This window comes from Desulfospira joergensenii DSM 10085 (assembly GCF_000420085.1).
Classification (GTDB): Bacteria; Desulfobacterota; Desulfobacteria; order Desulfobacterales; family Desulfobacteraceae; genus Desulfospira; species Desulfospira joergensenii.
This window is the reverse complement of the sequence record NZ_ATUG01000001.1, coordinates 1,783,568-1,840,506: the sequence shown is the minus strand read 5'-3', so window position 1 is coordinate 1,840,506 and position 56,939 is coordinate 1,783,568. Positions and strand designations below refer to the sequence as shown.

Sequence of the window (56,939 nt, the reverse complement as noted above, 5' to 3'; positions counted from 1 at the left end):
GAACCAGGTGGTGCCTTGCTGGTGGATCAGGGTTGTTTTTTTACCTTTCCCACTGGGGCAAGGTATACAGCAAACTCCTCTTCTCCATCAAGCCCCAGGAGTTCATCCAATTCTTCCTGATCATAGGCGGCAATGGCACAGGTTCCGGCATCAATGGCCTCGCAGGCAAGATAAAGATTCTGGCAGACATGACCCGCATCCAGGGCAATGACCTTATGGGCGGCCAGTCCATACCGCCATTCCATCCGGTAAGGGACGGCGCTCCAGATAAAAGTGACGGCGGATTTCCCCGGATAAGACTGGCCAAGGGAGGCAGTGATCATTTTCTCCGGCAGCATCTCATCCTTGAATTCAAAAATCAGCCCATGGGAAAGGGGCAGATATCTGTAAACTCCGGGGGCAAGACCCTTCACATGAAAAACGGCAATATAGGTTTCAAGGGCATGGCGGCAGCCGGCAGAGGGAACATTCCGGTATGCATGACCGTTGAATTCTTTCCCCCGCAGGCCCTGGGTGCACCACAACAGATATGCCAGTTCTTCCAGGGAAAGGCTTTGCCTCAGATAAACCCGGCGGCTTTTTCTATTGCCGATGGCCTGTGTGATATCTGCCGGCGGAATATTCTTCCATTCATCAGGGCTGGGAAGATCAAGTAAAACAGAGTCCTCCGGACAGGGTTTTTGAATCGGAGGGACCGGAACTCCCTGGTTCTGATCGGTATATTTGAAGGCAATTTTTTTCCGGATACTGTCCTTGAGAAAGGACCGATAGGTTTTAAGCTGTTCATTATTCATCATATCCCCCTGAAAGGCCTGTTTTGGAATGTCGGGATTTTTGCTCTGCCGACAGTCTACAATATTATCTTTTGATTTCCTACTTTTAACTGCCATGGATAGGCCCCCGGCTCTGCCGGAGGTCGCTGACGGAGCATCCGGAATATCAGAAGGGGATCACCATCCTTGCCTTTAAACCGTTTAGATGATTAAACCATGGGTGAAAGCCATTTTATCATGGCGGATTTAAGAATCTGCATCAAAGCATAATAACAATAAAGGGTATCTCTAATAATCAGGATTTTGGTTTGAGTTCAAGGCGCAGGAAAATTTTTACCGGAGGAATATATTGAATATTCCGAGGACTAAAATTCTCCTGCAACGCAGAAATCGGACCCAAAGGCAATGATTAAAGGTGGCCTGAAAGAGCAGCGAATGAAACCGGCACAGCCCCAGGATGAAATTGAAGATTTTAAAGGCAGCCTTATCCAGCACGGCAGAAACAACAACCGCATATATCTTATGCAGTGTTCCGCCCTTCCGGACAGAGATCTCCCCGGCGGTCTGATCCGCCTGGCCCGGGAAAAAGGATATTCAAAAATATTTGCAAAGGTGCCCCAAAGCGTTTCAGATCTCTTTTCCATGTCCGGTTTTATCCAGGAGGCCCGGATCCCGGGGTTTTACCGGACAGATGAATCCGCCCTGTTTATGGCCTGGTATCTGGATGCCGCCCGGAAAGAAGAAAAGGATGCTATGGAAATTGAAAAGATCCTTTCCATGACTTTGAAAAAGAGGGTCAAAGAATCATTGCCCGGCCTTGATAGCAGGTTTGCGGTCAGAAGATGCAGAGAAGAGGATCTGGATGATATGATTCAATTATACCGGCAGATCTTTGACTCCTACCCCTTCCCCATTCATGATCCTGAATATCTTCTTAAAATGATGCAGAGCGATGAGATCGAGTATTTCTGCATGGATTCAGGGGGTGAGATCGCAGCAGTTTCCTCGGCGGAAATCGATAACAAAAACTCCAATGCCGAAATGACGGATTTTGCCACGGCCCCGGCATATCGATCCAGAAATTTTGCCCGGCATCTGCTTGCCGAAATGGAAAGCAGCTTAAAAGAGAAAAAGATCAAAACCGTTTATACCATTGCCAGGGCATTGTCCCCCGGGATCAATATGGTCTTCCGCCAATCCGGGTATCATTATTCGGGAAGGCTGAAAAACAATACCAATATCTCGGGAAAAATTGAAAGCATGAACGTCTGGTATAAGCATCTGGATCGGTGATGGGCTGACGATCAATTTGCTTTGATATTTTTCTCCAATTCTTCCACAAGAACAGGATATTTTTCAGCTTTTAAATTTTTATATTCTTGGATAGCCCTTTTTATTGCTTGTTTTGATGGCGGTGCGAGATGAATATGCAATGTACTATCTAATAATTTAACAAAATCTCTTTGTCCGGTCATTTTGACCTTGCTGCCGTCTACCCTAACAATTGAACACCAAGGTGGAGAAGAGATTTTCCAATCAAGAGTTTGTAACTTTGCTATTGCCTCATCCCAGGTTAGCTGTCCTTGAGTAACCACTTCTTTAAGAACTCTTGCAATGCTCCTTTGAATAACAGGTCTCATATAGGCATGGCCCATTATTTCATTATCTTTTGGAGCCCGAAGCTCTCTTGCATTACCTATTTTCTCCATCTCTTCTTGGATATTGCCACAATTTTTATATAAATCATTAAGACGATCTATTAGAATATCATAGCTATCATCAACGACTTTCGCTGTTGGCCTTTTGTTTGGATTGGTCATAGTGCTATCCAAATCAAATCCTAATTCCTTAATTGTATTATACAAGCATGATAGCGTTGTTAGGGCTTTTTTATGTGTTTTACTAATTGCTTCCCCAGCTAACTTTATATCACCTTCGTCGCCTTGTTTACTGAAAACGACAACTCTGCCATTCTCTTTTAAAAATGGATGCTCTGTTATTATTCTTCTTGCTATTATTGCAAAACCATCATCTTCATCTAAAGCGATATTTTCTGCTTTTGTGGTTGATTTAGCATTTTTGTTGATGTTTGAGAACAATCGTCTAGTTTTGGTTCTACCCTCTTCGGTTTCATAATGGCTAACCAAGATTACTGCAATTTCTTCTGATCCTAATTCTGGATTGATTTTTATGGCATCTTTAATGGCCCGAAGTCTATGTTGACCGTCTAATGCAAAGTATTGTTGAGTTCCATCAAAAGTTAACACACCAAATTGATTATCTAATCCGTTCAATAATTCTTCATTTTCTTCCATTTGAACAGGAGAATAGATCGGATTTCCACCCCAAGCCGCAACTATGAGTGCACCTAAAAAACGGTGCTTGGAGGCCGTCAAATATTCAACAATATCTCTTGTTCTGCTTGTGATTCCTCGTTGTATTAGAGTGCTAAGATCTGTATTCCCACCAAGCTCATGAGCGAAATTAATTTCTCGTGATACGGCAGCATATTTCATCATACAAACATAATAATCCCAAGTCCCAACTTTAGCCTTAAGTGCAGGTATTAATGTTTTATTTGCCATTTATCCTCCTAAAATGCGTTAGTAGGTTTTCCAACTTTATAAGTAGTATATATTTTATTTGCAGGTGGATTATATAATTTAATAAGAGCTTTTTCTATTCTTAGGATATGCTTGTCATTTTTAAAAACAGCAAACCAATATTCTAGATCCCACAGGTTCAAAACTTGCTGAATTTTTTCTTCTCTTGTTTTTAATTCGCTATTTGACCAATGAAAATCAGGATATTTTTGTACAATTTTTGAATATTCTGAGTTATATCTTTTGCTAAGATTACTATTATTGTCTCCTCCAGCTTTCCCGATATATAATACCATCCGAATTGATTCAATTTTTTCTCCCTCATCCATTGATAATTGGAAATATGGAGCCCAGGTGAAAATATATATGCCGCTTGTTTCTGGTAGTGACGATCCTAAGGATTCAGTAGCTTTCTTTTTTTCCCATCCGCCAGTGCTATATTCAAGTATTTCTTCATTAATTCTTTCACAAAATTTTTTATCTAATAGACCTTGGGGAGGGATTTTAAAGCGAATGGGGGTAGATCTCTCATATTTATAGCTTTTTATTGTTCTTTCAAGCATTAATTCTCCTAAAAAACAATTTTCGATCAATGCCCAGCAATACGTTTTTTGTTAAATTTTATCAAATGAAATCAATCATTATATAAAATTAATTATTTAGAATTCATATAACGACAAGCGTTAAATTACAATTAAGAAAGGCATTCTTTTATAAAAGAATAATTTTTAGTAAAATTTTGAAACGACCTATCTGAGCTTTGTTACTTCTTCTATTATAACGTGTGTCAGAATTAACATAATCGTTTAGGTTGTGTAGATACTTGCGTTTGCGTCTATTGACAACCATATGCGGCATGATATACAAACGTTTGTATATAAATAGACAAACTATATGGCGGTTTTATGGGTGACCCTTTTGAATACGTGTTTCCCGCAATACGCGGGGTACAGGCAAATAGAGAGTATTATATTACAATGTGCCCAATGCGGCTTATACCTAAGATTTTTTTGTTCAATGAAGAGGAGCTCGTTCCAGAATTAAGAGCTCAAAGAACCTTGAATAAGGCAAGGTTGCCAGAAATGTCTCGGTATATTGTAACTAACAGAGATAATTATGTCTTTTCAGCTATCACAGCGTCAATTGATGCGGATGTGAAATTTGAGCCTATTGAATCGGATAAAGAGAGCCAGAGAATGGGATTACTTCATATTCCTATGTCTGCACAGTTTATCATAAATGATGGCCAGCATCGACGAGCAGCGATTGAAATGGCTTTAAGAGAAAATTCTGATATTGCAGATGAAACAATATCTGTCGTTTTTTTTATGGATAAGGGGCTGAAACGATGTCAACAGATGTTCGCAGATCTGAATCGATATGCGATTAGACCGTCCAAATCTATAGGGGTTTTATATGACCATCGGGATATTAACGCCGAGATAGCCCGCAGTGTTGCATTTCAATCTAAGGCATTTGTTGGATTGGTAGAAATGGAAAAAACCACCCTTTCACCAAGGTCAAGACGACTGTTTACCTTAAGTTCCATTTATTCTGCTACAGTGGCACTTATTAAAGGTTGCCGAGATGAAGAAGATTTAGAAGGTAACCAAAAACTCGCTCTTTCGTTTTGGGATGAAGTAGCAAAGCTGATACCAGAATGGGATTTGGTTAGAGAACAAAAAATAACTGCGGGAGATATTAGAAGAGATTTTATACATTCTCACTCCGTCGTTCTCCAGTCGGTTGGAAATATCGGCAATACACTTTTTCTTGGAAAGGTTAGAAGCTGGAAAAAATGCCTTAAAGGTTTGAAGACGATAGACTGGTCTCGTACTAACTCAGCGTTATGGGAGGGTAGAGCAATGTCTGGTGGAAGAGTTACTAAGTCTCATAACAATGTTATTCTGACTACGAATGCGATTAAGAATCATTTAAAGATAGAGTTGGGTCCCGAAGAACAACGGGTGGAGGATGCTTTTTTAAGGGGAGATAATGGTAAAAAATAAACCCACTATTTCATCAGCTTTTGATGAGTTTGGATTTACAGAGACTGTTGAAACGCTTATCAAAACCATACAGGATTTATATACATCAGTTAAAGCTCCTTGGATTATTGGTTACAGCGGTGGTAAGGATTCATCAACCGTAACACAACTAATTTGGACTGCTTTATCCCGTCTTGACGAAAAGGAACGAATCAATCCCGTCCATATTATCAGTACGGATACTTTAGTTGAGAACCCTGTAGTTGCCGCCTGGGTAGCTGTGAACCTTGAAAAAATGAGGAAAGCGGCCGAAAAATCAGGTCTTCCCATAACGCCGCATAGGCTAACCCCTACTTTAAAAGATAGCTTTTGGGTTAACTTAATTGGGAAAGGTTACCCAGCGCCTCGTCCTATGTTCAGATGGTGTACATCAAGGTTAAAGATCAATCCCTCAAACAAATTTATATCGGAAATTGTTAACGAAAATGGTGAGGCCATTCTGGCCTTAGGAATGAGAAAAGCAGAAAGTTCTGCCAGAGCAGGGGTTATGAAGCGGATTGAGAACAAACGCATCAGAGAACTGCTATCTCCAAACATGCAATTACCAAACAGCTATGTTTTCACTCCAATTGAAAATTGGACTAATGATGATGTATGGGCCTACTTGCTTAATCATGACAAGACTCCATGGGATTTTAACAACAATGAAATCCTCGACATGTACAAAGGAGCATCTCCAGATAATGAGTGCCCATTGGTGGTAGATACCGGAACACAAAGTTGTGGAAATAGTCGGTTTGGGTGTTGGGTGTGTACACTTGTCAGCAAAGACAGTTCAATGCAGGCTATGATCCAAAACGATGATGAAAAGCAATGGATGTCTGAGATGTTATCGTTTAGAGATCAATTAGATGTAAAAAATGATCGTGAACATAGAGACTTTAGGCGAATGGATGGTAACCTTCTAGTTCATAATGATAGGTTAGTTCATGGCCCTTATATGCAGTATTACAGGGAAGAATTACTGAAGAAGTTGCTTAAAATTCAGAAGACAATCCAGTCCAAAAAATCTTTAAATATACCTAATTTCGAGTTGATTTCCATGGATGAACTACAGGAAATCCAACGTATTTGGGTTACAGAGAAAAACGAGATTGAGGATAATTTACCAAGAATTTATAAGTCTGTATTTGGTAGAGCATATCCTCAAGAGTCGAACACGTACTGGTTCTTCGGCAAAGAAGAAATGGAAATCCTAAGTGAAATTTGTGGGGACGACAGGTTACAATTTGAAATGATAAGAGATCTGTTAAGCATTGAAAAGAAGTTCAGTTTTAAAGTCAAAAGAGCTGGATTGTATGAGGATTTAGAAAAAGCGGTGAAGAAAAGCTTCTATGAAAATGAAATTGATGCTGAAAAATTAGCAATTAAGCTTCAAGAGGCGAAGGCAAATGCAAAAAAAGGGGCTTTTGAAAGTTTTAGTTTCATTGAAACACTGGATGAATCTACGGATACTGGAACTGTCAACGCTGATTTTGTAGAGTGATTAAAGGTTCATAGATGATATTTGATGAAATTGTCTTACATAATTTTCGTGCTTACCGAGGGGAACACGCAATCAAGTTGACCCCTCAATCTTCTAAAAAACCTATCGTTTTAATTGGTGGGTATAATGGCGCTGGAAAAACAACTTTATTTGATGCCTTTCAACTTGTTCTTTTTGGGAAACAAGCCAATGGTTCATCAAGGGAAAACTTGCCATATGACACCTACCTGAAACAATCTATCAATAAGCAAACACCTCACCGTGAAGGTGCTAGAATATCATTGATATTTAGGCATAGTTCAAACGGTTCTGAGAATAAATATAAGGTTAGTCGATTTTGGAATTCTAACGGGAAAGGCGTTCGGGAGAAGGTTGAAGTTCGTCTTAATGGTGAGTTGGATAAGGTCCTTTCAGAAACTTGGGGTGAAATTGTAGAGGATTTTATTCCCATCGAAATTTCGAAGTTATTTTTTTTCGATGGAGAAAAAATAAAAGAGCTAGCTGAAAAGCAAAAAACCGCTCAAATTATTTCAACAGGAATATATTCTCTTTTAGGGCTTAACCTAATTGATAAACTTCATACGGATCTTGGGGTGCTGAAAAAAAGAAAATCAATTCCGATGAAGGCAAATATAGAAAAAAGTAAAATAAATGAAATTCAGGAGGCAGTTAATAAATATGAAGGCCAAAGAAGCAAAACAAAAACAATTATGACAGTTGTTGGAAACGAGCTTAAGGATTTGGAAAAAAGTCTCCAGAAACAAGAGCGCCAATTTAAGAAAGCTGGGGGGAATTTCTACACTGAGAGAAGTGAGCTTGAAAAGGAAAAAGCTTTCATACTAAGCAAACTTGAAGAAAATGGTCTTAGATTAAGAGAGCTTGCAGCTACTGCTCTCCCACTATCCTTGGTAAGCCCTTTACTGAAACAAGTTCAAAAACAAGGGGATAAAGAGTTTGAAAGTCACAGAAACAAACTGGTATTGGATATTTTAGAAAAACAGAATTCAAAACTCATTAAGTACCTAAAGGAACAAGATTCATCTGATATGACTGTATCCGCTGTAAATGATTTTTTACAGCAAGAAAGAAATGAGATTCAAAAAGATTCGGAAGCAGAGAGTTATCTCAATATGTCAGAAACAGCCCGTATTAATCTTAATCAGTTGCTTGATTACATTCTTCCTGATTTAACTGATAGAAGGCAACGACTGGCCCAGGAACATGATGATTTACAGACAAGATTGTCTGATGTTGATAGGCAACTTCAAATGGTTCCTGAACAGGAAAGTATAGTCAAATTCATTCTGGATATAGAAAGGACACGAGCTGATTTAGAAAAAAAACGAAACGAGTACCGAATTGCTGAAGAACGATACAAAATGGCTGTTAACAATCATGAATCTGAACTAAATCAATTAGAACGAGCCATAAGCAAAGCTATTGAGGAAAAATTTAAAAATGAATCTAATAGAAGGATCGTTCAGTATTCATCAAAAGTTCAAGATACTATCCTAAAATATAAAAAGGCGATGGTTCGATGTCATGTCGATCGAATCCAGAATCAAATTATGGAAAGTATCAGTGAATTGTTTCGCAAAAGAAATTTTATTAAAAATTTTGTTATCAATCCTGAAGACTTCAGTTTCACCCTTTATGACAAAAAAGATGAAATTATCCAATTGCAGCAACTTTCTGCGGGTGAAAAACAACTTGTCGTAACTTCTATATTATGGGGGTTGGCTAAATCATCTAATTTTCCACTTCCGTCTATCATTGATACACCACTGGGAAGGTTAGACAGTAAACATCGACAGAAAATAATTAAGGGATATTTCCCACAGGCAAGTCATCAGGTGATCCTTCTTTCTACAGACGAAGAAATTTCTGATAAATACTTGAATCAGTTGAAATCCAAAATTAGTCATTCTTATATATTAAAATACAATGATGAAAATGAATCAACTACTCTTGAATCTGGATATTTTAAAAAGGTTTCATAATGTTTATTGAAACGGTTCGATTATCTGATCAGGCTAAAGGCCAACTTATAAAGCTAAAAAGAAAAACTAAAATTGAGAATTGGAATGTCCTGTGTCGTTGGGCTCTATGTCTATCTTTATCAGATCCAAAGATTCCAAGTGATACTGCTTTCCAGTCTAACAGCGCCGTTGAAATGACTTGGAAAGTATTTGGGGGGGAATATAGTGACTTGTTTGAAGCCTTGATGAAGGAACGCTGCCATGGTGATGGAATTGAGCTAACAAAAGATAATTTGGCCAAGTATTTTAGACTGCATTTGCATAGGGGAATTACATATCTTGATAATTCAAAGGATATTTCAAATCTTGTTACATTCTTGAATTTCGTTGCAATAAATTGACCACGTTATGTACAACAAAAAAGAAGAAAATGAAGTTCATTGAATCCTACATAATTGGGCAGCAGTCGAGTGCGGGTTGAATCCAAGCCCTTAGATCTTCGTTAAGTTCAGGTGAGATATTGATATTCCCATGTGAGAATAACCTCAAGCGATCAAAAAGTAAGCCTTCTGACTCATTAACTTTAAGTCTATACTTTTCGCTCTCAATTGCATATGGAATAGTGCGCTGGACCCTAATGAATGAACAGCCTGGGGCCTGAGATAAGCTCTGAATCTGTTTTTTAAAAAAATTAAAAAATAGAAAAACATCGCACGGGTGACTGGTTTTTATGCGCCCGGAGGGCGTGTAAAAAACAGGCAGCAGTAACCCTATGCGACCGCCTTTCGTTCTTGGTTTTTATAGTAAATTTCATCTGGTGTCCAGTTGTCCAGTGACTGATGAAAGCGTTCCCCGTTGTAGTACAGGAACCATTGTGTCAGTCCTTGGCGGAGCTTCAAACCTCCTTCAAACGCCCTTAAATACAAATAGTGATACTTCAGAGTCCACCATAGCCGTTCAATGAAAATATTATCACGAAAACGGCCACGGCCATCCATGCTGATACGGATGGCGTTCTCCTTCAAGACTCCAGTGAAGGCCTCACTGGTGAACTGGCTCCCCTGGTCTGAATTGAATATTTCGGGACAACCATATTGATGTATCGCATCTTCAAGAGTGTCAATACAGAATGCCGTTTCAAGGGTATTGGAAAGCCGCCAGGATAATACTTTCCGACTATACCAGTCCATAATTGCCACAAGATACATAAAACCTTTGGCAAGAGGAATGTATGTGATATCCGCACACCAAACCTGATTGGGACGGTTTATTGTCAGTTTACGAAGCAAATAGGGATAGACCTTGTGCCTCGGGTGCTTCTTACTTGTTTTCGGCTTTGGATATATGGCCCGTAATCCCATTATGCTCATCAGTCTCCGGACACGCTTACGACTTATTTTATAGCCCAACCTTTGCAGAAAAGTACGCATTGATCGGCTTCCATAATTCGGGGTTTTTAAATATTGCTCATCAATCAGTCTCATCTGCTCAAGATCCAGACGACGAACTTTTTTGGGGCGGTAATATACCGAGGTTCGGCTTACCTTAAGCAACTTACATTGTTGAACAATGCTGATCCGAGGATTATTGAAATCGACCATTTTTTTACGTTCTGTTCGACTTAAAAGTTGAGCTTTTTCGACAAAAAATCGTTTTCCACCTTTAATTTGCCAATTTGGCGGTAAAGCTCATCTACTTTGGTATCCATATGTTTTTTTTGATTCCGATTTTTATCGAACACATCTGCGGCGCCGTTAAGCAGATTCCGTTTCCAGGTGTTGATCATTGTCGGGTGGATTTCATACCGCGCTGCCAACTCGGCTACTGTTTGCCCATTTTTCAGGGCAGCCAACGCAACCTTCGCTTTGAACTCAGGTGAATACTGTTTCCGTTTCCTGGTGGTCATTGCCAACTCCTTTCATGTTAGTGAATCAGAGCTTAGCACATTGTTCGGATTCTGGGGACCACCGCATAGAGACCGCTTTAGAGGGTGTACAAGCGAAATCAATATATTTTTTCCATCTACTTAGATTAGGGTCTCGGAGTTTATGGACCCAATCAGCACCACTAGCACACTGAACCAGCAAAGAAAAGAAACCTGGGCGTTGATCAGGAAACTTTCGGACACACAAAACATCTAACCCTGCGTCATTTGCTCGTTTGCCAGCCCAATAGTCGAAATCTCCGACCCTTTCACATAAATGTCGAGATATATCCGGGAGCAATTCGTTAAGAGGTGTAGAATGATCTCTAGACCACCCACATTTCATCACATCCCACTCAGGTAGTATAAGTTCTAAATGAAGAGCTGTTATGGCCTCAAATAAATCCCCTTGTTTGCCATAATCAAGCCCAAATTCTTCTCTCCAATTTTTATAGTGCGGTAAAACACTAGCAAGTAAACAAAAGGTATAATCTACAAAATCAGACCAGCTCCCCTTTGTTTCTATTATATGTTCCCGTCTATTAAAAGGGTAAGACGACCCCATACAGGATGCTCTTTTATCTAATTTATTATAGAGAGTGTCTACATAGGTAAATGCAAAGTCAGAATCAATATAGATTTGCAAATCTATCAAGGCATCAACTATTTCTGCTTTTGACAAACGTATATCATCAAAAAGAATGGACGCTTCTATCCAATCACAAACGATGTCATCATCTGAGTTGTGTTTTGTTACAGATGGAGAGAAACCTTTACTCGGTTTATCAAGCATCTCAATCTTCCTCTGTGTCGATGTCTGAAAAGTTGATTAATAGAGCTTCTGAATCTAATTTGAGTTTTTTTATAGTCTGCCTTATTAAGGGGGATTTCTTATAATAATGAATTCTATTTAAAACAGACCGTATTGCAACGGATGCTTGATGGAGAGACCGTTCAATTTCCTTTTCTGCTCCACCGGCAAATTCATAGGCAGTAGTAAAATCAGGTTTTTTATCGGTATTAATGTAATCTATAGCATCTTCACTGTCTAAAATTTCGCCAAATTCGGGTAGCTGTCGAGTATCTGTAACTAATGGTTTTTTCTCTTTGCCATCTCCATAAAAGCAACGAACTATAAATTTCAAATTGTCAAGGTGCTCTTTTTTTACAGGTACCTTAGCTTCATCGATAGTTAGATTTAAATCAATACCAAGATAGTTTTGTACCGAAGGGTTGCTCAAAGAAGAATAAAGCAAACTAAACCTGTACTCGAGTTGCTCTTTGGGCAATTCTTCCTCAGCAAGAGAATCCTCTATTTGTAAAAGTAATCTATAGGCAATAAAATATTGCCTAACAGTTGGTGTTTTGCTCCCAATTTTTTTCATTACTTCAATGTAAGAATACTTTCTTTCGGTAAGCAACATGTCTATGAATTGTGCTTTTTCGGCAGGAGCCCATTGCTTTATGCCAGTTACATGCCTAAATCCCAAAAATTCGTCTATATCACTACGGGATTCAACTATCAGTACAGGCACAGTAGAGAACAGTTTACTTAAAAAAGCGGTTCCCTTCTCTTGAGCCGATTCAGATATTTTTTTCCATTTTCCGCTAAATGGTTTCCCTTCGACTGCAGCTTGGAGAGTCTTCAGAGTTGCTAAACGTCTATTCCCCTCAACAACAACTATACGCATCTCTCCATAAAGCGGCTCATGAACAGCCAAAAGTGGTTCTTGAGACCAGAACCCCCCACTCTCGATATAGGACAGGGCAAGTTCATCAAGAACTTGTTCAGACATATATTCAAGAAGTTTTTCAACGGGCGTGTCATCGCTTCGTCTGTGCCTTCCCAACCTTGGGTTCAAAGGGTCGAGAAAAAGATCATCTATTCTAAAATATTCGAGTTTTTCACTGACAGCCATAGTGCTGCCTCCAGTTAATATGAAAATTAAAGCTAAAATTTAAGCCTAAAACGATATCAAAATTCAGGAAAAATGCAAATAACATAAGTTATAGATGAAAATTTATTTATTTCTCAATTAATGCCAAATCAAGAGCATTAATAAAAATGGGAATATACTCTGTTTGGACGCCGAATTCTTTTTCAATCATGATCTCTACGATTCCATCACCATTGATCATAATAATTGGAACAGCACCAGGCTGGAACATAAGCTTTGTGCAATCTTTTGTATAGGTCGATGTCGTAAAGAAAAGTCCTTGCTCACATTTTCCTTGAATTGCTCCTCTGAAAGCTTGGATTTCTTTTGTGTTAACCGATTTGGAAGTGTAACGTTTACATTGAAATGCAACTGTAATTAATCCAAGCCCTATTTTTAACTGACCGAAACCATCAATCCCTCCGTCTTTTGTTTTGCGTGTAACTTCCACATCAATAAAACCATATGCCTCCAATAGGTTTTTTGTGAAGTTTTCAAAGTTTTCAGGGGTTATCTTCTTGATTTCTTTTAATATTTTTTGTCTAAAAGTAGAAAAGTGTCTTTTTTGAGCTTTTTTTATTTCATTAATACCCGTGTTGATTTTTGGTGTTTGTTTAATGGCTTTTTTTGATCTTGATGATATCTTTTGAGGTGAGTCCAAATAGAAATAAGTATTATCTCCTATTAATTCAAAGTATTTTGTCTTTGAAGCAGACGGGAAATCCACACCTATGCAATGACGTCTAATTTCACCCCTTACTATGCCGGAAGGTACCGCCGCTTTAAAATTATAAAGGTTGTTTGATATAATCGCTTCATAAGCTTCTTGAGCTGTCATTGGGGAGCCTTTTAATTTCATTACTTTTCGGATTGCTTCTTTGATAGTCATTAATATTCCTTTTCAAAAGCAAAAATTAGATGAAATTCCGATTGAAAAAAGATGTGAATTGTCTTTTTAATAAGGCATATACAATCGACCATTCAATTTCAAGAAAGATTTTTGAAACATGTTAAAACTAAATTACGCAAAGCAAAAAATTTCAGAGGACCAAAGCCGGACCGGAGAAACAAAAAAGGATTTCAGCCAACAATTGAAATCCTTTATCGTTTAAATGGTGATCCCACCGGGAATCGAACCCGGGTTTCCGGCGTGAGAGACCCTGGGAATGCGGTTTTCAGGCGATAGTATGAAATCGGAAAGCCCCGGACGATTCACCATATTTCCCACGAAAATCAAATCAATAAACAGTCGTGAAAATTTTAATAATTCAGAATGGGCTATTGAAATAACAGTTTTCCAATAACGATTTCGAGATCCGTCAAAAGACCAGCAGTTTCAAGTCAATACAGCTTTTTAGGAGACTATTCCAGACGTTTCAAAGTACCGGAGGGGGACCGGAAGAATTTTGTTCTAATGTCGGTGTTGTGGCTGGTCATTTCTCTGGCAAAACTATTTGATGAAATTGACAATAAAAGCCATTAGTGTTAATTTTTCCTTAAATATAGAAGGATTGAATTATGCAAAATGCAATAGAAATAAAACACCTTAGCAGAGAAGAGAAACTCAGAATGGTGGATGCCTTGTGGGCGGATTTATTATCAGAGGAAGAACTGCTCGAATCACCGACCTGGCATAAAAAGGCCCTTCAGGAAACAGAAAAACGCTTTGCAGAAGGTAAAGAGAGAATTGTGGATTGGCATACTGCCAAAAAAGAGCTACGGAAACACTTTGAATGAAAATTGAGATTCTCTCTTCAGCCATGTCAGACTTGGCAGAGGGCCGACAGTTCTACGAGGAACAAAGCGAAGGGCTGGGAGAATACTTTTTTGATTCTTTGTTCTCAGATATCGATTCTCTGACTCTCTACGCTGGTATTCATCCAATATTCTATGGTTATCACCGGATGCTTTCAAAAAGATTTCCATACGCCGTATACTACAAACTAAGGGAAAAATCCGTCGCCATAGTATGGCGGGTGCTCGATTTAAGACACGATCCCAAAAGAATCAGGGAAGCTCTATAAAATTTATGACACGAATTCTGCAATTCTGGGATAAGATACTTAATTGAAGCTAAAGACTTCCTATGATGAAACTAAAAATTTTGCCGGAATCCCAATTGCCTAAAGCAAATCCATATAATACAAACTATGATTTATTTTAAACTGAAGCAAAAATGATTTTCGAAGAAGAACAGGAACCCTTGGTCTCCCTGGGAAATCCGCCCTGCCTTGGCCCGGTGACCAGAATGACCGGAAATGCCAGGCTCATTTTCTTGACAACCTTTTCAAGGTGTCTTTTGATATACATGGGATAAATTCCGTGTAATTTAAAATTCAATTTTATTATACACGAATTTATCTTTCAGGGTGCAGAAAGACAGAAGCTGGATGTGAGCATGGCAAATAGGCTGGAAAAACTCAAATCCTGGTGGAGTGCCGAGGATAAAGGGCCAGGGGGACGGCGAGGGCATAACCAACAACACAAAAGGGCGCGATCAGGTGGGCACCTGGATCAAGTCCGAAAGAATAGCAAAGAGCTGATTCAACTGGATCACTCAGAACTCTCGGAATAGAAGAAAGAAGCAGGGTCAGAAATGGTCCTGCTTTTTTATTTCCAGATCATATCATCCAGTATTTCTTTCAAGTCGGGGCTTAAATCTTCAGAGCGAATGGTCATACCTGTTGGATCCATCCGAACGATTTTCCCGGCCAATTTGAACGGCATTTTTTGACCGGGAATCGAAAAGACAATCCTTACCCCCTTCATCAGATTTGAAATCTCCGGAAACATTGATATAGATTCTGCTGGCGCTTATATCTCGGAAGTCGGTTTGAATAACTTTGTCCTCGACTAAGGCATCAACATCCAGGGAGGGGACCTTTTTTGAGAGTATCCTCTAAGTTACAATCGAATCAATGCCAGCTTTTAATACTATCTGCATTGTCACTTGCATAATCCAACAACTCTCTGAATTTATCAAGAGTTAGGTCTTTATCTGACACTTGAAGTCTTCTTAATAACCAATTTTTCATGGCACTGCCTTGCTTAATCACCCCATCTATGTATTCAATCCAGAATTCAACAGCTTTTTTAATGTTGTCGGCATATTCGTTTGGTTTTAGCCTATCATCTTTTAAAAAAATCATAGCAGCAAAGGATTGGCAAAAATGTGCGGTGCCATCAATTTGATATTTTTCAGTGTAAGAATCTTTTAGATCACCATTAGGCATTCTGGCATACCAATGAGCACCAGAGTAATGGAGACCGATTGTCTGGTCTGTTTTAGCGTTCGCTCTGCGTTGATGCAATATTATTTTCGCTTTATATTGTCCGTATGGATCAATCCTATCAAGGAGAGTATCTCCATCACCTAAGCAATTAATAAGCAGTTGTATTTTGTTAGTGTCAACCATTTTCCCCCTTTCAATTAATTTCCATATAATATTTTTCCCCCCACGAACGGTTTCCAACATTTTTTAAAACAAGCTCTGAATTTAAGGAAAAGACTCTAGTGATATTTGAGTAACAAAGATAGTTTCAACAAGAAGAAAGATTTAGGATAGAGATCTAAATACAATTACCACTCATTTAAGCCGAAATACAACAAGGGAAAGCAATAAAAATTTTTAAAATTCAGAAAGGGTAGTTGGAATAGAAGTTTTTCGATGGCGATTCTGGGGGTAGGCAAAAGGCCAGCTATTTTTATTCAATACAGCTTTTTAGGAGACTATTCCAGACGTTTCAAAGGACCGGAGGGGGACCGGAAGTTTTCAGGCTCCAATGCTGATATCTGCCCTGATAACTTCAACTGTCGGTCATGCTGTGCGCAATTTTTGAAGTTTATCTTTGGCTTTTAATAAAATGATTTTACCATCTTTCCATACTGGAATCGATAGATCCAAGGCAGCTGCTTTTTCTGCTGCTTTCTTTGATGCACGGTGCATTGCATCCAATGCCAATGCTGAGTATGATTTTTTATCCATTCTTTTCCTCCAAAACTTCGGGAACTTCTTTGGAATTGTCAAAAACAACCCAAGCGTCAACCAGATGCTTGTAATATTTTTGGAAATTCTCCCATCCCCGATGATACCTTCGTATAATAACATCTTCCGGAACATTATGTCCACCTTCAGCAACTCTAAGCTGGACACGCTGAATGGCCATCTCCTCGTTCTGAAGTTTGAGAAAATACAGAATTGTTTCATAACCGATTTTTTTCCAGCTTTTAATGCGATCGATATAGTTTAATCCGCTCAGCGTTGTTTCGAACGCAAAAGATTCTTTATTGGAAACAATAGCATCCATCCGTTTTAAAAAAAGCTTTCCGGCTTCTATTGCAACACTTTCAGGGTTAAAGGGCGCAATTCCCCTGGCGATTAAATCTGCATTCAGAAAATTCAAGCACTCGGCTTCTTCCGGCAGAAAATTTTCAGCAAAAGTTGTTTTCCCTGCACCATTTGGGCCTGCAATAATGTAGCATTTCAATTTATTCTTCGACATTCATCCCACCAGTGCCCAGCAGTTTCAGGCATAAATCACATTAAATTTTTGTCTATATCCATTTTCCCATGCAAAATACCAATGATATCAATATAGCTGTCTGAGATGAGATAAAAAATGATGTGTTTCCGCACAGGAAAGGAATAATATCCAGTTGCAATTTCAGGCCGTTGTTTTCCAAGTCCCGGATTGGCTGCAAGTTGATTAAGCTTGTCCCCAATATCCTGAAGATATTTTTCAGCTCGCACTTCACCCCATGTTTCAACAGTATAATTCCAGATATCTGTTAAATCCGATTTTGCTGAAGGAGTGAGACGGTATTTATGCATTCCTGAGCTCAGTCATAACTTCGCTCACGGTTTGAGCAACAAATTTTCCCTGTTTCGCCTGTTCGGCACCCGGCAATAGGCGTTCTTTTAACATTTCAAGTTTCATGAGCTGTACCAGTTCTTCATTTTTTTCCCAGAACCGCAAAGCATCCCGAATTACTTCACTGGCATTGTTGTAATAGCCGGATGCTACTTTTTGCTTAATCCTGGTTTCAAGCTCAGGTGTTAGTGAAACATGCATACGAACCTCCTTACATATTTGAATACGAAAGTAGAATAACAAAAATACAAACATTGTCAATCTTTGAAAATACGTCGATCTTGGAGACCGACTGGTTCACTTTCATTTATAAGTTGACGAGATGCTTACAAGGAGCGAAAAAATGTGAAGGCACAACCAACAGCTTCGAACTGAGCTAAACCCAGAAAAAGCGGGATTCAAGTAAAAAAATCAGCAAAAAGTTTAAAAAGAGAAACCGGACCCAACAGCTTCAACCAATGCGCAAAGCATCCAGCATTCATTATGAATTTGACGGCCGCCATCAAGGCATTTCCCATGGAGGTATTGGTTTGATTCATCTCCTTGCACGAAAGACCGGTCTGCTCAAAGAAATTGACGAACACATTGAACTTCTCAAACCTCATCTGCCTTATCACGAGTCCGATCATATCGCCAACGTGGCATACAACATACTTGCCGGCGGGACCTGTTTGCAGGATATCGATTTGCAGAGAAACGGCAATGCCTGGCTTACTGCTTTAGGAGCCCAGACAATAAACCGCCGGTGACGTTCTTCGACGTTTCTGTGAACAAGATGTCATCGACTTTATGGAGGTTAAAAATACCATCCGCCCCATTCGCTGATATCCAATTGGGCTTACATGGCCATTGCATCTCTGGCTTGGGATCTCAAAGCGGGATATGGGCTGCTGGGTCCATATCGGGTATTGGGAAATAGGATTGGGCGTATGGAGTTCAGACGGTTTATTCACACTTTTATCCGGGGACCGGAAAAGACAAAAGGATTTCAGCCAATAACTGAAATCCTCTATCGTTGGGTGGTGATCCCACCGGGAATCGAACCCGGGTTTCCGGCGTGAGAGGCCAGCGTCCTGACCGCTAGACGATGGGACCACATGTAAACAAACGCAATATTTACAGCATCTCTTTGGAAAAGTCAATGAAAAAGCTGTCCGGTCCGTCATCAAAGAACCATCTGCCGGGTTGACTTTGTTCGCTCCTCCCTGCTGCGTATTGCAGGTGAAAGTCAAAAAAATCAGCTTTCCTGGCAGGGCTTGCTCCCACTTTACCCCAACTTTTGAGAGCCGTTATAAACCGGTGGAAAATCAGGAAAAGGTCTTCCTGGTTCCTTTGCGGAAGCCGAAGACAAGATAAATCAGCCAGCCGATCAAGGGGACCAGGACCACGAAGTGCCAGGCCACCTTGGCCCGGGTGGAGCCGAAGTCTTTTTTGATGATGTCGATGAGGGCCAGCATGGTCAGCACGAGGGAGAGGCCCACGGCCAGCAGGATGTACAAAAGGAGTTTGTCCATGGGGCTATCCTTCCTTGAGTCTGTCCGAGATCTTGAGCAGGGTGTCCACGTAGTAGTTGGAGTGGTTGTACCGGAACAGGACCTCATGCTGGCGCTGGCGGGGGATGCCCGGTTTCCAGCCGTGGTGCTTGAGGTAGTTGGCCACGGAAAAGATGGCGTCGTTGTGGTCAAAGAGATCTATTTTCCCGTCGGCATTGCCGTCCCGGGCCAGGCTCAGGGCATTGGAGGGCATGAACTGGGGGATGCCCATGGCTCCGGCATAGGAGCCCTTGATCTCCTCCGGGGGCAGGGCTTCCCGGTCCGTGTACCGGATCAGGGCTTTGAGTTCTTCATATCCCCATTGGGAGCGTTTCTCCACCTTTTTTAAAAAAACTTCCCGTTTGGGTTTTTTATTGTCCGGGATGGAATTCCAGATTTTTTCCCGCAGGGTATCGTCGGTGAGGGAGGCCATGGTGGCCAGGGTGTTGAGCACGGTGCGCTTGCCCAGGTAGGAGCCCAGCCTTGTCTCCACCAGGAGGATGGCCGTGATGGCGGTTTTGTCCACGCCGAATTCTTTTTCGGCCAGGTCCAGGGCCTGTTTATGGGTTTTCATGTACTCTTCGGCCCGGGCGATCGATTTTTTGGACAGGAACTGGTCATAGTCCAGGCTGGATTCGGTGTGGATAAAGAAGAGGGAAACCCCGGAAGGGTTGAAAAAAACCGATTCGCTGCTGAAAAGGGCCTTGATCTTTTCCGGATCAAATCCATCCTTGACCAGGCGGTTGGCCAGGGCATTGAGTTCGTTTCCTCCGGGAGTTTTTGAGGGATCCGGATCTGCAGCGCCGGCCGGGAGAACGAACCATAAAAAAGCAAGAATGACAAGGGGATGTAACAGAGGTTTTAGGAATGAAAATCCCATGAATATGTTATGCGCTCCTGTTGCGGTTTCACTCAACTGTTTTTTCCAACAGACTCCTTATAGCCTATTTTTTTTTTGATTGCATTAAATTTTTTGCCAAATTTTTCCAATGGAAAAGAAGAACAAAGAACAACATGATTTTCCGGCAGGGGAAAAAGAATTGTTCCTTTTATACGAAAAAAAGCCGGGCCCGGGGGAGAGAGAACCCCGGGCCCGGCTATGGAGGCACTAGACGCTTTTCAGCAGGTCCTAGATGTCGTAGTACAGGTAGAATTCATGGGGATGGGGACGGCTGATAACCGGTTTGACTTCATTTTCCATCTTATAGTCAATCCAGTAGTCAACAACATCCTTGGTGAATACATCCCCTTTGAGCAGGAACTCGTGGTCATCTTTGAGCGCTTCCAGTGCTTCTTCAAGGGAACCCGGAGCGGACGGGATTTCAGCCAGTTCTTCCGGGGGCAGATCATAGATGTTTTTGTCCATGGGATCGCCGGGATCAATCTTGTTCTGGATGCCGTCGATCATGGCCATGGTCATGGCGGAGAAGGCCATGTAGCCGTTGGCAGAGGGATCCGGGGTTCTGAACTCGATCCGTTTGGCCTTGGGAGATCCCGAGTACATGGGCAGGCGGATGGCGGCAGACCTGTTCCGGCTGGAGTAAGCCAGCTTGATGGGGGCCTCAAAACCCGGGACCAGTCTCTTGTAAGAGTTGGTGGTGGGGTTGGTGATGGCGCACAGGGCCTTGCAATGCTTCATGATACCGCCGATGGCGTAGAGGGCGTCCTGGGACATGCCGGCGTATTTGCTGCCGGCGAACAGGGGATTCCCGTCTTTCCAGAAACTCAAATGGGTGTGCATGCCGGTCCCGTTGTCTCCGTAAAGGGGCTTGGGCATGAAGGTCACGGTGTGGTCATATTTTGCCGCCACGTTTTTCAGGGCATATTTAAACCAGGCCAGATTGTCTCCCATGTTGAGCAGGGAATCAAACCGAAGGTCGATTTCAGACTGGCCGGCAGAGGCGACTTCGTGGTGCTGGCACTCCATGGCAATGCCTAAGTCTTCCAGGGTCAGCATCATCTCGGTTCTCATGTCCTGGTACTGATCGGACGGAGGCAGGGGAAAGTATCCGTGTTTGGGGCGGATCTTGTAACCCAGGTTGGGCATTTCACCGTCTCCGCTGTTCCAGTGGCCTTCGGGGGAGTCAATCTCGAAGAAGGAGGCATGGGCTTCGGAAGAATACCGGATATTGGAGAAGATGAAAAACTCGGGCTCGGGTCCGACATAGATGGTGTCACCAAGGCCTGTGCTCTTGAGATAGGCTTCCACCTTCTTGGCAATGCCCCGGGGATCCCTGGTGTAGGCTTCCTGGGTAATGGGATCGTGGATGTTGCCGATGACGGCCAGGGTGGGAACCTTGAAAAAGGGATCGATCTTGGCGGTGCCGGCTTCCGGGACAACGATCATGTCGGAGTTGTCGATGTTCTGCCATGCCCTCATGGAAGATCCGTCAAAGCCTAAGCCGTCTTCGAAGATAGATTCGGTCAGTTCGCCCACGGGTACGGAGAAGTGCTGCCAGGTTCCGATGAAGTCCATGTAGCGGATATCCACAACTTTTACGTTGTTTTCCTTTGCCATTGCAATTACGTCTGCAGGTGTCATTGTCATTCCTTTCTTAAATAGTAATTGGGTTTTGTTTTAAAGTGCTTCGGTTCCTGTTTCACCGGTTCTGACCCGGACGACCTGCTCAACAGGAACAATAAATATTTTACCGTCTCCGATCTTGCCGCTGTTGGCCGCATTTCTGACCGTTTCAATGGTCTCATCGGCCCGTTCGTCGCTGACAACGATCTCCAGTTTGATCTTGGGTACAAAATCAACCACGTATTCCGCACCCCGGTAGATCTCTTTGTGTCCCTTTTGCCGGCCGTATCCGTTGACTTCGGTAACGGTCATGCCGTAGATGCCGATCTCGCTCAGGGCCTCCTTGACATCATCCAGCTTAAAGGGCTTGATAATGGCTTCAATTTTTTTCATTTTTTACCTCCTTTGCATGTATATCTGGTAGGCTGTTCATGATGGCCGTCTTAATCTTTTCCAGTTCTTCCCGGTCTTCTATTTTCTGGTCCCCGCCCAGGTTCCTCACATAAAAGATATCAATGACCTGATCCACCTTGGTGGCCACCATGGCCACGTTGACATTGGCGCCGCTGCGGTAGAGGGCATTGGTCACGGAGAAGAGCAGGCCGGGAAAGTCATAGGTCAGCACCTCCACGATGGTAAAAAAACTGGAGGTTTCATTGTCGATCCGGACCAGGTTGGGTTTCGGGGCAATGCCGGCGGCAACGGTGATGGATTCGGGCAGTTTGCCGAGCACCCTGTCCAGGTAGTGGTCGTCTTCCAGGGCCCGGATCAGATCTTTTTCGGTTTTTTCCCATTTTTCCCGTTCAAATATTCTGTCCTTGGGCGGTTTGACCTTGAAGACGTCCAGAATATGGCTGTCCCCCAGGGAGTAGGCCTGGGAGGCGATGATATCGATGTGGTTCCGGAAAAACACCCCGGCGATCTTGGAGTAGAATCCGGGCTTGTCCCTGCCGCAGATGGAGACCGTCCGGATGTCCGAGTTGTCTTCCGATGAGATCTGCCAGGAAAAATTTCTGTCCCCCAGGTTCCGGTGCAGGTTGACGTGGTCCACGATATTCCGGGGCTCCACGTAGAGCAGATACCTTCTGGACATGGCGTCCAGAAGCTGTTTGACCTCATCCTCCCGCCAGCTTTCCCGGAGAAGGCTTAAGACATCCCGTTTTTTCCGGTCAATGATCCGCTGGGTCTTTTTGGAGGCCAGCTCCCCGGTCTTGATGATGCCCATGGTTTTCAGGAAAAGATCCTTGAGCAGGTTTTCGGTCCAGTCGTTCCAGGCCTTGGGGCCCGTGGCCTTGGAATCGGCCACCGTGAGAAGGAAGAGCATGCGCAGCAGCCGGATCTTCCCCACCTGATTGGCCAGGAAAATCGCGGTTTCCTCGTCGGAGATATCCCGGCGGGTGGCGATCTTGGCCATGAGCAGGTGGTGCTCAATGAGGAAGAGTACGTCGTTTTTTTCCGATTCATTGAATCCCAGCCGGTCCAGGATGGGAGCGGCAATCTTTGCCCCTCTTTTTGAATGCTCCTTGGCCGGGTCTGACTTCCCGATATCGTGGAGCAGGGCCGCCACCAGGAGCACATTCTTGTTTCTGACCTCCCGGAACACCCCGGAGTAGAGGTTGTGGATCATGGAGGTGCCGGGTTCCTTGAATGAGTTGACCACCTGAACGCAGCGGATGGAGTGCTTGTCCACGGGAAAGAGGTGGTAATGGTTGTACTGGATCTTGTCCTTGACCGCGGAAAACTCGGGGATGAAATGCTCCAGGATGCCCGTGGAAAGCATGACGTTAAGGACGTTGAACTCCCAGAAGGAGAGGGCCAGGATCCGTTTGAAGATCTTGACACAGGCCGGATCAGACCGGATCTCATCGTCCACCAGATGGAGGAATTCCGACACCACCCGGCGGGCTTCAATGGAGAGGGGGACCCGGGTCTGGCCGGACTCAAGAAAGATCTTGAGCAGAAGTTCCGGTTTCTGGAGGATGACCACGGTATTGGCAAAGTAGAGCCTGCGCTTGCGGATGATCAGTCCCTCGGTTCTGGCCGGACGGGAGGCCTCGGCCTCTTTCTGGGGCCGGGCCGAGGACATGATGTCCTCCACCGTGATCTGGTTCATCTGCTTGATGAACTCCATCCTGGCATGGAGTTCGCCCAGAAAGACCTCCACGTCCGAGTGGCCGGTGCGGTTTTTCCGGGGCAGAAGACCGGCCACCTCTTGCTGGTACTCAAAGTGGAGGGTGTCGCATTTCCGGTTGGTGATATAGTGGAGCCGGTTCCGGATATCCCAGAGATAGCCCAGGGACTGTTCCAGGGCCGCATATTCAAAATTGGATAAGAACCCGTAGTACTCCAGGTCCCGCCGGGTCTTGATATTGGACTTGATCTTGGCATACCAGAGCAGGGTGTGGTAATCCCTCAGGCCCCCGAATCCGGATTTCAGGTCCGGGGCCACCAGGTAGGTGGAGTCCCCGAAATCCTCAAGCCGTTTCCGCCCCTGGTCCATGAGATAGGTCATGGTTTTTTTCATGTGCTTTGAGGTCAGCTGGGCCCTGAATTTTTCCAGGAAATCAAAGTAGATCAGGGAGGCCCCGCAGAGAAACCGGGCATCCAGGACCGTCGTCAGGATGTCGAACCGTTCAAAGGACATATCAATACATTCGTCAATGGACCGGACCGCGTATCCCACTTCAAACCGGGCGTCCCACAGGGGGTAGAGCAGTTCCTGGACAAAGGCTTCCACCTCGGGAGGAATCTTTTTCTCAAACAGGATGAGCAGGTCAATGTCGGAATGGATGCACTGCTCCTGGCGGCCGTATCCGCCCAGGGCAATGATGGCAAAGGGATTGCCCGAGACCACCATCTTTCTGGCTGCGATGCTTTTCTCAAACAGGGAGTAAAAGTACTCGTCCAGAAAAGAGGTCAGGGTCTCCAGGAGATTGATCTGTTCTCCCTTGAGAAAATCCTGGATCAGATCTTCTTTTTTCTGAATGAGTCTGTCGGCCTGGGTGTTTTCCATTTCTGCTAAAATGATCTCTTCCGTATTTGAGCCGGAATCTGTTCCGGCAGGTTGATTAAAATTGCTTTCTCCGGGCAATGGATAAGCAATGGGTGTGCCAGCCTTTGGGGGACAAGGGTTTGAGCGCGCTTCATAAAAATTCGGTCTGCCGAATGGGAAAAAGCGGAAAATAAGTAACAAAAATGTCTATATTATGGCAACAATAGTTTCAAAAATGCAATTAATTAAAATCGTGTTGGTTTTTTAAAGACAAAGGAATATGGTGAGGGGGCCAGGGAAAATCCGCCTAAACAGAACAGCCAGGCAAGCAGGGGCCTGGCCGTTAATAGTATGGGTGCAGGAAGTCCTAGTCCTGATCGATTTTTCCGGGTTCGGTCTCGTCTTTTTTATTTTCAATGGGTTCTTTTGTCGCTTTCTTAAAGTTTTTAATGCCTTTGCCCAGACCGGCACCGATTTCAGGGAGCTTTCCTGCACCGAAAATAATAAGTATAATCACAAGAATGATTATCAGCTCCGGCATTCCAATTCCACCAATCATTGTCCTCTCCTAAGTTTGCATGGCTTAAAGTTAACCTGAAAACTATTACCATTAAGTTCTGTCAGTGTCAATCTTTTAGAATCCAGGTTTGGAAAATTCAAATTACATTTATGTAATATATTTATACTGGGCGAAAAAATGAACCTTTTAAATTTATCCTTGTGAAAAAATGGAAACTGGTTATTATATTTTTTCAAGTGAACGCGGTTTTTAAAGTGGAATGCCAATGGCGATTCTATAATATAATAATAGATTACGGAGATGCCGAGAATGGGTGAAACAGAATTTCAGGGTGCCAGAAAATATGTTCTGGACGCGGAGCTGGCCTCAATTGTCAATATATCCATGAAACTTGAAATGCCCCTGCTGCTCAAGGGGGAGCCGGGGACGGGAAAGACCATGCTGGCCCATGCCATAGCCGAAAGCCTTTCCATGCCCCTGATCGTCCTCAACGTGAAATCCTCCATGAAACTGGTAGAGGCCCTTTACCAGTACGACACCCTGACCCGGCTCAACGATTCCAGGTTCGGGGATTCCAAACGGGACGTGAGCAGCATCGACGAGTACATTAAAATGGGAAAGATCGGCCAGGCCTTCTGCGCCGATGAAAGAACCGTGCTTCTCATCGACGAGATCGACAAGGCAGACACGGATTTCCAGGATGACATGCTCGATGTCCTGGACCAGATGCAGTTCGATATCATTGAGACGGACCGGACGGTTCCGGCAAAGCACAGGCCCGTGATCATCATCACCTCCAACGCCAAAAAAGACCTTTCCGATCCCTTTCTGGGCCGGTGTAACTTCCACCACATCGCCTTTCCCGATCCCAAGATGATGCGCAGGATTATCGGGGTTCACTTTGAAAACATTGACGAGAAACTGGCGGACAACGCCATTCGTTCCTTTTACGCCATGCGGGACATCGAGGCCGTGGAAAAAAAACCGGCCACCCGGGAACTGATCAACTGGATCCGGGCCCTGAACGCAGACCCGGATTTCCGGGCCAAGGACCTGATCAACGGAAAGCTGCCCTTTCTGGGGGTGCTCTTTAAAAAGAGCCCGGACTATGAGCGGGCCAAGACCCTGACGGCCCGGCGGAAGCTCTTTTAAGATGTTTATCCGGTTTTTCTATATCCTGAGGGAATCGGGCATTCCCGTGTCCCCCACCTCCTTTCTCATACTCCAGAAAGCCCTGAACCAGGGCATCATCAACACCCTGGACGAGTTTTATACCTGTGCCCGGTCCATCCTGGTCAAGAGCGAACGCTATTTTGACCTCTATGACCAGGTCTTTGCCCATTACTTTGAAGGGATCCCCCTGCCCGAGGACGAGGGGTTTGAGATGGATGAGATGGCCCGGGCCATGCTGGATGAATGGCTGAAAAATCCCAGGCAGATGGCCGATGCCTTAGGGATTGACCCGGAAAAGCTCAACCGGATGTCCCCGGAAGAGCTCATCGACTATTTCAAGGAGAGGCTCAAAGACCAGGACGGGCGCCATGACGGGGGCGGAAAGTGGATCGGCACCGGCGGGTATTCCCCGGTGGGCCATTCCGGATACCACCCCGGCGGCATGCGGGTGGGGGGGCAGTCCCGGAACAAGTCCGCAGTCAAGGTGGCCAATGAACGGCGGTACAAGGATTATTCCACCTCGGGCCCCCTGACCCAGGCCCGGATCGGAGAGGCCCTGAAACGGCTGAGAAATCTGGTCCCGACCGGCCCCAGGGATCAGATTAATGTGGATGAAACCATAAAAGAGACCATGCGCAATGCCGGCGAGATCGAGCTGATCTTTGACCGGGCCATGAAAGACCGGCTGAAAGTTATCCTGGCCATAGACAACGGCGGCTGGTCCATGGATCCGTACATCCAGGTGGTCCAGACCCTGTTTGACTATGCAAGATCCCAGTTCAAGGAAGTGAAGACCTATTTCTTCCACAACACCGTCTACGATTATCTCTGGGAAGATCCGGCCCGGTATAAAAAACCCAGGAAGATCATGGAGTTTAGCAGGCTGGACCCGGAAACCCGCCTGGTCATTGTCGGGGATGCCAGCATGGCACCCTATGAACTCATGGCCCATGACGGCTCCATTCACATCACCGAGCGCAGCGGAAGACCCTCCATTGAGCAGCTCCGCTTCCTGGCGGACACCTTTTCCCATTCGGTCTGGCTCAACCCGGTGGCGGAGCGGATGTGGGGATATACCCATACCATCATGACCATTTCTTCTATTTTTCCCATGTTTGAGCTGTCCCTGGATGGGTTGGAAAAGGCGGTCACCCGCCTCATGGAAAAATAACCCGACAGGGAGCCGCCGGAAATAGCTGTCTGAGCATACTTTCGTCCGAACAGCGGGCAGACGGTTTGCGGTTGTCTTGCCTGCGGCGTTTCTTCAGAAAGAGCCAAAAGCCTAAAGTCAAAAGCGGGAAGGGCTTTCGGCTTTGGCCCCTTGACTTTCAGACTGTAAAATCTGTTCCGTAAAGTTTCTGGGTGTTTTCGAAGATGATTTCAGACAGGCGTTCCGGATCGGTGTTTCTGATTTCGGCCAGTCTGAGGAGTACGGATTTCACAAAGGCGGGCTCGTTGCGGCGGACCTTGTTCTTTATGGGGGCCGGGGTCAGGTAGGGGGCGTCGGTTTCGATGAGGATCCGGTCCTCGGGGATCAGGGGGGCCATCTCCCGGAGTTCCGCCCCTCTTTTCTGGATGGTCAGGATTCCCGTGATCCCGATGGAATACCCCAGATCCAGGTAGTTGAACAATTCTTCCTTTGTTCCGGAAAAGCAGTGGACCACACCGTTTCCGTTTCCTTCTGACTTGAGGATCTCGTAAAACCGTCCCCTGGAATCCCGTTCGTGGAAGATCAGGGGCAGGCCAAGGTCCGCGGCAATGCCGATCTGGGCGGAAAAACAGGTCTCCTGGTCTTTTTGGGGGGAGTACATCCGGTTGAAGTCCAGGCCGGTCTCTCCCCAGGCCCGGACACAGTCGTTGTCCCGGGCCAGGCCGGTCAGCTCGTCCAGGAGGCCGGGGGAACAATGGGAGGCATCGTGGGGATGGATTCCCGTCGAGGTGATGATATGGTTCCGGCCCCGGGCAATGGCAATGGCTTTTTGGGTGGTCTCAAGATCAATGCCCACGACCATGAGAGCCTTGACACCTTCCCGGTCTGCCCGGCCCAGGACCTCATCCAGGTCTTTGTCATAGGATTTATCGTCAATATGGCAGTGGGAGTCGAATAGGATCATAGGTTCAAGTCCAAAGTCTAAAGTCAAAAGCCCCGGCCCGGCCGTTCGGCCTTTTTAAAGATCCGTTGCCGGACATGTCAGAGCCTTCACTGTTTGGAAGAAGCCGTCTTACGGGTTTCAGTGAAGGCTCGGTGTAAGAAAAACTGTTGTCAGCACTCCTTGACACAGGCCGGTTATATCAGTAAATTCATTTTCAGTCAATTACAGACCCTGGAACGGCGGATGGATATGAACCTGGAAAACAAGAAAAAGCCGATTATCAGAATGTTTAACGTCAGCAAGCAGTACGGCGTTAAACTGGCCTTAAAGGATATCTCTCTGGAAATCCAGGAAGGGGAGTTTATCTTTGTCTCCGGTCCCTCGGGCGCAGGCAAATCCACCCTGCTCAAGGTCCTCTACCTGGCTGAAAAGGCCTCCCGGGGTCAGATCATCATCGACGGCATGAACCTGGAGCGGATCTCTCCGTCCAGGCTGCCCTTTCTTCGGCGTCGTTTCGGCATGGTGTTCCAGGATTTCAAGCTCATTCCCCAGAGGACGGTATTTGAAAATGTGGCCCTGGTCCTGGAAGCGGCCGGGCAAAAACCCTCTTTCATTAAAAAACAGGTGATGCGGGTCCTGGAAAGCACGGGAATGGAAAAAAAATCAAAGGCCCTGCCGCCCACCCTGTCCGGCGGAGAGCAGCAGCGGGTGGCCGTGGCCCGGGCCGTGGTGGGAGAGCCGGAGATCATTCTGGCGGACGAGCCCACGGGAAGCCTGGACGACAAGTCTGCCCAGCTGGTCCTGGACGCCCTGATGGAGTACCACAAAAAAGGGGCCACCGTACTCATGGCCAGCCACAATATTTTTCTGCTGGAAACCATGATCAGGGGAAGAAACATCGCCCTTGAGCAGGGGGAACTGGTGAAAACAGCGACCATGCTATAGAGGATTCCCATGACCCGATCCATCAAAAAGGCCCTGGCAGATATCCGGTCCAACCGGTTCCTGAACTTTATCACCATTGTCACCATTTCCCTGTCCATCCTCGTGGTTTCCGTGTTTGCCCTTTTCTTTGAAAATGCCAGCCGGATGATCCAGGCCTGGAACCAGAGCGGCCGGGCCATGGCCTACCTTGAACCGGAATTTTCAATCAAGGATCTGCCAGGGCTCGAAGCCAGGATCAGGGCCCTGGGCAATGTGGATGAGCTGATCTTTATTCCGAGATCCCAGGCCCTTGAAAATCTCAAAAAAGAGATGTCCGACCGCACCGGTTTTTTTGACACCCTCAAAGACAATCCACTGCCCCATGCCCTGGAAATCCGGATGAACCGGCTCGACAACTATGAGCAGGTCACGGCCTTTGCCCGGGGCATCGAAGCCCTTCCCATGGTGGAAAGCGTGGAATACGGACAGGGATGGCTGGGCCGGTTTCTCAAGATCTTTAATCTCTTTAAGACCACGGGTTATGCCATGTGCAGCCTTTTTCTCCTCATTGCCCTCTTTATCACGGCCAATACGGTCCGGCTGGCCTTCCACTCCCGGGAGATTGAGGTGGAGATCATGCGCCTGGTCGGGGCCACGGAGAGCTTCATCAAAACTCCTTTTTACGTGGAAGGGGCCATCCAGGGGTTTCTGGGAGGGGTGTTCGGACTGGGGATCCTGCTGGCCGCCTATCTGAGTATTTCATCGGGTATTGCCCGGACGCCTGCGGTTCAGGGACTGATCGACATCCGCTTTCTTTCCCTGGAAGCCGTGGCCGTTCTGATATCAAGCAGCACGTTTTTAGGTTGGTTTGGATGTTATATATCCCTGAAACAGATCTTAAAATAGTGTGTAAAGAAAACCTCACCCATCTGCGGCCCTGCTGCAGAAGTTTACCGGATTGTATGGGACTGGGCTCACGTATTTCAGTCCGCACCGGTTTTAAAATTTTTTTGGCTCTGGGCATTGTTCTCCTCAGACAGCGGTCTGGAGACAGGGGGAAAGTATTTCTTCAAAGGCAGTCGGCCTTCCTTGTATCCTGTCTGATTCTAACGGCAGTGATCTTTCTGCCCGGGCCGGGTTTCTGTTCGGAAGACAAGGTCCTGTACACCGGTGTCATCCAGACCTACCGGCTGAACCTGCGGCAGAAGCCCAACCGCCGGGCCCTGGTTCTCCTTGTCATGAAAAAGGGAGACCAGGTGGATGTCGTCGGAAAACAGGGGGGGGACGGCGGATGGCTGGTTGTCATCTTCCGGGGCGAAAAGGGATACATCCGGAACCGGCCCAAATACATCCGGCTGACGCCGGTTACCCGGCCCAAAAAAGATCCGGTCCCTGAATCCCCGGAGGCTGCCCCGGAAACAGAGTCTGCCGGATTGGAGCCGGAGGCGGCCGTTCCCGGTAAAATCCGTGAGGAAAAGGAGGCCGTGGTCTCCAGGATCGCCACCGAGGAGGAAAAAGTGGACGCCATTTCTCAGGAGGAAATGGAGATCATCGAGGGCCTGGACCAGATCGACCGGGCCTTGAACCGTTCCAGGATCAATGCGGATCAGCTCTCGGCCGAGATCCGCAACCTGGCCGAACAGATGACCCAGACGGCAGATTCCCTTGAGCGGCTGACCGGGCAGCTGGAGCAGAGCCGGGCCTATGCCGGCCAGAGGCTTAATGCCCTCTACCGCCTGGGCATGATCGGCCGGTTCGATATGACCGATATATCCGGTTCTCTGTTTGACTTTTTCGTGAAGCAGAACGCCATGAAACGCATGGTCCGTTCGGACTTTCAGATCCTCGAAGATCAGACCCGGACCCTGGCTGCCCTGGAAAAAGCCAGGGAAGACATGGCCCGGCAGACAGAGGCCAAGGCAAAGAAGGAGAAGGACCTGCGGCTCCAGATCCGGATAAAGGAAAAAGAGACCGAAAAAAAACAGGCCATCCTCGGGGAAATCCGCAGGAAAAAACAGCTCTCCCTGGCCGCCCTGGCATCCCTGAAGGAATCGGCCCGGGCCCTGGATGAAAAAATGGCCGGCTTTCTCAGTACAGAGATGGCCAGGATGGCCAGTGCCGCCTTTCCGGATCAGAAGGGCAGGCTGCCCATCCCTGCAAAGGGAGAGATCATTTCCCGGTTCGGCCCTTCAAAGACCGGGGATTACAAGGCCTTCACTTTTCAAAAAGGAATTGATATAAGGGTGGAGCGGGGCGAGCCTGTCAGGTCTGTCTTCAGGGGGGAGGTCATGTTTGCCGAATGGCTCAAAGGCTACGGCAACCTTCTGATCATCAATCATGGCGACAATTATTATACCCTTTACGCCCATGTGGAAGAGGTGTTCAAGAAAAGGGGGGAAAGGGTGGATGCGGGAGAAGTCATTGCCACGGCCGGTGATACAGGCTCCATCAAGGGACTCTGCCTTCATTTTGAAATCAGGCACCACGGCAAGCCGGTCAACCCCATGAAGTGGTTAAGAAAAGGAGCATAACACGGATGAAAATCGTATGGTCGAAAATATTTGGAACCTGGGCGCCTGTCATGGCAACGGTTCTGATTCTGACCCTTTGGGCAGGCCTTCCTGCCTCCAGCGCTGAAGAGGATACCACCTACCACTCTCTGAAGTTGTTCGTCGATGTCCTGGAAGAACTGGAAAAAAATTACGTGGACGGGGTGGATGCAGAAGACCTGATTCACAACTCCATCAAGGGAATGGTGGAAAACCTGGATCCCCATTCCAGTTTCATGCCCCCCGAGGCCTTTGACGACCTCCAGGACGATACCAAGGGGGAATTTTCCGGCATCGGCATCGTGATTACCACGAAAGACGGGATCCTCACGGTGGTCTCTCCCATTGAAGGCACACCGGCCTACCGGGCCGGCATCACGGCCGGGGACATCATCATCAAGATTGACGGGGATTCCACAAAGGGCATGGCCCTGTGGGAGGCGGTGAACAAGATGCGGGGCCCTCGGTTTGAGGAGGTTTTGATCACCATTATCCGGGACAGGGAACCGGCTCCCCTGGAGTTCAATATCAAGCGGGACATGATTCCCATGACCTCTGTCCGGTCCGTGGTTCTCAAACCCGGATACGGATACCTGAGAATTACCAATTTTCGAATGAACACCGTGGATGAGGTGGAAGACCAGCTCATCCAGCTGGAGTCTGATCCGGAGGGCCTCAAAGGGCTGATCATCGATCTGAGGGACAACCCCGGGGGACTCCTGGACCAGGCCATCAAGATTTCCGACCTTTTCCTGGACCAGGGGATCATCGTATCCATCAAGGGAAGGCAGGAGAAAAACACCCAGGTCTACAATGCCTATCCGGGAGACCGGGACAGGAAATATCCCATCGTGGTCCTGATCAACGGCGGGTCTGCCTCTGCCTCGGAGATCGTGGCCGGGGCCCTCCAGGACCACTCCAGGGCTCTGCTTCTCGGCACTCCCTCCTTTGGGAAGGGATCGGTCCAGACCGTCCGTCCCCTCAAGGACGGGTTCGGGCTCAAATATACCATTGCCCGGTATTACACCCCTTCCGGCCGGTCCATCCAGGCCAAGGGGATTGAACCCGATATCCGGGCCGTCCATGAAATCCTTGAGAAAAAGAAAGAAAAGCCCTCGGTCTTTGACCGGATGATCAAGGAAAAGGACCTGAAAAACAGCCTCGAACCTGAAAATACACAAGATTCTGAAAAAGAGGCAAAAAAAGAGGACCGGCTTCTGGACACCGGACAGCTGGGCCGGGATTCACAGATCAAAAGGGCCCTTGACATTCTTGTGAGCTACGGAGTCTTCAGTCGGTTAAATGGCAACTAGTAAAAAAGGGGGGACCCGGAAGACTCCCCCCGCAAAAAAGAAGGTCAGGGCAAACGCCGGATCCGGTAAAAAAGGGCCGGGGAAATCCAGGGGGGGGAAAAAGCCGGATATTTCCGGTGAATTCAAAAAGATCTTCCTGGGCATAGCCATCCTGGCCGCCATCTGCCTGACAACGGCCATGGTGGCGGATATCTTTTTCAGGCCCGGAACAGACCGGTTTAAATCCGGGAAAGAGCCTGAAAAGCAGACCCCTGTAAAAACAATCACCCGGGAGAGTCCCCAAAAACCTGAGCCGGAAAAAGACGGGCCCCTAAAAGTAAAAGTGGAAAACAAGACAAAGCTTGCCGGGCTCAAGGAAAAACCGGACGGTGCCATTGTCTACGAGGTTTTCAAGGGGGTGGATGAGACCCATGTCAGCAAGGACAGGCCCCGGCCCCAGGACCATATCCCCAGTATCTCCCTGATCATTGACGATATCGGTTATGACCGGCGGCTGGCCATGGCCCTGTTCGACCTGGAACCCAATATCACCTTTTCCGTCCTGCCCGGGTCCCCCTTTGGCCGCTCCCTGGCCGGGAGATTAAAGGGCAAGGGGGCCGAAATCATGCTTCATCTGCCCATGGAGCCCAGGGAATACCCCCGGATCAACCCGGGGCCCGGAGCCCTGCTGGCCTCCATGTCCCCGGACGTACTCCTGGACCAGTTGAGGAAAGACCTGGCAGAGGTGCCGGGTGCGGCCGGGGTGAACAATCACATGGGATCCAGGCTGACCGCCCAGGCAGATCAGATGAACCAGATCTTCACCATCCTGAAAAAAGAGAACCTGTTTTTTGTGGATTCAAGAACGTCCAAGGATTCCCAGTGCCGGGCATCCGCCAGGCTGTTGAGACTCCCCTATGCCCAGCGGGATGTGTTCCTGGACAACAACCAGGATGTGACCTATATCACCGGGCAGTTCAGGAAGCTGATCAAGCTGGCTGAAAAACACGGCGCTGCCATCGGCATCGGCCATCCCTATAAGGCCACCCTCCAGGCCCTTGAAAAAGAATTGCCCCGGCTGAAAGGGAAAATCCGGATCGTTCCGGCCAGCCAGATGACCGTTATCCCCGGTTGATAACCGGGCGGGTCCTGCCCGGTTTACAATTCTCCGTTTTTTCTTTTCTCTATATAATCCATGATGGAAGCCTCGATTTCAGGATCCAGGTCCGGTTTTGTCCAGGTATCCAGGCGTTGCTGAAGGTTGTCCGAGGCGACCTGGTCAATCCGCCTTCCTCCCTGTTTCTCCCATTGACGGAATTCTTTTCTGTTGAACAGCCTGGGCTGGGAAAGGGCCCGGAACCCCTTGAAGGTTGTCGGGTGACTTAAGTACTGCCCCCCGATTCCCACCTCCTTGATCGTGTCCGCGTCAATGCTCTCCGGCGTGATGATCAAGGGTTTGAGGATGTTTCGGATATTGGCGGTCACCTCTTCATCCAAAAGCCATTTTTCAAAGCTCATTGAGATATAGGATCCCATATGCCCGAAGGCGTGGTAGATAAAATTGGCCCCGTTCCGGATCACCGTGGACAGCATGAGGGAGGCTTCTGCCATGGCCTGGGCATCAGGGAAATGGGAGTCGGTGAGTCCCCCTCCGGTCCGGGAGGGGAGATTGTAAAACCGGGCCATCTGGATGGTGGCCGAGGCAATGATAACGGTTTCAGGGGTTCCCACGGGTCCGGTGGAAGTCTTCATGTCCATCTGGGACGAGGTGGAGCCGTATACCACGGGGGTTCCCGGGTTGACCAGCTGGGTCAGGAGAACGCCGGCCAGGATCTCTGCATTTCCCAATGCCAGCAGGGAGGGCAGGGAGACCGGTCCGCTGGCCCCGGCCAGGATCATGTCGGTGACGACCACGGCCTGGTTGTACCGGGCCATCTCCATGATCACTTCGGTCTGTTCTCCGGTGTACTGCAGCGGAGACATGGCATCGACCACCGCCGCGACCACGGGCCTTTCCTTGAGTTTTTCCCTGCCCCCGAAGATCCGTGCGGCCAGCTCCAGGGTGTCCGAGGCTGCCCGGCCCGATGCAGAGGCCCCGAATATGGGTTTGTCGCAGAGGGTCATATAGCCGGCCATCATATCCAGGTGAGCGGTTTCACAAGGAATATCCGTGGGCTGGACCATCAAGTAGCCCCCCATATCCACCTGATCCGAGGTCTGGATCAGCTTGCAGCAGTCAATGAAATCCTTCAGGGTGCCCGGACGCTGGGTGCCGTCGGGGCAGGCGATATTGGGGGCTCCCCCCGTGGGCAGGCAGACATAATCATCCTCTCCCACGGAGACGCTTTTTTCCGGGTTCCTGGCATGAATGGTGAATCTTGACCGGGTGGATTTCAGGGCCCTGTAAATCTGTTCTTCGGTCATGAATACCCGGTTCCCCTCGGTTTTAAATCCCCGGTCTTTAAATAACTTCAGGGCGGAATCATGATTAAAGCAGATCCCGGTGTTGGCCAGGATATCCATTGAGGCGTCATGGATCAGGGAAAGCTCTTCCCGGGTCAGGGTCTGGAAGCGGTCTATCATGGGTTTTTCCTTGTTTGGGTTCGGCCTTGTTTTCATGCTCATGGGGCAGGAGGTACGCTCCGGCTCCGGTAAAATCCAGCAAGTTGTATATACAGGGTCGTCAGGGAAAGTCAATCCAAAGAATGAAACCGGAAAGAGGCCTTTGAAAATTCCATGGATTTTTCCGGATAGGAATCATCCGGAGCTTGACAAAATTTGTTTCTACAGATAGAAACAAGGAGCGATTTACCAACCCCAACCCAGGAATCAGAGGAGAGCTTCATGCAGACAAAAATTTTTCTCGATGAACAGGACATTCCCCGTCAATGGTATAACCTTGCCGCCGACCTTCCCGGCACCATCAACCCGCCCCTGGGCCAGGACGGGAATCCCATCAGCCCGGACATGCTGTCTGCGGTATTTCCCATGAACCTCATTGAGCAGGAAGTCAGCCAGGAAAGATGGATCGACATCCCCGAGGGCATCCTGGACATGCTCTACCGGTGGCGCCCCTCTCCCCTGCACAGGGCTCTCCACCTGGAAAAGGCCCTGAACACCCCGGCCAGGATCTTCTACAAGAACGAGAGTGTATCCCCGGCCGGCAGCCACAAGCCCAATACCGCCGTGGCCCAGGCCTGGTACAATAAGGAATTCGGCATCAAACGCCTGACAACGGAAACCGGGGCCGGCCAGTGGGGCTCTGCCCTCTCCTTTGCCTGCTCCCTGCTGGGACTGGAGTGCAAGGTCTTCATGGTGAGGATCAGTTTTGACCAGAAGCCCTTCAGAAAAGTCCTCATGCAGACCTGGGGAGGGAACTGCGTGCCCAGCCCCAGCAATGAAACCGCCGTGGGACGGGAGATCCTGGCCCAGATGCCGGATACCCCGGGCAGTCTCGGCATCGCCATCAGCGAGGCCATTGAGCAGGCCGTGGGGGATGAGTCCGGCCAGACAAGGTACTCCCTGGGGTCGGTGCTCAACCATGTCATGCTCCACCAGACCATTATCGGGCTGGAAGCCAAAAAACAGCTCAAAAAAGCCGGGATCGAAAAGGTGGATACGGTCATCGGCTGCGCCGGCGGTGGCAGCAACTTCGCAGGCCTTGCCTTTCCTTTTACCTATGATAAGATCAACGGGGCCGATATTGAGATCATCCCGGTGGAACCTGCCTCCTGCCCCACCCTGACGGCCACCCCCTTTTCCTATGACCACGGGGATGTGGCCAAAATGACCCCCATGCTGCCCATGCACTCCCTGGGACACAGGTTCATCCCGGCCCCCATCCATGCCGGGGGTCTGCGGTACCACGGGATGGCGCCCCTGGTCTCCCATGCCGTGGAAGCCGGACTCATGAGCCCCATTGCCGTCAAACAGCTGGAATGCTATGAGGCAGGCCTTTTATTTGCCCGGACCGAAGGTCTGCTGGTGGCCCCGGAAACCTGTCACGCCGTTGCCGCCGCCATTAGAAGCGCCAACCAGGCCAAGGAAGAGGGAAAGGAAAAGACCATTATCTTCAATTTAAGCGGCCACGGCATGCTGGATCTGGCAGGATATGAAAAGTACATGGCCGGAGAGCTTGAGAACATTGCCCTCTCCCCCCAGGACGTGGAGGAATCCAGGAAGATCAGCCTTGAGGGACACCCGGTTCCCAAGATCTAAGGCCAGGATTTTAAATCAGAACGCCCGTCATCTTATTGATAACGGGCGTTCTGATTTATCGAAAAAGAATAGGGCGGGTCCTGGACGGACCGAACCCTTACTTCACATATCCCTCATCAATCAACATGTCCCTGCCCTGACCGGCAGCACCATTGGCAAGATCGTCAGCCCGCTCGTTTAATGCATTGCCGGCATGTCCCCTGACCCAGTGAAACTTTAATTTGGGGAAGAGTTCAACAAGATCAAGCATCCTGGCCCAGAGATCCGGGTTGAGGGCGGGTTTGCCGTCGGCTTTTTTCCAGCCTCTTTTCCGCCATCCCTTTGCCCATCCCTTGGTGATCCCGTTGATTGTGTACTGGGAGTCCGAATGAATCGTGACGCTGCTCTCCCTCAAGTCCTTGAGAATCTCCAGGGTGTTGATGACCGCCATCATCTCCATACGGTTGTTGGTGGTATGCCTGTATCCCTGGGAATACTCTTCAACTTCATTCTCCCCTTGAATGATGACAGCGCCCCAGCCGCCGGGTCCTGGATTGCCCAGGGCGGATCCGTCCGTATAAACGGTGATCTCCCCGGATGAACCCCCGGGAGTCCTGATTGGCTCGGCAGCCTCTTTTCCAATGGGGGGAATTTTTGCCGGCATCCTGTCAAAGGGATGATAGATACTTCCGGGGTGGGCCTTCTGATACTCCAGGGCCTCTTTCAAATTGGTGAAGACGGCACCGTGGCCGGTTTTTGAGGTGGATACAATATGGTATTTCATTCTGTTCCCTTAATGGGTTTGTTATTGATTTTAAAAGATTCCAGGGGAAGGTTTTCATCCAGGATCATAGAGCACTGCAAATATCAAAAAAAACGGAGATTACATAGATCTCCCGCCTTTTTACTTCAGTAGAACCATCCCGGCCACCATGCCCATGGGCACGGCCCCGGGGTCGGTCTCTTTGGCAATGACCTCCATTTCCCATCCCATGGCCCGGGTCAGTTCCAGGAAGTTCACCCCCATGCCCGACATGGACTGCCGGGCTTTTCCCGGATTCCGGCAGTCCCTGTTCCCATGGAGAACCCGGCATTCCAGATGATCCCTGCAAAGGGACTCCTTGCAGGATCCCCCGGCAAATCCCCGGGCCTTTTCACATCCGTTTTTCCTGGCAAAGGTCTCAATGGCGGCTGCGGTTTCATGGATCAGGCCCATGAGATCCATCCGTTCATTCCCCAGGAGGGATGTGGACGGCACATCGTACTTGAACACCAGGACGCTTTCATACTTTTTGATTTCAGCCCGGAACCACTCCGGCCCCTCCACATTGGGGGGACAGCTCATGGAGCGGTTGAATCCGGGGCAGCCCGGCTCCCGGCAGAATCCCGGGAATTTATCATCCACGGGGATGAGGTCCGGGGAGATGATCCTGGCGTCGCCCACACCCAGGTTCAGGGCAAATTCAATCATTTTATCCATATCTTCGGCTCTCTGTCATACTCCGGCGGTTTCAGGAATCTGTTGTGATTTTGAGCCGGTATTCCTGGAATTCAATCAGGTCCCCGGAATAGATTTTTTTCCGTTTCCGGGTTTCGATTTCATGGTTCACCCGGACCAGACCGGCGGCAATCACCTGTTTGGCCTCGCCCCCGCTCATGACAAGATTTTCAAATTTAAGGATCTTGCACAGTTCGGCCGGCTCCTTTTTCAGGACAACCTGGATCTCATCGGTCATTGAAAATCCCCCTGGGCCGTGTCCAGCCCGTGGTTTTGATATATTTTTCTTGTTTCCCGGCTGAAGAGGTGCTCAAGAAACCGGCTGCCCCAGTTTCCTCCCTCATCCACGATTCCTGCGTGAATGTGGTTGATCCGGTTCCCGGGAAGGGGGCAGGGGTTTTCCAGGGTTCCGCCCAGGGCAACCATATCAAAGAGTTCCGGGAAGATCCGCTTACAATACAGGGCCAGGTGATAATAAAGGACGGCGGCGTCTGCCCGCCCCTCTGCCACGGCCCAAGGGCCTTCCCTGTGGTGGATGCTCCCTCCCGACAGAAGGGGGATGCCTCCGGAAAGGGTCTTTCCCGGGCTCGGTTCTTCGGGAATCAGTTTTTCATCGGCCAGTGCATTGACGGTCCGGGCATATCCTGCGAAACTGACCTTTTCCTGATCCGGATTTGAGATGAAGAGAGTCCGTTTTTTTGTTTTCAAATCATGTACCGTCAGGATTTTTTTTGGGTTTCCTTTTTGAACCAGCAGGACGCAGCCCCTGCCGGAGGCAAGTCTTCTGTGGCTTTTCATCCTGCCCTGGTCTTTCAGGCGGTCCAGGATATGGGGCGGGCTGATAAAAACATGGGGACAAGCCCGGATCACAAGGTTTCCCAGGGATATGCCCCCCTGTTCCATCATTTCCAGGAGAGGTCCCGGCGGCGTGGTGGTAAAGAAGACCTTTGCCCCGGGGTTTGCCCGGCAGAAAGCCTCAATGCTCTCCTGTAAGGCCATGTGGTGATTGCCGTCGGAAAAGATGACCAGGTCGGCTTTCCCGGGGTCCCCGTGGAAATCAAGGCAGATGTTGGAGCCGGAACTTTTCCATGCCGGCATCCGGGTTTCCGGGGCAGATCTGTCACTGGGCCATTCCAGCATTTATTTTTCCTTAATCAATTTCAAATTTCATCCATTGTAGCCTGGTTTCTTATGCCGGGTAAACCCTTGATTGCCAAAAAAAGGGCAGGCCGGATTAACAACAGGGATTGAAAAAAGGATTTGTATCTGTTTCTTTGCTTTTGAGTTGGGCTCGTTTTTCCAGCTTCCCTAAAACACCATGAGCAGCCAGATCCCGCCAACGGCAATGACGGCTCCGGCCACGGCCCGGATGGATACGCTTTCCTTGTGGATAAAAATGGAAAAGGGAATGATGCAGACCGGGGTAAGGGAGAGAAATGTGGATGCCACCCCCGTGGTCAGATAATGAAGGGTCAGAAGCGAGAGGGAAACCCCGATAAAAGGGCCGATCACGGCTCCCGTGGCCGTGAGTCCGACGGCTTTTTTATCCCGGACGGCAGTCATCACCCGGCCCCATTTCCCGGTCAGGGTAAAAAAGAGGATAAAGCAGGCAAAGGCGGCAATGGCCCGGATCTGGGTGGCGGCAAAGGCATCCAGGAATCCCTGGTCCGTCTGCATCCCCACCTTGCTGAGAACATACCCCAGGGCCTGGCCCAGCATGGCGCCGATGCCGAAGATCACCCCTTTGAGGCTGGCGGATCTTCGGGTCCGTCCCCCGGGCAGGGCAGAGGGTTTTTCCAGGATGACCAGGCAGACCCCGGACAGGGTGATGAGCATGCCGATCCACTGGACCGGGGTGTAGATTTCCGCCAGAAAGACCCAGCCGACCACTGCGGCCGTGGGGGCGGACAGGCTGAAGATCAGCAGGGAGAGCCTGGGACCGAGTTCCACCAGGGCCTTGAATAGAAAAATGTCCCCCAGGAAAAATCCGATCATGCCGGAAAGGGAGAGATAGATCCAGGCATGGGCCGGGAAGTCAAGGGGAACGGGATGGCCGGTTCTGATGAAGAGCCAGGCACTGAAAAGCACCAGGGCCGTAAAGATCCGGATGATATTCACGGGCACGGCCCCCACCCGGATGGATGCGGCTTCAAAAAACTGGACGCTGACGGTCCAGCAGAGTACGGTGGTAAGGGCTATGAGTTCTCCGGTCAGGGGCATGATAAGGGTATCCTGTAAAATAAAGAATTCTAGCTAAATCACCTGGCGTGAAATTGCAAGGAAAATCAGGCTTGCCAGTCAGGGGATTCGCAATAAGATTTGCCGGCCATTGGCATGGATCTTCCACTCCATTCTCGCCGGCCTGTCCCGGCCGGCTCCTAGGATGCCGGCGTCCGGCCCCGTCCCTGGGGCCTCTTTCTCGGGCATATCCCGTTGGACCCATGCCAATGGCCTCGCGCCTTGTTAGATCAAACCCCGCAAAAATCCTTCCCACTGCGGAGCTGAAGTCCCTGCGGCCGGGCCTGGGCATTTACATGGGATGGGTCTGGGTGGCAATTTTCCGGAACTTGATAGAAAATGGCAATTCATGGTATATTGTTTCGATTTAAACTCCAACGCAGATAAGTTGACAGATATTTGTTGAAGAAAAAAGACAAACTCATATTCAGATGCCAGTCCTGCGGGGCTCAGAGCCCCAAGTGGATGGGGCGTTGCCCGGACTGCGGGGACTGGGATTCCCTGACTGAGGAAAGAAGTATCAGCACCGGGAAATCCAGAAAAAGCTTTGCGGCCAGGCCCGTGCCCATTGATTCCGTGGATGCCGGAGAGGCCCAGAGGATTATGACCGGGATAACCGAATTTGACCGGGTCCTGGGCGGGGGCATGGTGGACGGCTCCTTGATCCTCATCGGAGGGGATCCCGGCATCGGCAAATCCACCCTCATGCTCCAGGTGGTCTCTTTCTTAAGCCGGTCAGGCAAAAAATGCCTCTATGTGTCCGGAGAAGAATCCATCCGCCAGATTTCCCTGCGGGGAAAGCGGCTGGATGCAGATTCCTCCTCCCTGTTCATCGTGTCCGAGACCGATCTGGACGCCATCCTCTCCCTGGTGGAGACAAAAACTTACGATGCCGTGGTCATTGACTCCATCCAGACCGTTTTCCACCCCGAGATTGCCTCCACCCCGGGAAGCGTGACCCAGATCCGGGAGGCTTCCATGCAGTTCATGCGCCTGGCCAAGTCCACGGGCATCCCCATTTTCCTGGTGGGCCATGTGACCAAGGTGGGGGCCATTGCCGGACCTCGGATCATGGAGCACATGGTGGATACGGTGCTCTACTTTGAGGGGGACAAGAGTCATATCTTCCGGATCCTGAGGGCGGTCAAGAATCGGTTCGGCTCCACCAACGAGATCGGGGTTTTTGAGATGAGGGAAAAGGGCCTGGTCGAGGTGCCCAATCCTTCGGCGGTCTTTTTATCGGAACGCTCCACCGTGGCCCCCGGGTCCGTGGTCACCTCATGTATGGAAGGAACCCGGCCCATTCTGGTGGAGATCCAGGGTCTGGTCTCCAGCTCCGGCCTGGGCACGCCCCGGCGGACCGTCCTGGGCCTGGATGCCAACCGGGTGGCCCTGATCATGGCGGTCATGGAAAAGAGGCTGGGCATGAACCTGTCCGGCCTGGACATCTTCATGAACGTCACCGGCGGGGTAAGGATCCTGGAGCCGGCCGTAGATCTGGCCATTGCCGCTGCCCTGGCCTCTTCTTTCCTGGACAGACCCGTGCACAAGGAAACCACCCTGATCGGGGAAATCGGACTGACCGGGGAGATCCGGGCCGTCAGCCATGCCCAGGCAAGGATCAAGGAGGCGGCCAAGATGGGGTTCACCACCTGCCTGGTGCCCAGCGCCGCCATCAAGCAGCTTTCCCGGGTAAAGGGCATGACCATCGAAAGCATCAGTTTTCTCAAGGACGCCATGGAGGTATTGTTTGATGGCTAAAAAGCGGCAGGGCTCTTCAAAGGGCGCAAAGGGCGGGCAGTGGGCCGATCACCTGACCCAGCGGGCCAAGGCGGAAAATTATCCGGCAAGATCAGTATACAAGCTGGAGGAGATCCAGAAAAAATTCAAGGTCATGGGGGCCGGGGACAAGGTACTGGACCTGGGCTGCGCTCCCGGGTCCTGGCTGATCTATGCATCCAGGCAGGTGGGAAAACAGGGCCGGGTATTCGGCATCGATTTAAAGGAAATTCAGATTCCCCTTCCGGAAAATGTGACCGCAGTGCAGGACAATATCCTCAGCCTGGAGGATCCCGGGTTTTTGGAAGAGATTTCAGGCTGCCGGGTGGTTCTTTCGGACATGGCCCCGGCCACCACGGGCCGGAAAGACGTGGATGCCCTCCGGTCCTCTGAGCTCTGCCGCATGGCTCTGGAGACCGCCCAAAAGATCCTGGGGCCAAAGGGAAATTTTGTCTGCAAGATATTCCAGGGCAATGAGTTCAAGGCATTTGAAAAAGAGGTAAAAAAAAGTTTCAGGGAGTGCCGGATTTTTAAGCCGGAAAGTTGCAGAAAACAGAGTAAAGAAATATATATTATAGCAAAGGGTAAAAAATAAGGAGGAATCCATGTCAGGACACAGTAAGTGGTCGACCATCAAGCATAAGAAAGGCGCCGCGGACAAGAAAAGGGGCAAGATCTTCACCAAGCTGATCAAGGAGATCACCGTGGCCGCCAGGATGGGCGGAGGAGATATAGAGGCAAATCCAAGGCTGCGCCATGCCGTTAATGCGGCCAAGGCCCAGAACATGCCCAAGGATAATTTTGAACGGGCCATTAAAAAGGGAACCGGAGAACTGGAAGGGGTCAACTACGAGGAGATCCTGTACGAAGGATACGGACCCGGCGGCGTGGCCGTCCTGGTGGAGTGCCTCACCGACAACCGGAACCGGACCATTGCCGATATCCGTTATATTTTCGGCAAGGCCGGCGGGAACGTGGGAACCGACGGCTGTGTGGCCTGGATGTTCGATAAAAAGGGGCTGATCTCCGTAAGCAAGGAGGATGCTGACGAGGACAGGATCATGGAAGTGGCCCTGGATGCAGGAGCCGAAGATATCCGGGATGAGGGGGATGTATTTGAAGTCATCACCGAACCCGGGGATTTCGATGCGGTCAAGGATGCGGTGGATGCCGCTGAAATTCCCTGCCAAATGGCCGAGATCACCATGCTTCCCCAGAACATGACCCAGCTGGAAGGCAAGGAGGCTGAGCAGGCAGTCAGATTCATGGATGCCCTGGACGACTGCGATGATGTCCAGAAGTTCTATACCAATGCCGACATCCCGGATGAGGTCTATGAGGCCATGTAAGGGTCCCTGGTCTTGAGAACCTCCTGCCCGGTTTTTTCTGCACGAAAAGACAAAGCACCTGTCCGGCGGACAGGTGCTTTGTCTTTTCAGGAAGAAGCCCTTTTTCCCGGGGAGGGGTCTATTTCTTTTTTCTCTTTTTCTTTTCCCAGGCCTCGTGCTCCCGGATCAGGTCCATGACATCTTCCGGCTCTCCCCCTTCCTTGACCGTCAGGGCATAGGCCTTTTTGCTGACCCGGATCACCTCGATCTCCTTGTTCAGAAAAGTTTGAATCTCATCCAGCAGGGGGCGTTCCTCCTGACTGCAAAAGGAGAGGGCATTTCCCTTCTGGGTCCCCCGGCCGGTTCTTCCCACCCGGTGGACATAGTTTTCCTTTTTATCGGGCAGGTCATAGTTGATCACAAACTGAACGTCCGGGATATCAATGCCCCGGGCGCTGACATCCGTGGCAATGAGGATTTTGGCCCATCCGTTCTTGTACTGCTCCATGACTTCATTTCTTTCTTTCTGATCTTTTTCCCCGTGGATGGTCAGGGATTTGATCCCTCCCCTTTCCAGGGCCTTTGCCACCCGTTCCGCCCGGACCCGGGTCCGGACAAAGACCATGATCCTGGCATCTTCATTGTCCCGGATAAAGGAGCGGAGGAAAAACCGCTTGTCATCCATTTTCACAAAGACCACCTGGTGGGAAACGTTCTTTGAAACCGGATCCTCCGGAGAGATCTGAATCCGGATGGCATTGGTCCTGACCTGGGAAAAGGCCAGTTTTTTGATCTCCCGGTTAATGGTGGCGGAAAAGAACAGGGTCTGGTGCCGGCGGGTCAGCTTTTTTTTGATGGACTTGATGTCGTTGATAAATCCCCTGTCCAGCATCTGGTCGGCTTCGTCCAGGACCAGGGTATCCACGGAAGAGAGGGTGACAAACCCCTGGTGGATGAGATCAAACATCCTTCCCGGGGTGGCTACCAGGACATCGATCCCCCCTTTGAGCCGCTTGATCTGAGCATCCTGCTCCACTCCGCCGAACAGGGCAAAGGTCTTTACCTTTGTATGGCGGCCCAGGGTATTGAAGACCTCTCCGATCTGGCCGGCCAGTTCCCGGGTGGGAACCATGACAATGCACTGGATGCCCCGGGAGCGTTTGGAGGATTTCATCCGGTGGATCCGGTCGATGACGGGGATGGCAAAGGCCGCGGTTTTTCCGGTCCCGGTCTGGGCAATGGCCATGACATCCTCCCTTTTCATGATGGAGGGAATGGCTTTGAACTGGATGTCTGTGGGCCGCTTAAACCCGGCCTGGTCCAGGTTTTCTTTGATCTCCCGGCTGATATGGTACTTTTCAAACTTCATGGGTTGCTCCGTTTAAATGGGGGGCTTTCTTATTCTAAAGAATGTGTGGAAATTTAGGGGCCCGTGCCATGAGGATAACATGGTTTCAGGGGATTGTTCAAAGAATAAGTGGAAGTCGGAGTTGTTGAACCGGGGCCGGTCTTCTTTTAACCGGAAGTCCGGGAGGCGAGATGAGCCTCACCCCTGGACAGAATCTCTTTTTGATCTTCCGGAGCCTTTGGGGTCTCCAGGAGTTCGCAGGTCCGCTCCTTTAGAATTTTTCCGGCTGGAGGCTCTCCCTTGCCCCGCCATTTATCAAGGGATAAAAAGGGCCATACCGTGCTTGAAAACTGGGATTCCCTGAAGTGCCGGGCCGTAAGGCCTGACATGAGGAAATTTCCCCCCGGGCCGATTGTGGAGATGTCTTCAAACCCCACGTTCCCGTCGTCCAGGGAAAAGCCCGAGGTAAAGGTTCTGGACTGGCGGATAAGATCATCTGAAAAGACCACAAGCTCGGGGGAAAAGACCAGGGAATCAAAACATCCGCCCACAAAGGGAACCATGCCCACATTGCCCAGGCAGCTGGTGAGGTGGTTGATGCACAGGGTGGTGGAGGCAAGAAGATCCGCGCCCCAGCCGTTTCCGGAGCCCGAAGTTCCGCAGTGGGGGATATTGTAAAATGTCATCATCTCGGCACAGGCCAGGTTCAGCAGCAGGGTCCCGGGGGAGTAAAAACTGCCGGCATTCTTCATGTCAAAGGCCGCGGGAAGGCTTCCCAGGATAATGGGAGCCCCTTCCCTGAGAAGCTGGCTGTAGACCAGTCCTGCCAGGAGCTCGGCCGTGAGCAGGGCCAGAGTCCCGGCCGGGGTGATGGGACAGGTGGCGCCGGACATTCCGTAATTGGAAAAGATAAAGGGCAGCCCCCTTTCAATGGCGGAGGCCATTTTCATGGCGGTTTCGGAATTGAGAACCAGCGGGGTAATGGGGTTGACATAGGGCAGAACAAAGGGGCGGCCGGACAGATCCGGGTAAAGGTGTTCGCATAGATCCAGGGCCGGATCAAAGGAATCCCAGTCCGAGATCAGCATGACAAGGGGTTTGGTGGTATTGGCCATCATCTCCAGAACACCGAAGAGATCTGCGGTTTCAGGGGGAAGATCCTGAATGATCCCGGGAGTCGAAATAAAATCAAAACCATCCAGAGCATGGCCCAGGCCCACGGCGGCCTTCATGTGGCCGCGGAAAAAAGGCTGGATCTTGCTGGTAAAGGGATCCTGATAATGAAGGTTGGTTACGCCGATCCCAAACTTCGCATCCTGCTCCCGGCTCCCCGTGAGTTCAAAACAGGGGGCTCCCAGGCGGTCATAGATCTGTATGTCAGAGGGTGCCGCCTCAATTGCCCATTGAACAAGATCCCTGGGAATTCTTATGCGCGGGTCTTCTGACGAGGCTCCCACGGCTTTCTGGAAGAGAGTTCTGGCGGTTTTATCATCCACAAGGATCCCGGTCTGTTCCAGGATCAAAAGTGCATCCGTGTGGACCTTGTTGATTTGTTCCCGGGTCATGACCCTGATTTTCGGTTTCAGATCAAACATGGTACATCTTTTCCTTTTTCAACAAAGGCCGCTTCATTGGGTTTAAACGACTAGATAATCATTGGGAAGCAGTCTGTTCACATCAATCCCGCTCATGACGGTCTTCAGGTGGTGCTCCATGGCAATTCCTGCCTGCTCCCCGTTTTTTTCTTCCAGCCATTGAACGATTTTCTGGTGCTCGGCAGGGGAGGTATTGTTAATCCCTGCCAGCTGGTAAAACGGATCAAACAGGATTAGATAAATCGTTGTTTTCTGAATCAGTTCCTTTACATAGTGCACCAGAACCCGGTTACCGGATTTTTCGACAATTTTCAGGTGAAAGGCAGTGTTGATTTCATATTCCTGGTCCTGTTCGTGGGCTCTGAAAACCTCTTCTTCCTTTTTGACCAGCCGGTGGAGTTCTTTAAAGTCTTTGGTGTCCAGCACCGGTGCTGCCAGCAAGGTCGCCATTTTTTCAAGCTGGGCCCGTACCTGGAAAGATTCCTTGATCTCTTCCAGGGTCGGATCGACCACCGAGGCACCTTTGTTCGGGGAAAATTCAGCCAGGCCTTCAAATACCAGGCGCTTGATCGCCCCTTTGACCGTGGCGCGGCTCATGGAAAGGCTTTCGGCCAGGGAGACTTCTTTGAGTTTGCTTCCCTTCTTGATATATCCCTTGCTGATGGCAAGTTTTATCTTATCATAGGCCTTATCTTCTAAGCTGACGGCCATTCATACCTCCTGTATTTCAAAGGGGAGAATAAAGACCATGGCAGAAAAGGAGAGCATGATTTCAAGCAGCGGTCTATAGGATATGGGCGAGAAACTGCCGGGTCCGCATCTCATCGGGGTTGTTGAAGATCTTTTCCGGAGTCCCTTCTTCAACCCAGGTTCCCTGGTCCATGATCATGACGCGGTCGGCCACATCCCGGGCAAAATGGAGTTCGTGGGTGACGGCAATAATGGTCATGCCCTCCTTTGCCAACCGCTCCATAACCTCCACCACCTCTCCCACAAGCTCCGGGTCCAGGGCCGAGGTGGGCTCGTCAAAGAGCATGACCGTGGGTTTCATGGCCAGGCTTCTGGCAATGGCCACCCTCTGCTGCTGTCCGCCGGAGAGACAGGACGGGTACTCATCCCGTTTTTCGGTCAGGCCGACCCATTCGAGAAGTTCTTCCGCATATTGCACCGCTTCCCGTTTTTTCTGCCCCAGGACGGTTATTGGGCCCTCAATGACGTTTTCCAGGGCGGTCATGTGGGGGAAAAGATTAAAGGCCTGGAAGCACATGCCGGTTCTTTTTCTCAGCTCCAGAATCTTTTTATCCCTGTCTCTATGTTTTTCTCCGGCCTGGATCACGATATTGTCCACTTCAACGGTCCCGGCCGTGGGTTCTTCCAAAAAGTTGATGCACCGCAGAAGCGTACTCTTGCCGGATCCGGACGCCCCGAGGATGACAACGGTTTCTCCTTTGGAGACTTCAAGATCAATGCCCTTGAGGACATGATTTTTCCGGCCGAAAAATTTATGAATATTGGCGGCCTTTACCATGGGTGTAGAATTTTTCATCTTTTAGGTTCTCCTGTCGCCCCGGGCCATGTGCCGTTCAATTCTCTCCTGGACATATTGGAGCAGAATGCACATGGCCCAGTATATCAATGCCACCATGATCAGCATTTCCAGGGACTGGAAATGGCGTCGTCCGATTTTTATGGCCCTGTAGCTGAGTTCCCATACGCCCATGAGGGAGACCAGGGAAGAGTCTTTGATCATGGCGATGAATTCATTGGAAACCGGTGGGATGATGACCCGCAGGGCCTGGGGAAAGATCACCCTTTTCATGGTCTGGCTCTCGGTCATTCCCAGGGCCTTGGCCGCCTCTGTCTGGCCGAGTTTAATGGACTGGATACCGGCACGGACGGTTTCCGTCATATAGGCCCCGTAGCAGACCCCCAGGGCCAGGATGCCCGCGGGTACGGCGGGAAGGGTAAGCAGGGACTGCGCCCCGGTAAGGCCGAGATCTTCCAGGGCTTTGCCGATCTGGGGCAGGGCCAGGTACCACATGTAGACCTGAACCAAAAGAGGGGTCCCCCGGATAAGGGATACATAGGAGGTGGCAATGCTGTTGAGTATGGGGTTTTTGGAAAGCCGTCCCAGGGCCCCGACCACGGCCAGGAAACAGGCCAGGGAAATGGCCAGAAAGGCAACCAGAAAAGTATATCCGCTTCCAAGAAGAATGAATGGAAGCCATTTGAGCATAAACCTGAAGTCAAGCCCGATGATAACGAGGGTTGCCGCCATCAGAACTGCCAGAACAGCAAAGGCGATAATCAGGTTCCTACGGTAGGTCGTTTTTCTTGTATCGATTCGATCGAGAACGCTCTGGGCCTCCGGGGGGATGTCGGACTGCCCCGGGGGAATTGTTTTGGCCTCCATTCATAGCTCCTTATGCATCATATGGACATGTGAAACCGGGAAATAAGAGGCGGTTTTGAAGGATTCTCCTGCCAAAACCGCCCTTGGGTTCAGATACTATAATTTGGGGATCAAATTGGTATGGTAGAATTTTTCAGACAATTTAACCAGGGTGCCGTCCTCGTTCATGGATTTGATCACCTCGTTGAGTTTGTCAACCAGGGTCTGGCTGTTGGGCCGGCTCTTATCCAGGGCAAAGCTTAGGGGTTCGTAATAAGGGGGTTCCCCGATCATCTTGATGGGGCAGCCTTTGCCGCATCCCGAGCGGATGGCTTCGGCAACGGTCTGTCTGGATGTGAAAATGGCATCCAGTCTCAGCCCGTCTCCCAGGGAGAGGTCTTCGATGTGGTTGGCATCTGTGGGATAGGTTTTCAGCTCGCCCGCTTCCCAGTCCTGATAGACGATCTTTACATCCTCAATGGAGAGGTCCTTTTGAAGGTATCTTTCGTTGGTGGTCTCTCCGGCGATGCCGATGGTCTTGCCGGCAAGATCAGCGATGGTTTTGATGGTCTTGTTGTCTTTGTGCACGGCAAACTGAGCCGGTGAGCTGTAATAGGGGAGGGTGAACAAAAGGGCGTTTTTTCTTTCCTTGGTGGGGGTCATGGATCCGATGGAGATGTCCCATCTTTTGCCCCATTTTCCTGCGGTGATAAGGTCCCAGTCCGGGGTAATGAACTTTACCTTGACGCCCATCCGTTTGGCCACTTCCTTGGCCACGCTGACATCAAAGCCTTCCAGTTCTCCCTTGTCATTGAGAAAGCTCTGGGGGGCATAATTGGCATCCGTTGAAACCACAATGGTCTTGGCGGCCATGATTTCTTCGAGTGCTGATTTTCCAGCCATTGAGCTTCCTGCCAAAATCAGGGATGCAGATAGAATTAGAGAAAAGATCAAAAACATTTTTTTCATGGTTGAGCCTCCTGTTCATCTTCTATTGTTATTGTCCTGCAGCAAAATGCTGCCGGTATTTATGTCATCCTTTTTTGACAAGCATAGATTGTTGAACAATTTTTGATTGACAAACCTATGAAGGTTTCATAAAAATGTCAAGCCGAAATATTGTTAAACTATGCGTAATTTTTGTTTTTGGCAAGTCCGTAAGGCGATCTCACTTAAAATAATGATACCAGGGGGATCCAAATTGACAATCTTAATTAGTTGCGAGGTGAAAATCTGATGAAACGTAATGTTCATGCAGGACGGCAACTGGGCTCCGGATTGAGTCTCAACATCCTCACCGATGATGAGCTGGATGAGATCCACTACGGAACCCTTGAAGTCCTCAATGAAACGGGCGTTTTCGTAGAAGATGAAAATGCACTGGACTGTTTTGAAGAGGGGGGCGCCATTGTTGACCGGGAGACAAAGAACGTCAAGATTCCGCCTTACATGGTGGAAGATGCCATCCGTTCCGCGCCTCCCAAGGTGGTTCTCCACGGCCGCGACCCCAGACATGATATCGTTCTGGAGACCACCCGGGTTCATTTTACCAATTTCTCCGAAGGGGTGATGGTGAATGACCCCTTTACCGGGGAGAACCGGCCGCCCGTAAAGAAGGACCTTGTGGATTCCGCAAGGGTCATTGATTATCTGCCTGAGATCGATTTTTGTGAAAAGGCCCTGGGCGCCCATGATGTCAACCAGGAAACCGTACCCCTTCACAATGCGGAAGCCTATCTCACAAACACCTCAAAGCATTGTGCCTTTGGCCCGGGAAACGGCAGATTCCTGAAAAAAATCATTGAAATGGGCCAGGCCATTGCCGGCGGGGTCAAGGAATTTAAAAAACGGCCCCTGGTCTCTTTTACCACCTGCCCGGTGAGCCCCTTGAAACTGATTTCCGACTGCTGCGAGATCATCATGGAGTCCGCCAGGAACAACGTGGTCTGTAATATCCTGTCCATGGCCATGGCCGGCGGCACCTCACCGGTCACCCTGGCCGGTACCCTTGTGAATCACAACGCCGAAGTCCTTTCCGGGATTACCCTGGCACAGCTGACCCGGAAAGGGACACCTGTGATTTACGGCAGTTCCACCACGGCAATGGACTTAAAACTTGCCTCCGCCAGCGTGGGCACCCCTGAATGTGCCGTGATCAGCGGAGCCGTGGCAAGACTTGCCCGGTACTATGCATTGCCCAGCTATGTGGCCGGGCAGTAGGGCGACAGCAAAATATCAGATACCCAGACGGGCCATGAAAAGACACTCACCGGACTGATTCCCGCATTGGCAGGTGCCAATATGATTTACGGTTCGGGGATGCTGGAAAGCGGCATCACCTTTGATTACGGCCAGCTGGTTCTGGATTGTGAGTTTGCGCGTATGATCAAGCATACGATTCTCGGGATCCCCGTGAATGATGAGACCCTTGCCATCGATCCTATCAAGGAGACAGGACCGGGCGGAGATTATCTCATGCACAAACACACCTTCAGCCATATGAGGGATCAGTCGGCTCCTGAGCTGATTGACCGGAAGATGCGGGGTTCCTGGGAAAAGGCCGGGGCCACAACCGCCTATGACAGGGCCATGGAAAAGGTCCGGCATATCCTGGAAAACCACGAGCCCGCCCCCCTTCCCCCGGAAGTACTGGCAAAGATCCGGTCCATTGTAGTGGAAACGGAAAAGGAGATGGGGATTATCTCGTAAACAGAACAATCGATTTGAAAAAAAAGGAACTTCAATGGAAAATAAGAATATCACCCTTCCCAAAAACGCCAATGTGGTTATCATCGGAGGCGGTATCATCGGCTGCTCCATTGCCTATCACCTGGGACACATGGGGTGCAAGGATGTTGTACTTCTGGAACGGGATGAACTGACCTCGGGAACCACCTGGCATGCCGCCGGTCTCATGGTCACATTCGGTTCCCTGTCGGAAACCTCTACGGAGATGAGGATCTACGGCCGGGATCTCTATTCAAAGCTTGAAGCGGAAACCGGTCTCACCAGCGGATTTACTCCCATCGGTTTTATCGAAGCCGCCTCCAACCGGGACCGGCTGGAAGAGTACCGCAGGGTGGCCACCTTTAACCGGTACTGCGGAGTGGATGTCCATGAAATCGGCCCTAGCGAGATCAAGGATCTCTTTCCCCTGGCCAAAACAGAGGATCTGCTGGCGGGATTCTATGTAAAGGAAGACGGCCGGGTCAATCCCGTGGACGGCACCATGGCCCTGGCCAAAGGCGCAAGGAACCAGGGGGTGAGCATCTTTGAAAAGACCCCCTGCACAGGCATCATCAAAAAGAACGGGAAGGTCACCGGGGTCAGGACCGCCCAGGGCGATATCACCGCCGATGTGGTGGTCAACTGCGCCGGCATGTGGGCCCGGCAGCTGGGAGACGCCGCAGGCGTCAACATCCCCAACCAGTCCACCGAGCATTATTACCTGATCACCGAGGAGATCGACAACATCCCCAAGAACATGCCCGTACTGGAAGATCCTTCCCACTACGGCTACTACCGGGAAGAAGTGGGCGGTCTCATGATCGGCCTGTTTGAACCCAAGTGCGCCCCCTGGAACCTGAAAAAGGTGCCTGAAACCTTTTCCTTCGGCGAGATCGAACCTGACTGGGACCGCATGGGTCCCTTCCTGGAAAAGGCCATGGCCCGGGTTCCCATCACCCAGGAACTGGGCATTAAAAAGTTTTTCTGCGGACCGGAAAGCTTTACCGCGGATCTGGGCCCCATCATCGGGGAAGCCCCTGAACTCAAGAACTACTTTGTCTGTGCGGGCCTAAACTCCATCGGAATCATCATGGGCCCGGGCCTGGGGAGGATGATGGCCCACTGGATCATGGACGGCGATCCCGGCGTGGACATCACCGGTTTCAACATCGACCGGCTCCACACCTACCAGAACAACGTCGAGTACAGAAAACACAGAACCGTGGAATCCCTGGGCAAGGTCTACAAATGCCACTATCCCTTCCAGTCCATGGAAACGGCAAGGGGCGCCAAAAAGAGCGTGATCTATGACCGGCTCAAGGACCAGGGCGCTTATTTCAAGGATGTCAGCGGCTGGGAAGGGGCGGACTGGTTTGCCCCTGAGGGCAGAAAAGCGAAGATCGAAAAACATTCCTGGGTCAAGGAAGAGTGGTTTGACTTCTGGAAAGCCGAGCACGAGGCAGCCAGGGAAAACGTCATCCTCATGGACATGTCTTTCATGTCCAAGTTCATGGTCCAGGGACGGGATGCCGGCAAGGTACTCGATTATATCTCAGCCAACGATGTAAACGGTTCCGTGGGCCGGATCACCTATACCCCCTGGCTCAACCAAAAGGGAAAGCTGGAAGCCGATCTTACCGTGGCCAAGCTCACCCAAGAAAAGTTCATGGTTGTGGTGACAGACACCATGCACCGCCATGCCCAGACCTGGCTGGAACGGAATATCCCCGAAGACGCCCATGCTTTTGCCACGGACATGACCTCTGCCTATGCCCAGATCAATATCCAGGGTCCCAGATCCCGGGAGCTGATGCAGGCCGTTACAGATGCGGACATGTCCAATGGGGCCTTTCCCTACCGTCATGTTCAGGAAATCTCCATCGGCTACGGCCGGGCCATCTGCGTCAGACTGACCTATCTGGGCGAGCTGGGATACGAACTTTACATCCCCTGTGAACACGCCCTTCATATCTACGACACCCTGGTGGAGGCCGGCAAAACCTTCGGCCTCAAGCATGCAGGCCTCAAGGCCCTGGGCAGTCTGAGAATGGAAAAAGGCTACCGGGACTACGGCCATGACATGGACAATACCGATGATCCCTATGAGGTCGGACTGGGGTTTGCCGTTAAACTGGATAAGCCCGGCGGCTTCATCGGCCGGGAGGCCTGTGTGGAAAAGAAGGCCCAGGGTCCCTTGAAGAGACGGCTGGCCCAGGTATTGGTAAAAGATCCCGAGCCCCTGCTCTTCCATGCAGAGATCATCACCCGGAACGGTGAAAATGCAGGGTATGTGCGGTCCGGATCCTATTGCTACACCCTGGGCGGGGCCGTGGGCCTGTTCATGATCGAAACCGGGGATGTGGTGGACCAGGACTTCATTGACCAGGGCAAATGGGAGATCAACATTGCCGGAAAAACCTATCCGGCCGAGGTCTCTCTCAAACCCATGTACGATCCCGGGATGAAGAGGATTAAGGCCTGAAACATCCGCCAAGAGGATGGTATGACGAGAAAATAAAGAGATAGTAAGGAAAGATAAGAATATGAAAATCTGTGTATGTGTAAAACATGTCCCTGACACCGCCGCCACCATAAAGGTGGCCGGAGAGGCAGGGTTTGAAGCCGGAGATATCAAGTTTATCGCCAACCCCTATGATGAATACGGCATCGAAGAAGCCGTCACCCTTGCCGAAAAACAGGGGGGGGAAGTGGTGATCCTTACGGTGGGCCCCGCAGATGCGGTATCCACCATCCGGGGAGCCATGGCCATGGGAGCCCACCGGGCCATCCTGGTGAAAACCGATTCCCAGCTCCTGGACAGTGAAACCACGGCAAAGGCCTTAAAAGGGGCCATGGATCAGGACGGGCTCCCGGATCTGATCTTCACGGGAAAAGGATCTGTGGATACGGAAAGCTTCCAGACCCAGTACCGTCTGGCCGGATACCTGGACATGCCGGTGGTCAACGAAGTCTCTGCCCTGACCGTTGAAACGGATAAGGCAATTGCCGAAATAGAAATCGGCTCCGGAGAAAAACAGGTCATTGAACTGGGACTTCCCTGTGTGATCGGGGCGGCCAAGGGTCTGAACGAACCCCGGTATCCCAAGTTCCCCGATATCATGAAGGCCAAGAAAAAACAGATCACGGAAATGGATCTGTCCGGCCTCGGCATCGACCCTTCCGGGGGCCGGGTGAGCATTGAAAAACTGGAGCCTGCCCCGGAAAGAACCGGTGCAAAAATGATTGAAGGATCCATAGAGGATCAGGTGACCGAATTGGTCAGAATCCTTAAAGAGGATGAAAAGGTTTTATAAGGAGAACAGGATATGGCCAAAACAGGCGTTTTAATAGAGATTGAAAATACCAAAGTGAAAGAGACCAGTCTGGGAGTGATGACTGCGGCTGCGGGCCAGGAGATCTATGCCCTGGTACTGGGCAAGGACGGACCGGCCGTAAAAGATGCCCTGGCTGAATACGGGGCCGCCCATGTGGTCAGCATTATAGGTGATATTGGTGCCAGCCCGGATCTGACGGCCCAGGCCCTTGCCGGGGCTGTAAAGGAGTATCAGCTTGATGCCCTTCTGGGGACGGCCGGCGCAACGGGCAGAGACCTGTTTGCAAGGCTTGCCGTGATTCTGGATGAGCCCCTGGTCTCCGACTGCGTGGCCGTCAATATATCGGATAAGACAGCGAAAAAATCCCATTTTTCAGGCAAGACCTTTGCCACCCTGAAAGTGGATGCATCTGTCTTCCTGTGCACGCTTAGGCCCAATACCATCGATCCTTCTCCGGCACCCTGTTCCTGCGATGTCCTGGAGTTCGCAGCCGATGTGACCGGCCCGGGCCGGGTCAGGATCGTGGAAACCCGGCAGGCCAAAGAGGGCGGCCCGGATCTCACCGAAGCCCCGGTGGTCATCACCGGCGGCCGTGCCATTAAGGCGGCTGAGAACTACTCCATGCTGGATGAGTGTGCCCGGAAACTGGGGGCCGCTGTCGGCGCTTCAAGGGCGGCCGTGGACGCAGGCTTTGCTCCCCACACCATGCAGGTGGGCCAGACCGGCAAGACCGTCAGCCCCAAGCTTTATATTGCCTGCGGCGTGTCCGGAGCGGTCCAGCATTTTGCCGGAATGAAGACATCCAAGGTGATCGTGGCCGTCAATGAAGACAAGGATGCCCCGATTTTTTCCAAATGCGACTATGGGATCGTGGGGGATATCTTTGATGTGATTCCTGCATTGACTGAAAAATTGTAGGAAATCCTGAATTTTCCTAAAGGAGGGTGGATCGGATGGGATCACATGGACTCTAAATCCATGCAGCCGGGTGCGACTCCCGGGCTCTCCGCCATCCAAAGGGTTTGTTGATCCTTTAAACAATGCGTTTAAAAGATTGACAAACCCTTTGCTTAATTGAATGATGAGCAGCAATGGACGAGAAAAAAAAAGCCCCGGTTAAAAAGAGATTTTATAGAAAACGGGTACGGCTCTTTAACCTCATCGATAAGATCAAGCTCTGGCCGTCCAGGACAGGTCAGCTTCACGGGATCCGGTCCATCGACATCATGGGGGAAACCGCCCGGCTGACCACCCATTGCAACAAGGAGTTTATGATTGCCA

General features: G+C 49.4%; 54 protein-coding genes, 1 tRNA gene and 2 pseudogenes (1 of these 57 cut by a window edge). 24 read left to right on the top strand and 33 right to left on the bottom strand.

Translation table 11 applies throughout. The features are described from left to right. Positions 1-26: 26 nt before the first annotated feature. The gene (locus F608_RS0109335; protein ID WP_244154260.1) at positions 27-797 is read right to left on the bottom strand and encodes a SagB/ThcOx family dehydrogenase; all 771 of its coding nucleotides are present in this window, start codon (positions 795-797) and stop codon (positions 27-29) included. A gap of 411 nt (positions 798-1,208) precedes the next feature. Between F608_RS0109335 and ablB the strand changes: the two genes are divergently transcribed. Next, positions 1,209-2,066: a putative beta-lysine N-acetyltransferase gene (gene ablB, locus F608_RS0109330; protein ID WP_022665364.1), complete on the top strand. Its 858-nt coding sequence runs from the start codon at positions 1,209-1,211 to the stop codon at positions 2,064-2,066. Between the two features lie 11 nt (positions 2,067-2,077). Here the strand turns inward: ablB and F608_RS0109325 are convergent, their stop codons facing one another. Together F608_RS0109325 and F608_RS0109320 are read right to left on the bottom strand one after the other, a co-directional pair. Continuing rightward, positions 2,078-3,358: a DNA sulfur modification protein DndB gene (locus F608_RS0109325; RefSeq protein WP_022665363.1), complete on the bottom strand. Its 1,281-nt coding sequence runs from the start codon at positions 3,356-3,358 to the stop codon at positions 2,078-2,080. An 8-nt stretch (positions 3,359-3,366) separates the two neighbouring features. Then, positions 3,367-3,939: a hypothetical protein gene (locus F608_RS0109320; RefSeq protein WP_022665362.1), complete on the bottom strand. Its 573-nt coding sequence runs from the start codon at positions 3,937-3,939 to the stop codon at positions 3,367-3,369. Positions 3,940-4,281: 342 nt separating this feature from the next. On the opposite strand from F608_RS0109320, the gene dndB reads away from it, so the two are divergent. The 4 genes from dndB to dndE are packed head-to-tail and all read left to right on the top strand — an operon-like array spanning position 4,282 to position 9,290. After that, entirely contained in the window at positions 4,282-5,385 is a 1,104-nt protein-coding gene (gene dndB / locus F608_RS0109315; RefSeq protein WP_022665361.1) for a DNA sulfur modification protein DndB, read from the top strand. Continuing rightward, positions 5,372-6,910, top strand: a complete 1,539-nt coding sequence (gene dndC / locus F608_RS0109310; RefSeq protein ID WP_022665360.1) for a DNA phosphorothioation system sulfurtransferase DndC — start codon at positions 5,372-5,374, stop codon at positions 6,908-6,910. The genes dndB and dndC overlap by 14 nt, the downstream gene beginning before the upstream one ends. Before the next feature lie 14 nt (positions 6,911-6,924). Beyond that, positions 6,925-8,910 carry a DNA sulfur modification protein DndD gene (dndD, locus tag F608_RS0109305; protein WP_022665359.1) on the top strand — a complete coding sequence of 662 codons (1,986 nt, stop codon included), beginning with the start codon at positions 6,925-6,927 and terminating at the stop codon, positions 8,908-8,910. Then, on the top strand, positions 8,910-9,290 hold the full coding sequence (gene dndE / locus F608_RS0109300) for a DNA sulfur modification protein DndE (protein WP_022665358.1): 381 nt from the start codon (positions 8,910-8,912) through the stop codon (positions 9,288-9,290). Before dndD ends, dndE begins: the two co-directional genes overlap by 1 nt. 369 nt (positions 9,291-9,659) lie before the next feature. Here the strand turns inward: dndE and F608_RS0109295 are convergent. The 4 genes from F608_RS0109295 to F608_RS0109275 all read right to left on the bottom strand — a co-directional run bounded on the left by F608_RS0109295 (position 9,660) and on the right by F608_RS0109275 (position 13,639). Beyond that, positions 9,660-10,795 (bottom strand): IS3 family transposase gene (locus F608_RS0109295; protein ID WP_208599521.1). Its coding sequence is split into 2 segments (ribosomal slippage): positions 9,660-10,516 and positions 10,516-10,795, totalling 1,137 coding nucleotides; the frame shifts between segments, so codons are not numbered across the junction. 25 nt (positions 10,796-10,820) lie between these two features. Next, positions 10,821-11,606: a hypothetical protein gene (locus tag F608_RS0109285; protein ID WP_022665355.1), complete on the bottom strand. Its 786-nt coding sequence runs from the start codon at positions 11,604-11,606 to the stop codon at positions 10,821-10,823. A 1-nt stretch (position 11,607) separates the two neighbouring features. Beyond that, on the bottom strand, positions 11,608-12,732 hold the full coding sequence (locus F608_RS0109280; protein WP_022665354.1) for a hypothetical protein: 1,125 nt from the start codon (positions 12,730-12,732) through the stop codon (positions 11,608-11,610). 106 nt (positions 12,733-12,838) lie between these two features. After that, positions 12,839-13,639 carry a restriction endonuclease gene (locus F608_RS0109275; protein WP_022665353.1) on the bottom strand — a complete coding sequence of 267 codons (801 nt, stop codon included), beginning with the start codon at positions 13,637-13,639 and terminating at the stop codon, positions 12,839-12,841. A gap of 629 nt (positions 13,640-14,268) precedes the next feature. On the opposite strand from F608_RS0109275, the gene F608_RS0109265 reads away from it, so the two are divergent. Continuing rightward, positions 14,269-14,487, top strand: coding sequence for an addiction module protein (locus F608_RS0109265; RefSeq protein WP_022665351.1), 219 nt, complete (start codon positions 14,269-14,271; stop codon positions 14,485-14,487). After that, positions 14,484-14,774: a hypothetical protein gene (locus F608_RS0109260; RefSeq protein ID WP_022665350.1), complete on the top strand. Its 291-nt coding sequence runs from the start codon at positions 14,484-14,486 to the stop codon at positions 14,772-14,774. The genes F608_RS0109265 and F608_RS0109260 overlap by 4 nt, the downstream gene beginning before the upstream one ends. 586 nt (positions 14,775-15,360) lie before the next feature. Here F608_RS0109260 and F608_RS0109245 read toward each other — a convergent pair. The 6 genes from F608_RS0109245 to F608_RS0109220 form a co-directional block, all read right to left on the bottom strand. Beyond that, a complete protein-coding gene (locus F608_RS0109245) occupies positions 15,361-15,519 on the bottom strand; it encodes a hypothetical protein (protein WP_153307473.1) in 159 nt (52 codons plus the stop codon). Positions 15,520-15,665: 146 nt separating this feature from the next. Beyond that, complete coding sequence (locus F608_RS0109240) at positions 15,666-16,166, bottom strand: hypothetical protein (protein WP_022665346.1); 501 nt, start codon at positions 16,164-16,166, stop codon at positions 15,666-15,668. 402 nt (positions 16,167-16,568) lie between these two features. Beyond that, positions 16,569-16,736 (bottom strand): hypothetical protein, encoded by a 168-nt coding sequence (locus F608_RS36145; protein WP_022665345.1) that lies wholly within the window; start codon positions 16,734-16,736, stop codon positions 16,569-16,571. Continuing rightward, complete coding sequence (locus tag F608_RS0109230) at positions 16,729-17,253, bottom strand: ATPase (RefSeq protein ID WP_022665344.1); 525 nt, start codon at positions 17,251-17,253, stop codon at positions 16,729-16,731. The genes F608_RS36145 and F608_RS0109230 overlap by 8 nt, the downstream gene beginning before the upstream one ends. 35 nt (positions 17,254-17,288) lie before the next feature. Next, positions 17,289-17,582, bottom strand: a complete 294-nt coding sequence (locus F608_RS0109225) for a type II toxin-antitoxin system RelE/ParE family toxin (RefSeq protein WP_022665343.1) — start codon at positions 17,580-17,582, stop codon at positions 17,289-17,291. Beyond that, positions 17,575-17,823 carry a type II toxin-antitoxin system ParD family antitoxin gene (locus F608_RS0109220; RefSeq protein WP_022665342.1) on the bottom strand — a complete coding sequence of 83 codons (249 nt, stop codon included), beginning with the start codon at positions 17,821-17,823 and terminating at the stop codon, positions 17,575-17,577. Before F608_RS0109220 ends, F608_RS0109225 begins: the two co-directional genes overlap by 8 nt. Positions 17,824-18,032: 209 nt before the next feature. On the opposite strand from F608_RS0109220, the pseudogene F608_RS31285 reads away from it, so the two are divergent. Next, a pseudogene (locus F608_RS31285) lies at positions 18,033-18,435 on the top strand (IS1380 family transposase); the annotation flags it as partial. A 207-nt stretch (positions 18,436-18,642) separates the two neighbouring features. On the opposite strand, the gene F608_RS0109210 reads toward F608_RS31285, so the two are convergent. The 7 genes from F608_RS0109210 to tatA all read right to left on the bottom strand — a co-directional run bounded on the left by F608_RS0109210 (position 18,643) and on the right by tatA (position 25,229). Further along, positions 18,643-18,717, bottom strand: a tRNA-Glu gene (locus F608_RS0109210). 212 nt (positions 18,718-18,929) lie between these two features. Then, positions 18,930-19,136: a PLDc N-terminal domain-containing protein gene (locus F608_RS0109200; RefSeq protein ID WP_022665339.1), complete on the bottom strand. Its 207-nt coding sequence runs from the start codon at positions 19,134-19,136 to the stop codon at positions 18,930-18,932. Between the two features lie 4 nt (positions 19,137-19,140). Continuing rightward, complete coding sequence (locus tag F608_RS0109195) at positions 19,141-20,034, bottom strand: lytic murein transglycosylase (RefSeq protein ID WP_022665338.1); 894 nt, start codon at positions 20,032-20,034, stop codon at positions 19,141-19,143. A gap of 249 nt (positions 20,035-20,283) precedes the next feature. Further along, a complete protein-coding gene (gene glnA / locus F608_RS0109185; protein WP_022665336.1) occupies positions 20,284-21,696 on the bottom strand; it encodes a type I glutamate--ammonia ligase in 1,413 nt (470 codons plus the stop codon). A gap of 36 nt (positions 21,697-21,732) precedes the next feature. Next, the gene (locus F608_RS0109180) at positions 21,733-22,071 is read right to left on the bottom strand and encodes a P-II family nitrogen regulator (protein WP_022665335.1); all 339 of its coding nucleotides are present in this window, start codon (positions 22,069-22,071) and stop codon (positions 21,733-21,735) included. After that, complete coding sequence (glnD, locus tag F608_RS0109175; protein WP_027362611.1) at positions 22,058-24,691, bottom strand: [protein-PII] uridylyltransferase; 2,634 nt, start codon at positions 24,689-24,691, stop codon at positions 22,058-22,060. The genes F608_RS0109180 and glnD overlap by 14 nt, the downstream gene beginning before the upstream one ends. Positions 24,692-25,037: 346 nt before the next feature. Beyond that, a complete protein-coding gene (gene tatA / locus F608_RS0109170) occupies positions 25,038-25,229 on the bottom strand; it encodes a twin-arginine translocase TatA/TatE family subunit (RefSeq protein ID WP_022665333.1) in 192 nt (63 codons plus the stop codon). Positions 25,230-25,499: 270 nt separating this feature from the next. Between tatA and F608_RS0109165 the strand changes: the two genes are divergently transcribed. Both F608_RS0109165 and F608_RS0109160 read left to right on the top strand, forming a co-directional pair. Next, a complete protein-coding gene (locus F608_RS0109165) occupies positions 25,500-26,342 on the top strand; it encodes an AAA family ATPase (RefSeq protein WP_022665332.1) in 843 nt (280 codons plus the stop codon). 1 nt (position 26,343) lies between these two features. Then, positions 26,344-27,534, top strand: coding sequence for a vWA domain-containing protein (locus F608_RS0109160; protein WP_022665331.1), 1,191 nt, complete (start codon positions 26,344-26,346; stop codon positions 27,532-27,534). A 157-nt stretch (positions 27,535-27,691) separates the two neighbouring features. On the opposite strand, the gene F608_RS0109155 is transcribed toward F608_RS0109160, so the two are convergent. Then, positions 27,692-28,477, bottom strand: coding sequence for a TatD family hydrolase (locus tag F608_RS0109155; protein ID WP_022665330.1), 786 nt, complete (start codon positions 28,475-28,477; stop codon positions 27,692-27,694). A gap of 228 nt (positions 28,478-28,705) precedes the next feature. Here F608_RS0109155 and ftsE point away from each other — a divergent pair, with 228 nt between their 5' ends. From ftsE to F608_RS34585, 5 genes are read left to right on the top strand one after another with little or no spacing between them, the layout of a single operon-like run. Then, entirely contained in the window at positions 28,706-29,401 is a 696-nt protein-coding gene (ftsE, locus tag F608_RS0109150) for a cell division ATP-binding protein FtsE (RefSeq protein ID WP_027362609.1), read from the top strand. A gap of 9 nt (positions 29,402-29,410) precedes the next feature. After that, a complete protein-coding gene (gene ftsX / locus F608_RS0109145) occupies positions 29,411-30,286 on the top strand; it encodes a permease-like cell division protein FtsX (protein WP_022665328.1) in 876 nt (291 codons plus the stop codon). 56 nt (positions 30,287-30,342) lie between these two features. Continuing rightward, positions 30,343-31,911: a peptidoglycan DD-metalloendopeptidase family protein gene (locus F608_RS0109140; protein ID WP_022665326.1), complete on the top strand. Its 1,569-nt coding sequence runs from the start codon at positions 30,343-30,345 to the stop codon at positions 31,909-31,911. 5 nt (positions 31,912-31,916) lie between these two features. Then, positions 31,917-33,242 carry a S41 family peptidase gene (locus F608_RS0109135; RefSeq protein ID WP_022665325.1) on the top strand — a complete coding sequence of 442 codons (1,326 nt, stop codon included), beginning with the start codon at positions 31,917-31,919 and terminating at the stop codon, positions 33,240-33,242. After that, positions 33,232-34,356, top strand: coding sequence for a divergent polysaccharide deacetylase family protein (locus tag F608_RS34585; RefSeq protein ID WP_022665324.1), 1,125 nt, complete (start codon positions 33,232-33,234; stop codon positions 34,354-34,356). Before F608_RS0109135 ends, F608_RS34585 begins: the two co-directional genes overlap by 11 nt. Before the next feature lie 23 nt (positions 34,357-34,379). On the opposite strand, the gene F608_RS0109125 is transcribed toward F608_RS34585, so the two are convergent. Beyond that, positions 34,380-35,804, bottom strand: coding sequence for a trimethylamine methyltransferase family protein (locus F608_RS0109125; RefSeq protein ID WP_022665323.1), 1,425 nt, complete (start codon positions 35,802-35,804; stop codon positions 34,380-34,382). A gap of 261 nt (positions 35,805-36,065) precedes the next feature. Between F608_RS0109125 and F608_RS0109115 the strand changes: the two genes are divergently transcribed. Continuing rightward, positions 36,066-37,439, top strand: coding sequence for a TrpB-like pyridoxal phosphate-dependent enzyme (locus F608_RS0109115; RefSeq protein ID WP_022665321.1), 1,374 nt, complete (start codon positions 36,066-36,068; stop codon positions 37,437-37,439). A 97-nt stretch (positions 37,440-37,536) separates the two neighbouring features. Here the strand turns inward: F608_RS0109115 and rnhA are convergent, their stop codons facing one another. From rnhA to F608_RS0109085, 5 genes are all read right to left on the bottom strand, one after another. Beyond that, complete coding sequence (gene rnhA, locus F608_RS0109110; RefSeq protein WP_022665320.1) at positions 37,537-38,202, bottom strand: ribonuclease HI; 666 nt, start codon at positions 38,200-38,202, stop codon at positions 37,537-37,539. A 120-nt stretch (positions 38,203-38,322) separates the two neighbouring features. Further along, the gene (locus F608_RS0109100; protein WP_022665319.1) at positions 38,323-38,898 is read right to left on the bottom strand and encodes a DUF2284 domain-containing protein; all 576 of its coding nucleotides are present in this window, start codon (positions 38,896-38,898) and stop codon (positions 38,323-38,325) included. A gap of 31 nt (positions 38,899-38,929) precedes the next feature. Continuing rightward, entirely contained in the window at positions 38,930-39,154 is a 225-nt protein-coding gene (locus tag F608_RS0109095) for an RNA-binding S4 domain-containing protein (protein ID WP_022665318.1), read from the bottom strand. Continuing rightward, a complete protein-coding gene (locus F608_RS0109090) occupies positions 39,151-40,056 on the bottom strand; it encodes a molybdate ABC transporter substrate-binding protein (protein ID WP_022665317.1) in 906 nt (301 codons plus the stop codon). The genes F608_RS0109095 and F608_RS0109090 overlap by 4 nt, the downstream gene beginning before the upstream one ends. Before the next feature lie 168 nt (positions 40,057-40,224). Further along, positions 40,225-41,136 (bottom strand): DMT family transporter, encoded by a 912-nt coding sequence (locus tag F608_RS0109085; protein WP_022665316.1) that lies wholly within the window; start codon positions 41,134-41,136, stop codon positions 40,225-40,227. Between the two features lie 420 nt (positions 41,137-41,556). On the opposite strand from F608_RS0109085, the gene radA reads away from it, so the two are divergent. The 3 genes from radA to F608_RS0109070 are packed head-to-tail and all read left to right on the top strand — an operon-like array spanning position 41,557 to position 44,282. Next, positions 41,557-42,915 (top strand): DNA repair protein RadA, encoded by a 1,359-nt coding sequence (radA, locus tag F608_RS0109080; protein WP_033398088.1) that lies wholly within the window; start codon positions 41,557-41,559, stop codon positions 42,913-42,915. Beyond that, complete coding sequence (locus F608_RS0109075; RefSeq protein WP_022665312.1) at positions 42,908-43,528, top strand: RlmE family RNA methyltransferase; 621 nt, start codon at positions 42,908-42,910, stop codon at positions 43,526-43,528. Before radA ends, F608_RS0109075 begins: the two co-directional genes overlap by 8 nt. Positions 43,529-43,538: 10 nt before the next feature. Continuing rightward, positions 43,539-44,282 (top strand): YebC/PmpR family DNA-binding transcriptional regulator, encoded by a 744-nt coding sequence (locus tag F608_RS0109070; RefSeq protein ID WP_022665311.1) that lies wholly within the window; start codon positions 43,539-43,541, stop codon positions 44,280-44,282. 118 nt (positions 44,283-44,400) lie between these two features. Here the strand turns inward: F608_RS0109070 and F608_RS0109065 are convergent, their stop codons facing one another. The 6 genes from F608_RS0109065 to F608_RS0109040 all read right to left on the bottom strand — a co-directional run bounded on the left by F608_RS0109065 (position 44,401) and on the right by F608_RS0109040 (position 50,499). Continuing rightward, on the bottom strand, positions 44,401-45,630 hold the full coding sequence (locus F608_RS0109065) for a DEAD/DEAH box helicase (protein ID WP_022665310.1): 1,230 nt from the start codon (positions 45,628-45,630) through the stop codon (positions 44,401-44,403). Between the two features lie 146 nt (positions 45,631-45,776). Continuing rightward, positions 45,777-47,204 carry a trimethylamine methyltransferase family protein gene (locus F608_RS0109060; RefSeq protein WP_022665309.1) on the bottom strand — a complete coding sequence of 476 codons (1,428 nt, stop codon included), beginning with the start codon at positions 47,202-47,204 and terminating at the stop codon, positions 45,777-45,779. 42 nt (positions 47,205-47,246) lie between these two features. Continuing rightward, positions 47,247-47,915: a GntR family transcriptional regulator gene (locus F608_RS0109055; protein WP_022665308.1), complete on the bottom strand. Its 669-nt coding sequence runs from the start codon at positions 47,913-47,915 to the stop codon at positions 47,247-47,249. Between the two features lie 73 nt (positions 47,916-47,988). Continuing rightward, complete coding sequence (locus tag F608_RS0109050; RefSeq protein WP_022665307.1) at positions 47,989-48,750, bottom strand: amino acid ABC transporter ATP-binding protein; 762 nt, start codon at positions 48,748-48,750, stop codon at positions 47,989-47,991. Between the two features lie 3 nt (positions 48,751-48,753). After that, entirely contained in the window at positions 48,754-49,617 is an 864-nt protein-coding gene (locus F608_RS31275; protein ID WP_022665306.1) for an amino acid ABC transporter permease, read from the bottom strand. A 96-nt stretch (positions 49,618-49,713) separates the two neighbouring features. Next, on the bottom strand, positions 49,714-50,499 hold the full coding sequence (locus F608_RS0109040; protein WP_161626840.1) for a transporter substrate-binding domain-containing protein: 786 nt from the start codon (positions 50,497-50,499) through the stop codon (positions 49,714-49,716). 333 nt (positions 50,500-50,832) lie between these two features. On the opposite strand from F608_RS0109040, the pseudogene mttB reads away from it, so the two are divergent. The 5 genes and pseudogenes from mttB to pylSn all read left to right on the top strand — a co-directional run. Continuing rightward, a pseudogene (gene mttB, locus F608_RS0109035) lies at positions 50,833-52,305 on the top strand ([trimethylamine--corrinoid protein] Co-methyltransferase). A gap of 34 nt (positions 52,306-52,339) precedes the next feature. Beyond that, positions 52,340-54,805, top strand: coding sequence for a GcvT family protein (locus F608_RS0109025; RefSeq protein WP_022665304.1), 2,466 nt, complete (start codon positions 52,340-52,342; stop codon positions 54,803-54,805). 61 nt (positions 54,806-54,866) lie between these two features. Continuing rightward, positions 54,867-55,637 (top strand): electron transfer flavoprotein subunit beta/FixA family protein, encoded by a 771-nt coding sequence (locus F608_RS0109020; protein WP_022665303.1) that lies wholly within the window; start codon positions 54,867-54,869, stop codon positions 55,635-55,637. 12 nt (positions 55,638-55,649) lie between these two features. Continuing rightward, positions 55,650-56,576 (top strand): electron transfer flavoprotein subunit alpha/FixB family protein, encoded by a 927-nt coding sequence (locus tag F608_RS0109015; protein ID WP_027362602.1) that lies wholly within the window; start codon positions 55,650-55,652, stop codon positions 56,574-56,576. Between the two features lie 173 nt (positions 56,577-56,749). Continuing rightward, positions 56,750-56,939 carry the beginning of a pyrrolysine--tRNA(Pyl) ligase small subunit gene (pylSn, locus tag F608_RS31270; RefSeq protein WP_022665302.1) on the top strand. Its footprint extends 233 nt past the window's final position, so the window shows 190 of its 423 coding nt (coding positions 1-190); its start codon is at positions 56,750-56,752; its stop codon lies beyond the right edge, outside the window.

Excerpts from the sequence above, each read along its gene's own strand:
- F608_RS0109320 (WP_022665362.1), bottom strand. The coding sequence starts at position 3,939 with ATGCTTGAAAGAACAATAAAAAGCTATAAATATGAGAGATCTACCCCC.
- F608_RS0109090 (WP_022665317.1), bottom strand. The coding sequence starts at position 40,056 with ATGCTGGAATGGCCCAGTGACAGATCTGCCCCGGAAACCCGGATGCCG.
- glnA (WP_022665336.1), bottom strand. The coding sequence starts at position 21,696 with ATGACACCTGCAGACGTAATTGCAATGGCAAAGGAAAACAACGTAAAA.
- F608_RS0109125 (WP_022665323.1), bottom strand. The coding sequence starts at position 35,804 with ATGATAGACCGCTTCCAGACCCTGACCCGGGAAGAGCTTTCCCTGATC.
- F608_RS0109095 (WP_022665318.1), bottom strand. The coding sequence starts at position 39,154 with ATGACCGATGAGATCCAGGTTGTCCTGAAAAAGGAGCCGGCCGAACTG.
- F608_RS0109240 (WP_022665346.1), bottom strand. The coding sequence starts at position 16,166 with ATGGTTGACACTAACAAAATACAACTGCTTATTAATTGCTTAGGTGAT.
- F608_RS0109015 (WP_027362602.1), top strand. The coding sequence starts at position 55,650 with ATGGCCAAAACAGGCGTTTTAATAGAGATTGAAAATACCAAAGTGAAA.
- F608_RS0109165 (WP_022665332.1), top strand. The coding sequence starts at position 25,500 with ATGGGTGAAACAGAATTTCAGGGTGCCAGAAAATATGTTCTGGACGCG.
- F608_RS0109040 (WP_161626840.1), bottom strand. The coding sequence starts at position 50,499 with ATGGCTGGAAAATCAGCACTCGAAGAAATCATGGCCGCCAAGACCATT.
- rnhA (WP_022665320.1), bottom strand. The coding sequence starts at position 38,202 with ATGAAATACCATATTGTATCCACCTCAAAAACCGGCCACGGTGCCGTC.
- F608_RS0109085 (WP_022665316.1), bottom strand. The coding sequence starts at position 41,136 with ATGCCCCTGACCGGAGAACTCATAGCCCTTACCACCGTACTCTGCTGG.
- F608_RS0109180 (WP_022665335.1), bottom strand. The coding sequence starts at position 22,071 with ATGAAAAAAATTGAAGCCATTATCAAGCCCTTTAAGCTGGATGATGTC.
- F608_RS0109060 (WP_022665309.1), bottom strand. The coding sequence starts at position 47,204 with ATGTTTGATCTGAAACCGAAAATCAGGGTCATGACCCGGGAACAAATC.
- F608_RS0109335 (WP_244154260.1), bottom strand. The coding sequence starts at position 797 with ATGATGAATAATGAACAGCTTAAAACCTATCGGTCCTTTCTCAAGGAC.
- F608_RS0109200 (WP_022665339.1), bottom strand. The coding sequence starts at position 19,136 with ATGGACAAACTCCTTTTGTACATCCTGCTGGCCGTGGGCCTCTCCCTC.
- ftsE (WP_027362609.1), top strand. The coding sequence starts at position 28,706 with ATGAACCTGGAAAACAAGAAAAAGCCGATTATCAGAATGTTTAACGTC.
- dndB (WP_022665361.1), top strand. The coding sequence starts at position 4,282 with ATGGGTGACCCTTTTGAATACGTGTTTCCCGCAATACGCGGGGTACAG.
- F608_RS0109135 (WP_022665325.1), top strand. The coding sequence starts at position 31,917 with ATGAAAATCGTATGGTCGAAAATATTTGGAACCTGGGCGCCTGTCATG.
- tatA (WP_022665333.1), bottom strand. The coding sequence starts at position 25,229 with ATGATTGGTGGAATTGGAATGCCGGAGCTGATAATCATTCTTGTGATT.
- F608_RS34585 (WP_022665324.1), top strand. The coding sequence starts at position 33,232 with ATGGCAACTAGTAAAAAAGGGGGGACCCGGAAGACTCCCCCCGCAAAA.
- F608_RS0109275 (WP_022665353.1), bottom strand. The coding sequence starts at position 13,639 with ATGACTATCAAAGAAGCAATCCGAAAAGTAATGAAATTAAAAGGCTCC.
- F608_RS0109225 (WP_022665343.1), bottom strand. The coding sequence starts at position 17,582 with ATGCATAAATACCGTCTCACTCCTTCAGCAAAATCGGATTTAACAGAT.
- F608_RS0109260 (WP_022665350.1), top strand. The coding sequence starts at position 14,484 with ATGAAAATTGAGATTCTCTCTTCAGCCATGTCAGACTTGGCAGAGGGC.
- F608_RS0109070 (WP_022665311.1), top strand. The coding sequence starts at position 43,539 with ATGTCAGGACACAGTAAGTGGTCGACCATCAAGCATAAGAAAGGCGCC.
- F608_RS31275 (WP_022665306.1), bottom strand. The coding sequence starts at position 49,617 with ATGGAGGCCAAAACAATTCCCCCGGGGCAGTCCGACATCCCCCCGGAG.
- F608_RS0109230 (WP_022665344.1), bottom strand. The coding sequence starts at position 17,253 with ATGTCGAAGAATAAATTGAAATGCTACATTATTGCAGGCCCAAATGGT.
- F608_RS0109155 (WP_022665330.1), bottom strand. The coding sequence starts at position 28,477 with ATGATCCTATTCGACTCCCACTGCCATATTGACGATAAATCCTATGAC.
- F608_RS0109325 (WP_022665363.1), bottom strand. The coding sequence starts at position 3,358 with ATGGCAAATAAAACATTAATACCTGCACTTAAGGCTAAAGTTGGGACT.
- F608_RS36145 (WP_022665345.1), bottom strand. The coding sequence starts at position 16,736 with ATGGATAAAAAATCATACTCAGCATTGGCATTGGATGCAATGCACCGT.
- ablB (WP_022665364.1), top strand. The coding sequence starts at position 1,209 with ATGAAACCGGCACAGCCCCAGGATGAAATTGAAGATTTTAAAGGCAGC.
- F608_RS0109265 (WP_022665351.1), top strand. The coding sequence starts at position 14,269 with ATGCAAAATGCAATAGAAATAAAACACCTTAGCAGAGAAGAGAAACTC.
- F608_RS0109160 (WP_022665331.1), top strand. The coding sequence starts at position 26,344 with ATGTTTATCCGGTTTTTCTATATCCTGAGGGAATCGGGCATTCCCGTG.
- F608_RS0109100 (WP_022665319.1), bottom strand. The coding sequence starts at position 38,898 with ATGGATAAAATGATTGAATTTGCCCTGAACCTGGGTGTGGGCGACGCC.
- F608_RS0109220 (WP_022665342.1), bottom strand. The coding sequence starts at position 17,823 with ATGCATGTTTCACTAACACCTGAGCTTGAAACCAGGATTAAGCAAAAA.
- F608_RS0109050 (WP_022665307.1), bottom strand. The coding sequence starts at position 48,750 with ATGAAAAATTCTACACCCATGGTAAAGGCCGCCAATATTCATAAATTT.
- F608_RS0109280 (WP_022665354.1), bottom strand. The coding sequence starts at position 12,732 with ATGGCTGTCAGTGAAAAACTCGAATATTTTAGAATAGATGATCTTTTT.
- F608_RS0109055 (WP_022665308.1), bottom strand. The coding sequence starts at position 47,915 with ATGGCCGTCAGCTTAGAAGATAAGGCCTATGATAAGATAAAACTTGCC.
- F608_RS0109245 (WP_153307473.1), bottom strand. The coding sequence starts at position 15,519 with ATGAAGGGGGTAAGGATTGTCTTTTCGATTCCCGGTCAAAAAATGCCG.
- F608_RS0109285 (WP_022665355.1), bottom strand. The coding sequence starts at position 11,606 with ATGCTTGATAAACCGAGTAAAGGTTTCTCTCCATCTGTAACAAAACAC.
- F608_RS0109140 (WP_022665326.1), top strand. The coding sequence starts at position 30,343 with ATGGGACTGGGCTCACGTATTTCAGTCCGCACCGGTTTTAAAATTTTT.
- dndD (WP_022665359.1), top strand. The coding sequence starts at position 6,925 with ATGATATTTGATGAAATTGTCTTACATAATTTTCGTGCTTACCGAGGG.
- F608_RS0109025 (WP_022665304.1), top strand. The coding sequence starts at position 52,340 with ATGGAAAATAAGAATATCACCCTTCCCAAAAACGCCAATGTGGTTATC.
- F608_RS0109075 (WP_022665312.1), top strand. The coding sequence starts at position 42,908 with ATGGCTAAAAAGCGGCAGGGCTCTTCAAAGGGCGCAAAGGGCGGGCAG.
- F608_RS0109115 (WP_022665321.1), top strand. The coding sequence starts at position 36,066 with ATGCAGACAAAAATTTTTCTCGATGAACAGGACATTCCCCGTCAATGG.
- F608_RS0109065 (WP_022665310.1), bottom strand. The coding sequence starts at position 45,630 with ATGAAGTTTGAAAAGTACCATATCAGCCGGGAGATCAAAGAAAACCTG.
- ftsX (WP_022665328.1), top strand. The coding sequence starts at position 29,411 with ATGACCCGATCCATCAAAAAGGCCCTGGCAGATATCCGGTCCAACCGG.
- glnD (WP_027362611.1), bottom strand. The coding sequence starts at position 24,691 with ATGGAAAACACCCAGGCCGACAGACTCATTCAGAAAAAAGAAGATCTG.
- dndE (WP_022665358.1), top strand. The coding sequence starts at position 8,910 with ATGTTTATTGAAACGGTTCGATTATCTGATCAGGCTAAAGGCCAACTT.
- F608_RS0109195 (WP_022665338.1), bottom strand. The coding sequence starts at position 20,034 with ATGGGATTTTCATTCCTAAAACCTCTGTTACATCCCCTTGTCATTCTT.
- dndC (WP_022665360.1), top strand. The coding sequence starts at position 5,372 with ATGGTAAAAAATAAACCCACTATTTCATCAGCTTTTGATGAGTTTGGA.
- F608_RS0109020 (WP_022665303.1), top strand. The coding sequence starts at position 54,867 with ATGAAAATCTGTGTATGTGTAAAACATGTCCCTGACACCGCCGCCACC.